Consider the following 57,671-nt stretch of genomic DNA (forward strand, 5'->3'; position numbering starts at 1 on the left):
GCCCCAGCCCACCCAGGCCTCCTTCCGGAGGCGGAAACGGGCTCGTCGGCGAGGCGGTGGGGCCGCCTGAGCTGACGTCGACAGGAGCGTCATGGCTGGGTCCTAGCGTCGGTGACCGAGCGGTCCGGACGGGGAGCGAAGCGGTGCGGCCTGTGGCCGGTAATCGCCCCTGCGAGAGGGCTGGTTGATGGGTGATGTTTACGCAACCATCAGTAATGTGATGGTGGCATTCCCGCTGGGGGGCGTCAAGCACGAACTGGTAGCGAATGAGAGAGGTACGTGGGGTGTCCGAACAGAACGCGACCGGTCGGTCGGCGAGTGTGAGCGACGGTCGACGGGGGGTACGTGCCAGGCCACGCCGGGTGTCCATGGCAGACGTCGCCCAGCGGGCGGGAGTCTCGTCCCAGACGGTGTCCCGCGTCTCCAACGGCGACTCGGCCGTCGTGGAGACGACCCGGAGGAAGGTCCTCGACGCGATGAAGGAGCTGGGATACCGGCCGAACAGTGCGGCCCGCGCCCTCAAGCGAGGTGACTTTCGAGCCATAGGTGTGATCATCGGCGGGCTCACCAGCACGGGCAACGTCAGGACCCTGGACGCCGTCACCGGCTCGGCCTCCCGTGCCGGCTACGCGGTCACCCTCATCCCGCTCGACGCGCCCACCCAGGACAACGTCAAGGGGGCTTTCACGCGGCTCGACGAGCTGGCGGTCGACGCCGTCGTGCTGATCATGGAGGTCCACCTGCTCGATGCCGTCGCCCTCACCCTGCCGCCGCACGTCAAGGTGGTCGTGGTGGACTCGGACGCCACCGGCCGCTTCCCGGTGGTGGACACGGATCAGCGCCAGGGCGCCCGCTCCGCGGTGCGGCACCTGCTCGGGCTCGGCCACGACGCGGTGTGGCACGTCGCGGGACCCGAGGAGTCCTTCGCCGCGGGCCGCCGTGCCGAGGCGTGGGAGGCGGCGCTGCGGGAGGAAGGGTGCCCGGTGCCTCCCGTGCTGCGCGGGGACTGGACCCCCGAGTCGGGATACGAGGCGGGCCTGAGGCTGGCCGGCGAGGCGTCGTGCACGGCCGTGTTCGTGGCCAACGACCAGATGGCCCTCGGCGTGCTGCGGGCCTTCCACGAGCGCGGTGTGCGCGTCCCCGAGGACGTCAGCGTCGTCGGTTTCGACGACATCCCCGAGGCGGCCTCCTTCATCCCGCCGCTGACCACCGTCCACCAGGACTTCGCCCAGGTCGGAGCGCTGTGCGTGGACGCCGTCCTGCGGGAGCTCGAAGGCGAGACGGTGACGGGAGTGCGGCTCGTGTCGACCGCCCTGGTGGAGCGGGACAGCACCGCGCCTCCCGGCGCGCACCGGCGCCGGGAGTGAAGCCGTAGCCCGGGGTCCACCACCCCGTGCCGCGGGCCCATGCTTGCCAGGCGCGAATCGGGCAGGGCTAAATGGGGACTATGAGCGGAGAAACGGGTCATACGACACGTGACCCTCAGGAAAGCCCTGGAAAGGGCCCGCGGCGCATCCGATCGTGGCTGACCACACGGAGCGTCGCCCGCCAGGTCTTCCTCCTCCAGCTGGTCCTCGTGGTCCTCCTCGTCGCCGCCGCGGTCGTGGCGATCGTCGTCCAGGCCCGGCGCGACACCATGACCGACGCCCGGCACCGGACCGTCGCCGCCGCCCAGTCCTTCGCTCACGCCCCCGGCCTCGCACGGGCACTGGAGAGCGACTTCCCGACGGTCGAGCTCCAGCCCCTCGCCGAGGGGGCGCGCAAGGCCGCCGGAATCGACGCCCTGATCGTGTACGAACTCGACGGCATCACCCTCACCCACAGTGACCCCACGCAACTCGGCAAGCACGTCATCGGCCCGTACGCCGAAGCGGCGGCCGGCCGCCCCTTCACCCGTACCTTCCAGGGCGCCCTCGGCCTCTCCGTGGTGTCGGCGGCCCCCGTCAGGGACGCCCAGGGGCACGTGGTCGGCATCGTGTCCGCGGCGGTGACCGTCGAGAAGGTCCAGGACTCGGTGGACCAGCAGCTGCCCGTCTTCCTGGCCAGCGCCGCCGGTGCCCTCGCCCTCGTCGCCCTCGGCACGGGCCTGGTGAGCCGACGGCTGCGCCGCCAGACCCACGGCCTGGGCCCGACGGAGATGACGCGGATGTACGACCACCACGACGCCGTCCTGCACGCCGTCCGCGAGGGCGTGCTCATCACCGGCCGTGACCACCGACTGCTGCTCGCCAACGACGAGGCCCGCCGACTCCTGGACCTGCCGCCGGACGCGGAGGGCCGTCGTGTCGCGGACCTGGGCCTCGACTCCTCCCTCACGGCCCTCCTGGCGTCGGACCGGATCGCCACCGACGAGGTGCACCTGGCCGCGGACCGCCTCCTCGCCCTCAACAAGCGGGTGACGCTGCCGACCGGCGGCCAGCGCGGCAGCGTGGTGACCCTTCGGGACACCACCGAGCTCCGCTCCCTCTCCGGCCGTGCCGAGGTGGCGAGGGAGCGGCTGACGCTGCTCTACGACGCCGGAGTGCGCATCGGAACCACGCTGGACGTCGTGCGGACCGCCGAGGAACTCGCGGAGGTGGCGATCGCCGGGTTCGCGGACGTCGTCACCGTCGAACTCCTCGACCCCGTCCTGAGGGGTGAGGAACCCGCCGGGGCGAGCACCGAACTGCGCCGGACGGCCACCGCCGGCCTCACCGAGGACCACCCCCTCTACCCCTCCGGGGAACTGATCCGCTTCGTTCCCGGAACGCCGGTGGACGTCAGCGTCAGCGAGGGCCGCTCCGTGGTGGTGGCCGACCTCGCCTCGTCGACCGGATGGCGCGCGCAGGACGAGGAGCGGGCCCAGCGCATCCTCCACTACGGCATCCACTCCCTGGCGGTCGTACCGCTGCGGGCGCGGGGCGTGGTCCTGGGAGTGGCGAACTTCTGGCGGTCGGGGAAGTCCACGCCGTTCTCCGACGAGGACCTGTCCTTCGCCGAGGAGCTGACGAACCGGGCCGCGGTCTCCATCGACAACGCCCGCCGCTACACCCGTGAACACTCGATGGCGGTCACCCTGCAGCGCAGCCTGATGCCGCGCAACCTCCCCGACGACCAGGCGCTCGACGTGGCCTCCCGCTACCTGCCCGCGGAGTCCGGTGTGGGAGGCGACTGGTTCGACGTGATCCCGCTGCCCGGCGCCCGGGTGGCGCTGGTCGTGGGCGATGTCGTCGGGCACGGCCTGCACGCCGCGGCCACCATGGGTCGGCTGCGCATCGCCGTGCACAACTTCTCGGCCCTCGACCTGTCCCCGGACGAGCTGATCTGGCGCCTGGACGAACTCGTGACCCTCATCGACGTCCAGGACGAGTCCGCCGAGGGCTGGGAGGAGACGATCACCGGAGCCACCTGCCTCTGCGTCGTCTACGACTCCGTCTCCGGCGAGGTCGTCGTGGCCACGGCGGGACACCTGCCGCCCGCGGTCGTCCTCCCCGACGGCAGCGTGGAGTTCCTGGAGTCGCCGGTCTCCCCGCCGCTCGGACTCGGCGCGGGCATGCCCGTCGAGACGACCCGGACGACCCTGCCGGAGGGCTCACGGCTCGTGCTCTACACCGACGGCCTCCTGGAGGACCGCAGCAGGGATCCCGACGAGAGCCTGGAAGCCCTCCGCGAGGGCCTCGCCGGTCCCGACCGCACGCCGGAGGAGACGTGCGCCGCCGTCATCGACACGATGCTGCCCACGGAGTCGGGCGACGACGTCGCCCTCCTCGTGGCCCGTGTGAGGCGCATGGACCCCTACCGGGTCGCCGAATGGGAGGTGCCGCGCGACCCGGCGGCCGTGAGCCCGGTCCGCAACGCCTGCGCCCGGAAGCTGGCCGAGTGGGGCCTGGAGGACATCTCCTTCGGCAGCGAACTCATCCTCAGCGAACTGATCACCAACGCCGTCCGCTACGGCCTCGAACCCATCCGGGTGCGCCTCCTGCACGGCAGCTCGCTGGTCTGCGAGGTCTCCGACGGAAGCAGCACCGCCCCGTACATCCGGCGGGCCGCCGACACCGACGAGGGAGGCCGCGGGCTGTTCCTCGTCGCCCAGTACGCCGAGAAGTGGGGCACCCGCTATTCCCCCCGGGGCAAGACCATCTGGTCTTCCCAGGCGATCGGCCCCGACGCGGGGCCCGACCTGGACGCGCTGGGGGAGGACGACATCCTCGGCCAGTGGGACGACGTGGAGCTGTGAACGCGCGCCGCCGACCGTCCTTCCGGGCGCGGGCCCGCTCCGCGCGGGCGCCAAGGAAACACCCGAGTAGGCTGGAAAACCTCTTCCACGTTCCTTTTGTCCTCGCGGAGACGCCGTGGTCCAACCTCCTCGGATGCGAGCCGTAGCCCTCACGGCCTTTCTCTGCGCCGTGGCGTTCGGCCTCGGCGCCTGCGGCGAGGAGAAGGAGCCCGTCCAGGTGGTGCCCGTCGCCGAGGCTTCCTCGGCCGAGGAAGCCGGCGGCATGGACGCCTTGATCAAGGAGGCGAAGAAGGAGGGCACGCTCAACACGACGACCCTGTTGCGCCACTGGGCGAACTACGGCGGGCTGATGGACGGCTTCGAGAAGAAGTACGGCATCAAGATCGTCAACAGCAACCCCTTCGGGTCGAGCCAGCAGGAGATCGACGACATCAAGAAGAGCCGCGGCAAGGCGAGCGCCCCCGACGTGCTCGACCTCGGCGACGCCTTCGCCCAGTCGGCCGCGCGCCAGGACCTCCTGGCCCCCTACCGGGTCGAGGGCTGGGACAGGATCCCGGCCAACCAGAAGGACCCCGGCGGTGCCTGGTTCAACAGCTACGGCGGCTACGTGTCCATCGGCTGCGACAAGAGCAGGGTCCCCGTCTGCCCCGTCTCCTTCGCCGATCTGCTCAAGCCCGAGTACCGGGGCAAGGTCGCGCTCAACGGCAACCCCACCACGGCCGGGTCCGCCTTCGCCGGCGTGTACGCGGCCGCCCTGGCCAACGGGGGCTCGTTCGACGACATCCAGCCGGGCATCGACTTCTTCGCGAAGCTCGACGACGTCGGCAACTACAACCGCGGCAACCCCAACCCGGAGGCCATCGCCCGAGGCGAGACCCCGATCAGCATCGAGTGGGACTTCCTCAACCTCCGGCACATCGACGAGCTGCGGGGCACCGACGTGAACTGGAAGGTGTCCATCCCCTTCGACGGAAGCTTCTCGCAGTACTACGCCCAGGCGATCAACGAGTACGCTCCGCACCCGGCCGCGGCGCGCCTGTGGCAGGAGTACCTCGCCAGTACGGAGGGACAGAACCTGCGGCTGTCGGGCGACGCCCGCCCCGTGCTCATGGACGTCATGGCGAAGGACGGCACCCTCGACAAGGGCAAGGCGTCGAGGCTGCCGACGATCGAGGGCAACCCGCCGGCCTTCCCCACCGACCCGCAGCTGAACAAGGCGCTGCAGGTGGTGAGGGAGAACTGGGACAAGGCCATCGGCGGGTGAACGGAGAAGCCGTCGACAGGTGAACGGCGAAGCCGTCGGCGGGTGAACGGCGAAGGATCGCCGGCACCGGTGGGACGTGCGATCACCCGCACCGGTGGGACGTGCCGCCCGTGGGGCCGCACGTCCCACCGGGTGCATCACTCGCCGGGGAACGACACGCCCAGATCGCGGCGGATGCCGTCCAGGATGTGCATCATGCTCAGCGTCTCCGAGTGCGGCATCACCGCGGACTCCAGCAGCCCGGCGCCGATGCACCGGGCGGCTTCTGCCGCCTGGTAGCACAGGCCGCCGTCGAGGGGGTCGGGGACGAAGGTGTCGAGGAGCTCGTGGTCGCGGCCGATCAGGCGCACCTCGGCGGGGCCGTAGAAGTGGCCGTCGATCTCCAGGCGTGCGTGCGTTCCGCAGACCGATGCCGTGGTCGGTGTACGGGCGAAGACCGTCGTGTTCAGGACGCCGTGCGCCCCGGAAGGGCTGGTGACGACGATCGACGCCTGGCCGTCCACGCCGGTGAACGCCTTCGTGCCCACCGCGGTGACCGAGGCGAACGGGCCGAGGACCAGCGAGGCGAAGGAGACCGGATAGATGCCGAGGTCCAGGAGCGCTCCGCCGGCCAGTTCGGGGGCGTAGTGGCGGTGTGCGGCGTCCGGCTCGACCGGGAGGCCGTGGTCGGCCATGACGGTGTGCACCTCGCCGAGCAGCCCCGATGCGATGACCTGGCGGATCACGTCGATGTGCGGAAGGAACCGCATCCACATGGCCTCCATGAGGAACACCCCCCGCTCGCGGGCCGCCTCGATCAACTGCTCGGCCTCGCGGGCGTTGCGGGTGAACGCCTTCTCCACGAGCACGTGCCGCCCCGCGTCGATCGCCTGCATCGCCTGCTCGAAGTGGCCCGAGTGCGGGGAGGCGATGTAGACGATGTCCACGTCGCGGTCCTCGACCAGCTCGGCGTAACTGCCGTACGCCGCCGGGATCCCGAAGCGGTCGGCGAACGCGCGGGCGCGCCCGGCGTCACGCGAACCGACGGCCACCACCTTCTGGTCGGTGTACGTCTGCAGTGCCTCGACGAAGCGGGTGGCGACCCAACCCGGCGCGACCACACCCCACTTGAGGACGGGTGCGTCGCGGGGCGAGGGCGTCCGAGGAGCGGGCAGCACCATGGGGGCCGCGTCGTGACCGTCGACTGACCGGTTGTTCGGCATGAGGTTCCCATCGTTGGGGACGCCCGGCGTCGGGCGTGGGGAAAGGTGGCCTCGATCGCTGCGGACGGGGTCGCGGAGGTGGCCGGGCGACCGGCCGTACAAGGGCGCGCAATCGATTGCGCAACCGTAGTTCGAGGGCTCCGGGGGCTGTCAAGCCCGACGTCTCGCATCGTGGATCCGCGCCTCGGAAGTGCCGGCGGCGGCTGCCCGCGCCGACGGTGGCGCCGGTGTGACCCCGGCGCGTCGCGGGCGGAGAGTGTCGTCCGAGCGGCGATCAGGCGGATTCGCGCAGGACGAACTCGGTGCGCAGGGCGACCCGGACCGGGCTGACGCGACCGTCCAGGCGCTCCAGGAGCAGGCGTCCGCAGGCGGATCCCACCTCGTGGGCGGGATAGCGGATCGTCGAGAGCCGGGGACGTACGAGAGAGGCGACCTCGATGTCGTCGTGGCCGATCACCGCGAGGTCGGACGGGATCTTGAGGCCCATCTCCTCGGCTGCTTCCAGTACGCCGATGGCGGAGCGGTCGTTGACGCAGGCGACGGCGGTCGGGGGGTGCGGGTGGGCCATCAGTCGGCGAAGGCCGACGGCACCGGTTTCGCGGGTGTGCTTCCCCCGGACGACCAGATCGTCCGGGAGCTCCAGGCCGTGCCGGCGCGCGGCGGCACGGAAGAGGGTGAGGCGCGGATCTCCGTTGGGGGTGCCCGGCGGCCCGGCGACCATGCCCAGGCGCCGGTGTCCCCGCTGCACGAGGTGCGCGACGGCCCGGTCGATCGCCTCGCGGGAATCGGCGCGTACGAGATCGAGGTCGAGATCGTCCGGTTCGCCGTCGACGCTGACCACGACCGGGATCCCCGCGGCCCGGAGCGGGGCCAGGTCGTCCGGCACCAGCCATTGGGGAGTGATGACGACCCCGTCGAACCGGCGGTTGACCACTTCGTCGAGGTACGACAGCTCCTCGGCGCGTTCCGCGTTGGTGTTGCAGATGACGACGTGGAGCCGCTCCTGGCGCAACGTGTCCTGCAGTCCTCGGGCCAGCTCGGCGTAGAAGGGGTTGGCGATGTCGGGGATGATCAGCGCGGCCGTGCCGGAGCGGCCGGTGCGCAGGCTCTGGGCCACCGTGTTGAGGCGGAAGCCGAGCTGTGCGATGGCCGCCTCGACCGCCTCCCTCGTGGCGGGCGCGACGGGCCGCTTGCCGCTGAGGACGTAGGAGACCGTGGTCACCGACACCCCGGCGACGCGAGCCACCTCGCTCATCGTCACCGGCTGCTGTTCCATCGCGCTCCTCCCTTGCGTGCCCGGACGCGACCGCCGTGCCGGAGGCGTCGCCGGGGTCCCCAGGCTACGGCGCGGCGGCGCCGATCGCGGAGGAGGGCAGCGCCAAGTGGACGATCCTGCCCACCTTGTGGGGATCTGCATGGATATTGACGCGTCCTGGCGACGCGTGCTCCACTGGCCCGGCACGCCGACAGTAGTGGTGTATCACGAAACCCATGTTTACGTTCCCATGAACGTGTGTGCCGATGCGGACGGGACGCCGCTCGGACCGTGACGCAGCCACCGCTCCTTCCGGCGTGCCCCTCCCCCTCCCCTTCCCTTCTTTCATTGAAGGAGCTGCCATGTCTTCCCTTGGCGCACCTCTCGGCCGCAGAGGTTTCATATCGGCGGCCGCCCTGACCGCGGGTGCCGTCGTGGTCCCCGGCGGCGTCCTGTCGTCGATCGCGGCGGCGGCCGTGCCGCCCCAGGTCACCCTGCCGGAGCGGGGCATGTACGACACCGTGGCCGCGGGGTCCTGGACGGACGGCTTCGTCACCGGAAACGGTGAGTGCGGCGCGGTGTTCCACGGCGCGCCGCAGCTGGAGAAGATCGTTCTCAACCACCACCGCTTCGTGCTGCCCAACGGGACGCGCGACGTGGTGCCGCCGGTGGTCGCCGACCGCTTGGACGCCGTGCGGAACCGGGCCCTCTCCGGTGACTACTGGGGGGCCGCCGGGGAGTTCGCGGAGGGCTGGTCCCTGCGCTGGACACAGTCCTTCCACCCGGGCTACGAGCTGCAGCTGAGCACGCCCGGTGCGACGACCGCCAACAACTACGCCCGGGTCACGGACTTCCGTACGGGCGAGGTCACGCACTCCTGGTCCGAAAGCGCCGGCGTCTGGCGGCGGCGGGCGTTCGTCTCCAGGGCCGACAAGGTCCTCGTCCACGAGCTGCTGCCGGCGACCGGGCGGACCGTCGACACGACGCTCAAGGTCAGCACCGCACTCGAAGGCGTGCCGGGCAACGTGGCCTTCACGACCCTCGCCAGTGTCTCCGGCGGGCAGGGCTACCTGAACCTGCGGGGGACGTACCCCTCCGGACAGGGCGCCTTCGGGTACGAGGGCGTCACCCGGGTCGTCGTCACGGGCAGCAAGGCCTCGGTGTCGGTCAGCGGCAACACCCTCGTCGTCAGCCGCGCGTCCCGCGTGCTGCTCCTGACCAAGCTGGGCCGGTACGAGAACGCGGGGGAGTGGAACGCCAAGCCGCTGCACGCCGCCCTCGCCTCGCTGTCCACCGACTACGGCACCCTGCTCGGCCGGCACGCGCCCCTGCACCAGGCCATGTTCGACGGGTCCGGCCTGGATCTCGGCGTGTCCGCGGCGGACCGGAAGCTGTCCACGTCGGAGCTGACCGCGCGGCAGAACGGCGACCGGTGGACCGTGGACCTGGCACTGCTGGAGAAGATGTACGACTCCGGCCGGTACCTCTTCGTCAGCTCCAGCGGCATCCTCCCGCCCCGGCTGACCGGGCTCTGGGCGGGCAGCTGGAACGGCGCCTGGGCCGACGACTACACCACCGACGCCAACGTGAACCTGCAGGTCGCCGGCGGCAACATCCTCAGCCACGGCGACGCCATGCGCGGCTTCTTCGACCTGGTCCTCGGGCAGCTCGACGACTGGCGCACCAACGCCGCGAACCTGTACGGGACGCGAGGCTTCCTGGCGCCGTCCCGCACCGACGGCGAGCACGGCCACATGCTCCACTTCAACAACAGCGACTTCCCCGGCCAGTGCTGGACCGGTGGCGCCGACTGGATGCTGTACCCGCTCCTGGAGTACTACCAGGTCACCGGCGATATGGCGTTCCTCCGGGACAGGCTCGGCCCGGCCCTCATGGAACTCGCCCTGTTCTACGAGGACTTCCTCACCCGCACCGACGCCGACGGGAAGGTGGTCTTCGTTCCGTCGTTCTCGATGGAGAACTCCCCGTCCAACACCGGCCAGATGCTCTCCGTCAACGCCACCGGCGACATCATGGCGGGCCGCCACGCCCTCCAGGCCGCGATCGACGCCGCGAACGAACTGAACGTGGAGCAGGGCGCCGGCCAGGGCGTCGCACGGTGGACGGCGCTGCTGGGGAGGCTGCCCGCGTACTCGGTCAACAGCGACGGCGCCCTCGCCGAGTGGTCCTGGCCCGGCCTGCACGACCGCTACAACCACCGGCACGTGCAGCACCTCTACGGCGCCTGGCCCCTGCACGAGATCAACCCGGAGGAAGAGCCGGACCTGGTCTTCACCGCGCGCAAGGCCCTCAGGATGCGCGGCGACGAGAACTACTCGGCCCACGGCAGCCTGCACCGGGCGCTCGCGTGGAGCCGACTGAAGGACGGCCCGGGTGTATACGAGAACATCCGCAAGGTCCTGGGCAGCAACATGGTCCACCGCTCCCTGGTGACCTCGCACAACCCCGACCTGCACATCTACAACTGCGACGCGGCCAACGCGCTGCCGGCGATCGTCGCGGAATCGCTCCTCTGCACCCGGCCCGGACTCCTGGAGATCCTGCCGGCCCTTCCCGAGCAGTTCGCCCGGGGCACGATCCGCGGTGTCCGCGGCCGCAACCGCGTCCTCGTCGAGAGCCTCACCTGGGACACCGCGGCCCGCACGGCCACGGTCACCGTCGTGTCCGACACCACCCAGACGCTGGACTTCGTCTGCCGGCGCGGCATCACCTCGCTGTCCACCACGGCGCCGGTGGCGCCCTCCCCGCTCGGCGGGCACGCCAGGAAGATCACGCTCACCGCCGGGGTCCGCACCCAGATCGCGGTCGGCCTGTTCTCCGGGACGTACCGGCTGGTCAACCGCGCCAGCGGCAAGGCGCTCGACGTGGCGAACGAATCGACCGGCAACGGCGCTCCGGTGATCCAGTGGTCCTGGACGGGCGGAGCCAACCAGCAGTGGCGCCTGTGGCCGGACTACGACGGCTCCTTCCGTCTGTCCAACGTCCACAGCGGCAAGGTCCTCGACAACCCGGGGGCCTCCACGACCCCCGGGGAGCCGCTGGACCAGTGGACGGACACGGACAGCCCCAACCAGTGGTGGAAGCTGGTTCCTTCGGCGACGGCCGGGCGCTACCACCTGGTCAACGTCTCCAGCGGCCTGCGCATGGACGTCGCGAACGGCTCCACCGCCGACGGTGCGGCGATCGTCCAGGCGGCCGCCGCCGCGTCGGCCACTCAGGAGTGGGAGGTCATCGCCCTCTGAGCGGGGCGCGACGGCCGGGCCCGGACGAGCGCGGCCCGGCTGCCGGGCCGTGACCATCGAGGGCCCGACCCTGACCTGACCTGACCTGACCTGACCTGACCTGACCTGACCTGACCCCGGCCCCGACCGCCGGGCCGCGACGCTCGCGGCCCGGTTGCCGGGTCTCGGCGGTCGTGGCCCGATCGCCGGGCGGTGACGGCCGGGCACCGCGTCCTCCGCTGCCCGGCGCCCGCCCGGCACCCTCCTACGAGGACGTGGGCTACGCCGCGTCCGAGGTCGCGATGGCCTGGTCGACGGCCGCCGGGCTGAGGGTGTGCTCGATGACCATGACGGCGGCCCCGATGACGCCGGCGCGGTCGCCGAGTTCGCGGCCCCGGATCGACAGGTGCTGGGTGGCCAGCGGGAGGGAGCGGCTGTAGATGACCTCACGGACTCCGGCGAGCAGGTGCTCCCCGGCATCCGAGACGTCGCCGCCGATGATGATGACCCCGGGGTTGAAGAAGTTCACCAGCGCGGCCAGGACGTCACCGATGTCCCGGCCCGCCTGGCGGATCAGCTGGATCGCGGCCGGGTTCCCGGCGCGGACCAGGGCGACGACGTCCCGGCCGTCCGTGGCGTCGGCGCCCGCGGCCCGGAGGCGTGCGGCGAGGGCGGCGCCGCCGGCGACCGCTTCGAGGCAGCCGGTGTTCCCGCAGCGGCAGGGCTCCTCGCCGGCCCCGGCCACCCGGATGTGGCCGATGTCGCCGGCGGAGCCCTGGGCGCCGCGGTGGAGGCGGTGCTCCGTGATGATCCCGCAGCCGATGCCGGTGCCGACCTTCACGAAGAGGAGGTGTTCGACCTCGGGACTGGCGGCCCAGTGTTCGCCGAGGGCCATGATGTTGACGTCGTTGTCGACCAGGACGGGGGCGCCGAGGCGGGGTTCGAGCCAGCCCGGCACGTCGAAGCCGTCCCAGCCGGGCATGATCGGGGGGTTCACGGGCCGGCCCGACGTGTGCTCGACGGGGCCGGGGAGGCCGATGCCGACGCCGCACACGTCCGAGAGCGTGCGCCCGGCCTCGGCCAGCAGTTCCGTGAACTCGTCGACGAGCCAGCCGAGGACGTGCTCCGGGCCCTCGGTGATCCGGATGTCGCGGCTGCGTTCGGCGAGGACGCGGGTGGCCAGATCCGTGACGGCGATCCGTGCGTGCGTGGCTCCGAGGTCGGCGGAGAGGACCGTCCGTGCCTCGGAGTTGAAGGAGAAGGCCACGGCGGGCCTGCCGCCGGAGAAGATCGCGTCGTCCGTCGGCCGGATCCACTGCTGGTCCGCCAGTGCGTCGAGGCGCTGGGTCACGGTCGACCGGGCGAGGCCGGTGAGCTGCACCAATTCGGTGCGGGTGCGGGCGCGGCCGTCGCGCAGGATCGCCAGTAGGGCGCCGGCGCCTGCCGGTTCGGTGGTCAACTCCCCGTCTCCATCCATGTCGGTGCTGCGGCTGATCGAACTCCACTAATCATAACTCTCGGCGTACTTATGGTTGACGTCCGTAATAAGTCATCTCTAGGATCCGAAACATGCTCGATATACGACGACAATCGGCGGAAGTCAGGGTGGGGATCGTCGGAACTGGCTTCATCGGCCGGATCCACGCCCGAGCCGCGCGACAGGCAGGCGCCCGCTTGGTGGGCGTCGCGGGAGCGGACCTGGCGAACGCCACGGAGGGCGCCGAGGCGCTCGGTGCCGAGAAGGCCTTCGAGTCGGTCACGGAACTGATCACTTCCGGCCTGATCGACGTCCTGCACGTCTGCACCCCCAACCACCTGCACGCCCCCATCGCCCTCGAAGCGATGGACGCGGGCCTGGCCGTGATCTGCGAGAAGCCGCTCGCAACCGAGGCCCCCACCGCCCGGATGATGGCCGAACGGGCCAAGGAGACCGGGGTGTTGGCCGCCGTCCCCTTCGTCTACCGATTCCATCCGATGGTCAGGGAGGCCAGGGAGCGGCTGACCGCACTCGGGCGCGTCAGCCTCATCCAGGGCAGCTACCTCCAGGACTGGCTGCTGGAATCGACCGACGACAACTGGCGGGTGGACCCCAAGCAGGGCGGCCCCGGCCGCACGATCGGCGACATCGGCTCGCACTGGTTCGACCTCGTCGAGTTCGTGACGGGGGACCGGATCGCCAAGCTCTGCGCGCAGACCTCCGTGGTCGTGCCGGAGCGCATGGGCGGCGGACCGGTCCTCACCGAAGACCTCGCCACCGTGCAGTTCGCCACCGCCTCCGGAGCCCTCGGCTCGGTGGCCGTCAGCCAGGTCGCCGCCGGCCGCAAGAACCGCCTCTTCCTGGAGATCTCCGCCGCCTCCGGAAGCCTCGCCTTCGACCAGGAGAACCCCGAGCGGCTGTGGCTCGGCGGCCGGAGCGGCTCCGAGGCCCTCGTCCGCGACCCGCTGAGCCTGTCCGAGGCCGCCCGACGCTACTCACCGCTGCCCGCCGGACACCCGCAGGGCTTCCACGACTGCTTCGACGCCTTCGTCGCGGACGCCTACGCCGCACTCCAGGGGGACGACCGCGAAGGGCTCCCCACCTTCGAGGACGGCGCCCGCGCCGCCCGGCTCACGGACGCCGCACTCCGGTCCGCGCGGGACGGGGGGTGGGTCGCGTGCTGACCATGACCGGCATCGGCAAGAGCTTCCCCGGTGCCCGGGTCCTGACGGACGTCGACCTCGACGTGGAGCGCGGCGAGGTGCATGCCCTCATCGGCGAGAACGGCGCCGGGAAGTCGACGCTGATGAAGATCCTCGCCGGCGTCCACACCCCCGACGAGGGGACGATCGCCCTCGACGGCCGCACCGTCTCCTTCAAGCACCCCACCGACGCCCAGCGCGCCGGCGTCGCGATCATCTACCAGGAGCTCACCCTCCTCCCCGAGCGGACCGTCGCCGAGAACGTCTTCCTCGGCCGTGAGCCGAAGCGGCTCGGACTCGTCGACAGGGCCGCGATGGAGACGGCCACCGCCGCGCTCCTCGACGAGCTCGGCGAGGCCTCCTTCGGCCCGCGCGACCTCGTGCGCCGCCTGTCCGTGGCCCAGCAGCAGGTGGTCGAGATCGTCAAGGCGCTCTCGGTCGACGCCCGCATCGTCGTCATGGACGAGCCGACGGCCGCCCTGGCCGAGAGCGAGGTCGAGCTGCTGTACCGGCTGGTCCGCCGGCTCAGCGAGCGCGGCGTCGCCGTCCTCTACATCTCGCACCGACTGCGTGAGATCTTCGAACTCGCCGACCGCGTCACCGTTCTCAAGGACGGTGCCAAGGTCACCACCCTCCCGATCCAGGAGCTCACCACCGCCGGACTCGTCCGGCTGATGGTCGGCCGCGAGCTCACCGAGTACTACCCGGCCCGCGCGACGCGCCCCGCAGGGGACGTGCTGCTCTCGGTACGAGGCGGCGGCAACGCCGTCCTCGACGGGATCGACCTGGAACTGCGGGCGGGGGAGATCGTCGGCCTGGCCGGACTGCAGGGCGCCGGCCGCACCGAACTCGCCAAAGCACTCTTCGGCGCAGAGCCCTTCACCCGCGGCGAGATGACGCCGAAGCGCCCCGGCTCGGTCCGGGACGGCATCGCCGCGGGCATCGGCCTCGTCACCGAGGACCGCAAGTCCGAAGGCCTCGCCCTGCACCAGTCGGTACGCGACAACGCCCTCCTCGTGGCCCGCGCCCGCGGCGGACGCGTCGGGACGAGCGTCCTCGACCTCCTGAAGCGGGTGCGCCTCGCCCCGCCGAGCCCCGAGAAGGAGGTCCGGTACCTCTCCGGCGGGAACCAGCAGAAGGTCGTCCTCGCCAAGTGGCTGACGGTGGCCCCGAACGTCCTCCTGTTCGACGAACCCACCCGCGGCGTCGACGTCGGCGCGAAGGCCGCCATCCACGAGCTCGTACGGGAACTCGCGGAGGACGGCATGGCCGTCCTCATGATCTCCTCCGAGCTCCCCGAACTCATCGGCATGAGCGACCGCATCGTCGTCCTGAGGGACGGACGCATCGCAGGTCACCTGCCCGCAGACTCCTCGGAGGAAGCCGTGATGCACCTGGCGGCCGGATCATGACCCAGCAGCTCGGAACCGCCCTCCCCGCGAGAGGACCCGCCCTGCGCGGCTTCGCCGCGGACAGCCCCGCCAGGCCCGTCTTCATGGCCCTGGGCGTCATGCTCATCCTCGGATGGGCCCTGTTCGCCTTCGACGGGGGACAGTTCTTCGACGAGAGCAACATCGTCGGGATCCAGCAGCGCTCCGCCGCCCTCGGCATCGTCGCCGTCGGCCAGACCCTCGCGATCCTCGCCGGCTCGCTGGACCTGTCCGTCGCCTTCCTGATGAGCCTGAGCTCCCTCGTCGCCGCCGAGACGATGGCCCAGTACGGCGTGCTGCCCGCGATCGGCGCCGTCCTCGCCGTCAGCGCGCTGACCGGACTCGTCAACGGCTTCGCCATCACCACCCTGAAGGTGCACGCCTTCATCGCCACGCTCGGCGTCTCGCTCATCATCAAGGGCATCCTCGAATACCGCTACGACGGCCCCGCCGGCAAGGTGCCCGAGTCCTTCCAGCACCTCGGCTACGACCGCGTCGGACCCGTGCCCGTCTCGGCCCTCCTCTGGCTGGCCATCGCGGCGGCGGCCTGGTTCCTGCTGCGCCGCACCCCGCTCGGCTACCGCATCTACGCCGTCGGCGGCGGCCCCGAGGTGGCCCGGCTCTCCGGCGTGCGGACCGACCGCGTCATCGTCGCCACGCACGTCCTCTGCTCCCTGACCGCGGGCGCTGCCGGACTGCTCCTCGCCGCCCGGCTCGGCGCCGGCGCACCCACCGTCGGCACCGACGGAGGGTACGACCTGGAGTCCATCGCGGCCGTCGTCCTCGGCGGCACCGCCCTCGCGGGCGGCAAGGGCGGCGTCGCGGGAACCGTCGGCGGCGTCCTCCTCCTCGCCGTCCTGGACAGCGTCTTCAACCAGCTGGAGATCGACTCCTTCGCCAAGGACGTGGTGCGCGGCGTCGTCCTCGTCGCCGCCCTGGCGATCTACGCCCGCCGGAGGCTCGCGCGATGAGACGCAACCTGCCCATCCTCGGCGTCCTGGCCGTCCTGCTCGTGGCGATCGCGATCGCCAACCCCTTCTTCCTCGAACCCGAGGGCTTCCTGGCCTTCGTCAAACGGGCCGCCCCGCTGGCCATCCTCGCCGCCGGCCAGTACTTCGTCATCGTGTCCGGCGAGTTCGACCTCTCCGTGGGGTCGCTCGTCACCGCCGAAGTCGTCATCGCCGCCCGGCTCATCGACGGAGACCCCGGCGCCACCTGGCCGGTCGTCCTGCTCCTGCTCGCCTTCGGAGCCCTCATCGGCCTCGTCAACGGGCTGGTGACCACCCTGCTGAGGGTGCCGTCCTTCATCGTCACCCTGGGCATGCTCCTGATCCTGTCCGGAGCCGTGTTCCTGTGGACCGGCGGTTCCCCGCGCGGCGCACTGTCCGAGGAGTTCCGGCAGTTCGGCCGCGGCAGCCTGGGCCCGGTGCCGTGGTCGGTGCTGGTCCTCGTCGCCGCCGTCGCGGCCGTCGTCGCCCTCATGCGCTCCGACTTCGGACGCACCCTCGTCGCCGCGGGCGACAACCCGGTCGCGGCCCGCCTGTCCGGCGTGCGCGTCCTGCGCGTCAAGACGACGGCCTTCGTCCTGTCGGGCCTGTCGGCCGCCGTCTGCGCCGTCCTGCTCGGCGGATTCGCCGGCGTATCCGCCAAGGTCGGCGAGGGACTGGAGTTCCAGGCGATCACCGCGGTCGTCCTCGGCGGTGTCGCCCTCGGCGGCGGCCGCGGATCGGCCGTGGCGGCCATCGCCGGCGCCTTCACCCTCCAGGCCCTCTTCACCCTGCTCAACCTGTACGGGATCTCCGGAGCCCTCGAATTCACCGTGCAGGGACTCATCCTCGTCCTCGCCGTAGCCCTCGGGTCCGTCCGGTTCCCGCAGCGCGCCAAGTCCGCATCCACCACCGCATAGAGGAAGCATCATGCCGCACATCCACAGACGTGTTCTCGCCGCCGCCGCCGTGGCCGCACTCGTAGCGCTCACCGGCTGCTCCAGCGACCTGCCCGCGGACGGGCCCGCCTCCGGCGCTTCCGGTGCCGGGAAGGGCGCGGACGGACAGAAGAAGAAGGCCGACGAGTCCTCCTTCTTCGTGCAGGCCGACTACGAGGCCCAGCTCGCCATGCGGACCAAGCAGCCCACCGGCCCGGCGGACAAGCCGTGGGAGCAGGCCATCGACCCGCAGCCGGTGGACACGGCCAAGTACAAGAAGGCCGGCCCGTACCACCTGTGCTTCTCCAACGCGGCCACCAACAACCCCTGGCGCCAGGTGGGCTGGAAGACCATGCAGGCCGAGGTCGCCCAGCACAAGGAGATCGCCGACTTCACCGTCCTGGACGCCGAAGGCAAGGACGACAAGCAGATCTCCGACATCGCCGAGCTCACGGCCAAGGGCTGTGACGCGCTGATCGTCTCGCCCAACACCACCGCCACCCTCACCCCCGCGGTCAAGGGCGCCTGTCCGAAGGTGCCGGTCATCGTCTTCGACCGCGGCGTCGGAACGGACTGCCCGGTCACCTTCATCAAGCCGATCGGCGGCTACGCCTTCGGCGCCGACGGCGCGGAGTTCCTCACCCGCAAGGTCAAGCCCGGCGGAAAGATCCTCGCGCTGCGCATCCTGCCCGGCGTCGACGTCCTGGAGACCCGCTGGTCCGCCGCCCAGAAGACCTTCGAGAAGAGCGAACTCGACGTCATCGGCGTGGAGTTCACCGACGGCGACGCCGCCAAGACCAAGAGCATCGTCACCAACTACATCCAGCGCCACGGCAAGATCGACGGCCTCTGGCTGGACTCCGGTGCCACGTCCGTCGCCGCCGTCGAGGCCTTCGAGGACGCCGGCCTGCCCGTCCCGCCCCTCAACGGCGAGGACCAGCAGGACTTCCTGCAGAAGTGGAAGGACGCGAAGCTCACGGCCATCGCCCCGACCTACCCGACCTACCAGTGGCGCACCCCGGTCATCGCCGCGCTGAAGATCCTCAAGGGCGAGAGCGTGCCGAAGGTCTGGAACCTGCCCCAGCCCGCCATCACCGAGGAGAACCTGGACACCTACCTCAAGCCCGGCATGCCGCCGCTGCACTACGCCCTCTGCGGCTGCGAGAAGATGGACGGCTACCCGCAGAAGTGGGGCGGCAAGTAGATGCCCGCGATAGGCGTCAACACCTGGGTCTGGGACTCGCCGTCGACCGACGCCTCGCTCGCCTGGCTCGTCCCCCGGATCGCCGACTGGGGATTCGACACGGTCGAGCTCCCGGTCGAGCACCCGGGCGACTGGTCCCCCGACCTCACCGCCGAACTCCTGCACCGGCACGGACTGGGCGCCTCCGTCGTCCTCGTCATGCCCCCCGGCCGGGAACTGGTCGCAGCCCCGCCCGAGACCGTCCGCGACACCCAGGACTACCTGCGGCACTGCGTGGACGTCGCCGCGGCCGTCGGCTCGCCGACGATCTGCGGCCCCGCCTACGCCTCCGTGGGGCGTACCTGGTCACTGGACGCGGAGGAGCGGCGCTCGGTCCTCGCCGAACTGCGCGAGAACCTCAAGCCCGTCGTGGCGTACGCGGGGGAGCGCGGGGTGCGCCTCGGCGTCGAACCGCTCAACCGCTACGAGACCAGCCTGCTCAACACCGTCGAGCAGGCCCTCGACGCCCTCCCCGACGAGTGCGGCCTCGCACTCGACACGTACCACCTGAACATCGAGGAAAGGAGCCCCGCCCAGGCGATCCGCGACGCGGGTTCCCGGATCGCCCTCATCCAGGTGTGCGGCACGGACCGAGGCGCCCCCGGCGCCGACCACTTCGACTGGACCGCGTTCGCCGCGGCGGTCGAGGACGCCGACTACACCGGCCCGCTGGTCATCGAGTCCTTCACACCGGACAACACGACCATCGCCACGGCCGCGTCCATCTGGCGCCCGCTCGCGGCGAGCCAGGACGAACTGGCCACGAGCGGACTCGCGTTCCTCCGCACCATGTGACCTCTCTCCGTCACCTTTTCGCCATCCCCAAGGAGAACCCCCATGTCACGACCATGGGTGAAGCGCGGCCTTGCCGCGCTCACCGTATCCCTGCTGGGTCTCACCACCCTGCAGGCCGCACCCGTCCTCGCCCACGAAGGACACACGGCCGACTCCGAGTTCAAGGTCCTCCTCTTCACCAAGACGGCGCCCGGCGCCTACCGGCACACCTCCATGGACGCGGCCATCCAGGCCTTCCAGGAGCTCGGCGCCGCCAACGGCATCCAGGTGGACCAGAGCGACGACGCGAACGTCTTCAGCACCACCGGCCTCAGCACCTACGACGCCGTGGTCATGGTCCAGTCCTCGGGCATGGTCTGGGACACCGCCGCCCAGCGCGCCGCCGCCCAGGAATTCGTGCGCGGCGGCCACGGCATCGTGGCGCTGCACAACGCCACGGACATGAACATCGAGACCGAGTTCCCCTGGTGGGACGAGGTCGTCATGGCCGGCGCGCACATGACCGCGCACTCCAGCATCGTGCAGGGCACGGCCAAGGTGGCCGACAAGGTGCACCCGTCCACCGTCGGCCTTCCGGACCGCTGGCAGCGGGTCGAGGAGTGGTACAACTTCGACAAGAACGCGCGCGGTGACGTGCACGTCCTGGTCACGGCGGACGAGACCACCTACGACGCCGGCGGCGCCAAGATGGGTGCCGACCACCCGATCTCCTGGTGCCGCAACGCCGAGGGCGGCAAGGTCTGGGCCACCGCCATGGGCCACGAGACGTCCTCCTACTCGGAGCCGCTGTTCCGCCAGCACCTCCTGGGCGGCCTCAAGTGGGCGGCGGGCGCCGCGGAAGGCGACTGCGGCGGCACCGTCTCCCAGCGCTACCAGAAGGTGACGCTGGACGGCGCCCCCGACCAGCCCATGCAGCTCGACGTGGCCCCCGACGGCAAGGTGTTCTACATCTCGCGCGCCGGCACGGTGAACGTGATCCACACCCACGACGAGGCGCCCGAGACGCACGTCGCCGGCGTGCTGAACGTCTACAACGATGGCGAGGACGGCGGCATCGGCCTGGCCCTGGACCCGAACTTCGCCACCAACCGGTGGATCTACATCAACCACTCGCCCGCCGGCACCGCCGAGATCAACCGGGTCACCCGGTTCACGGTCAACGCCGACGACACGCTCGACATGGCCAGCGCGCAGACCGTGATCGAGGTCCCGGCCTACCGTGGCGCACACGAGCCCGGCCACACCGGCGGCTACCTCCACTTCGGACCCGGCGGCAACCTCTACATCGGCGTCGGCGACGACACCAACCCGTTCGAATCCGACGACCGCACGCCCATCGACGAGCGGCCGGGCCGCGAGAAGTTCGACGCCCAGCGCACGTCCGCCAACACCAACGACCTGCGCGGCAAGATCCTGCGCATCCACCCCGAGGCCGCCGGCGGCTACACCATCCCCGCCGGCAACATGTTCGCGCCCGGCACCGCCCTGACCCGGCCCGAGATCTACGCGATGGGCTTCCGCAACACCTTCCGCTTCTCCGTCGATCCGGAGACCGGCTGGATCTCCGCCGCCGACTACGGGCCCGACGCGAAGGACGTGGACCCGAACCGCGGCCCCGAGGGCACCGTCGAGTGGAACCTGATCAAGGAGCCGGGAAACTACGGCTGGCCGTACTGCGTGGGTGAGAACCTCGCGTTCAACGACTACAACTTCGCCACCGGGGTGTCCGGCGCGAAGTTCAACTGCGCGGCGCCGGTCAACAACTCGCCGAACAACACCGGCCTGACCAACCTCCCGGCCGCCAAGGCCTCGACGGTCTGGTACGACTTCTACGAGCCCCCCTCGGAGTTCCCCGAGATCGACGCCGGCGGCGGCGCGGCCCCGATGAGCGGCCCGTTCTACCACTACGACGCGGCCAGCACCTCCGAGCGCAAGTTCCCGAAGTACTACGACAAGACGCCGTTCTTCTACGAGTGGAGCCGCAACTTCATCAAGGAGTTCCGCCTCGACGCGGCGGGCGACCTCCTGAAGATCAACCCCTTCGTCGCCGACCTCGGTCTGCGCGCGCCGATCGACATGAAGTTCGGCCCGGACGGCGCGATGTACGTCGCCGAATGGGGCCTCGGCTTCGGGCACACCAACACCGACGACGGCATCTACCGGATCGACTACGTCGCCGGCAACCGCACCCCGCTGGCCAAGGCGACGGCCACCCCCGACTCCGGCCAGGCTCCGCTGCCGGTGACCTTCTCCTCGGACGGCTCGTCCGACCCGGACGCCGGCGACGTGCTCACCTACACGTGGGACTTCGGCGACGGCTCGACGGGCACCGGCCCGAGCCCCTCGCACACCTACACCGCCAACGGCACCTACTCGGCCAAGCTGACGGTCACCGACGGCGGCGGCAAGACGGGCACCGTGAGCGTGCCGATCATCGTCGGCAACACCCGCCCCGCGGTCACCTTCACCAACCCCGCCAACGGCCGGGTCATGGAGTTCGGCGACAGCATCCCCTACCAGGTCAACGTGGTCGACCCGGAGGACGGCGCCGTCGACTGCTCCAGGGTCAGGGTGACCGTGGCGCTCGGCCACGACAGCCACAGCCACGACACCGGCCAGCTCACCGGCTGCTCCGGCACCATCCCCACGGGTTCCTCAGGCCACGACGCCACCGCCAACACCTCCCTGGTCCTGTCGGCCGAATACACCGACAACGCCGGACTGAAGGGCGGCACCACGGTAGTACTCCAGCCCCGCCACAAGCAGGCCGAGTACTACACCGGCCAGTCCGGGATCCGGGTCGTCGATCAGGGCGGCGCCGAGAACGGCAAGCGCATCGGCGACATCTCCAACGACGACTGGATCTCGTTCAAGCCCCTGAACCTGACCGGAGTCGAGTCCGTCACCTTCCGGGTCTCGGCCCCCTCCAACACGGGCGGCTCCATAGAACTCCGGTCCGGCTCGCCGACCGGTACCCTCCTCGCCACCAGCCCCGTCCCGTCCACCGGCGGATGGGACAACTACGTCAACCTCGACCCCGTCGCGGTCACCGCACCCAGCGGCACCCAGACGGTGTACGCGGTCTTCAAGGCCCCGACCGCGGACTCCTTCGACCTGGACGCGATGACCTTCAACGCCCCGGGGACGGGCTGGACCCCTCCGCAGAGCGGCAACAAGTACACCGTGACGAGCGCCCACAGCGCCAAGCGCGTGGACGTGCGGAACGGGTCGACCGCCGACGGCGCGGCCGTCATCCAGTGGACCGCGAACGGCGGCACCAACCAGCAGTGGCAGCTGACCGACGCGGGTAACGGCGCCTACACCCTCACCGCGCAGCACAGCAACAAGTGCCTGGACCTGGCGTCGAAGACCGCCGCCAACGTCCAGCAGTGGACGTGCGTCGCCGGTGCGTCGGACCAGAAGTGGAAGCTCGTGTCGGCCGGCCTGGGCTACTACCGGATCGTCTCGGTCCTCAGCAACAAGTGCCTGAACATCCCGCAGGCCTCCACCGCGGACGACGTCCAGTTGGTCCAGTCGACCTGCTCCACGACCGCGGCCAGCCAGAAGTGGAGGTTCGGCCAGGTCGGCTGAGCCTCCCGCAAGCACCCGGTGTCCGCCCGCACCTGACCGCGGGCGGGCACCGGGCCCCGGTGGGGCGGGGGACCCGTCCCTCCCGCCCCACCACACCCCCCGCACTCGCACTCGCCATCAGAGGTGGACCCGCCATGACACGTCCGATCACCCTCTTCACCGGGCAGTGGGCCGACCTGCCCTTCGAGGAGGTCTGCCGGCTCGCCGCGCAATGGGGCTACGACGGCCTCGAAATCGCCTGCTGGGGCGACCACTTCGAAGTCGACCGCGCACTCGACGACCCCGACTACGTACGCCGGAAAAGAGAGGTCCTCGACCGGCACGGACTGGGGGTGTGGGCGATCTCCAACCACCTCGTCGGCCAGGCCGTCTGCGACGACCCCATCGACGAGCGCCACCGGGCCATCCTGCCGGCCCGCCTGTGGTCGGATGACCCGGAGACGGTGCGCCGCAACGCCGCGCGCGAGATGGCGGCCACCGCGAGGGCCGCGGCGCTCCTCGGGGTCGACACCGTCGTCGGGTTCACCGGCTCCGCGATCTGGCACACCGTCGCGATGTTCCCGCCCGCGACCCCCGGCATGACCGAAGCCGGCTACCGCGACTTCGCCGACCGGTGGAACCCCATCCTCGACGTCTTCGAGGAGCAGGGGGTCCGGTTCGCGCTCGAAGTCCACCCGAGCGAGATCGCCTACGACTACTGGACCACCCGGAAGACCCTCGACGCCATCGGGCACCGGCCCTCCTTCGGCCTGAACTGGGATCCGTCCCACATGGTCTGGCAGGACATCGACCCCGCCGACTTCATCCTGGACTTCGCGGACCGGATCTACCACGTGGACTGCAAGGACACCCGCGTCCGCGTCGGTGACGGCCGTCGCGGCCGCCTCTCCTCCCACCTGCCCTGGGGCGACCCGCGCCGGGGCTGGGACTTCGTCTCGACGGGGCGGGGGGACGTGCCCTGGGAGGACTGCTTCCGGGCGCTCAACGCCATCGGCTACGAGGGCCCGGTGTCCATCGAATGGGAGGACGCCGGGATGGACCGCCTGGACGGCGCCGCCGAAGCCGTCGGGTTCATCCGCCGCCTCGCCGAGACGAGGCCCTCCACCGCGTCCTTCGACGCCGCGTTCGCCACCCCGGCCCGGAAGCGAGGAACCGGACATGAGTGACACCCCCACGTGTGAGAACGGCCGGACCGGCGTCTGGTTCGTCGGTGCCCGCGGTTCGGTGGCGACGACGGCCGTCGTCGGCGCCGCCGCGGTCGGAGCGGGACTGGTCCCGCCCGTCGGCATGGTCGCCGAACTGGACGACTTCGCGGACGCCGGACTGCCGCCGGTCGACGGGCTGGTCTTCGGCGGCCACGACGTGACCGACACGCCCCTGCCCAAGCGCGCCGAGCAGCTCGCCGCCGCCGGAGTGTTCCCGCCGTCCCTCCTCCACGGCGTCGAGGCGGCGCTCCGAGCCGCCGACCGGGAGATCCGCCCCGGAGCCCGTACCGCCCCGGACCGACCCCAGCGGGCCGCGGCCGAGGCGCTGACCGGGGACATCGCCTCGTTCCGCGACCGCCACGGGCTCGACCAGGTCGTGGTCGTCAACGTCTCCTCCACCGAGCCGCCGGCGGTCGTCCACCCCGCCCACGACAGCCTCCCCGCCCTCGAAGCGGCCCTGGCGCAGGCCCCGGACGTCCTCCCCGCCAGCTCGCTGTACGCGTACGCGGCCCTGCGCGCCGACTGCGGATACGTGGACTTCACCCCCTCGCCCGGCATCCGCGTCCCCGCCCTGCGGGAACTCGCCGAGCTGCGCGGGCTGCCCTACGCGGGCAGCGACGGGAAGACCGGCGAGACCCTGGTGCGTACGGCCCTCGGGCCGATGTTCGCCCACCGCGGACTGCGCGTGCGGTCCTGGTCGGGCACCAACCTGCTCGGCGGCGGGGACGGAGCGACCCTCGCCGACCCCGAGGCCGCGCTCAGCAAGAACACCTCCAAGCGCAGCGGCCTGACGGCCCTCCTCGGCGACCGGGTGGAAGGCCTGACCCACATCGACTACGTGCCGAGCATGGGCGAGGTGAAGACGGCGTGGGACCACATCGCGTTCGAAGGGTTCCTCGGCACGCCCATGAGCCTCCAGTTCACCTGGCAGGGCGTCGACTCGGCACTCGCCGCGCCCCTCGTCCTCGACCTGGCCCGCTTCCTGGCCCGCGCCCGCGACACCGGCGCCACCGGGCCGCAGGAACAGCTCTCCTTCTTCTTCAAGGACCCCGTCCGCGCGAACGGTTCACCGGCCGAGCACCGCCTGGTCACCCAGTTCGAGGCACTCCGGACCTGGTACGCGGGAGACGGGCGATGACGGGGACCGCCGCCGGCGCCAGGACCGGCGCCGCGCTCGTGACCAGGGCCCGGACCGCGCTGGAGCTCGTGCGGGCCCCGGCAGCGCTCACCGTGCTCGGCGACACCCTCGCGGGTGCCGCGGCGAGCGGCCGGCCCGTCACCGCGGGACGGCGGGCGCGGCTGGCGCTCGCCTCCACCTGCCTGTACTGGGCGGGCATGGCGCTCAACGACTACGCGGACCGGGAGGTGGACGCCGAGGAACGCCCGCACCGCCCCGTGCCCTCCGGCCGGATCAGCCCCCGCGCCGCCCTCGCCACCGCCACCGCGCTCACCGGCGCGGGTCTCGCCGCCGCGGCGGCCGACGGCCGGGACAGCCTGGCCGTCGCCGTCCCCCTGGCGGCCACCGTCTGGGCCTACGACCTGTCCCTGAAGAACACGCCGTACGGGCCCGCCGCGATGGCCGCCGCACGGGGCCTCGACGTCCTGATGGGCGCGGGAGCCCGGGGGGCGCGGCACGCCCTCGCCCCGGCGGCCCTCCTCGCCGGGCACACGTACGCGGTCACGGCGGTGAGCCGCAAGGAGACCCTCGGCGCCGGCGCCTCCCTGCCGGCCGCCGCGCTCGCGGCCACCGCCACGGTCGGCCTGCTCGCCGCCGCGCTGACGCCGGCGACCGCCCGGCGCGCCCACCGGGCCACGTCGACCGCGCTCCTCGGCGGCTACGTCCTCGCGGCCGGCTCCGCCCAGCTGACCGCGACCGTCCGCCCCGACGCCACCCGCCTGCGGCGCGTGGTGGGCGCCGGGATCCACGCCATGATCCCGCTGCAGGCGGCCCTGGCCGTGCGCGGCGGCTCCGTCCGCGCCGCGCTCCCGCTCCTCGCCGCCTACCCGCTGGCCAAGAGACTGTCCCGGAAGGTGTCCCCGACATGACCGCACTGCGCTTCGGCTACGGCACCAACGGGCTGGGCGACCACCGTCTCGACGAGGCACTGGAGGTGATCGCCGGTCTGGGATACAGCGGAGTGGCCCTCACCCTGGACCGCGGCCACCTCGACCCGTACAGCGCGGGCCTGAGCCGTCGGCTCGCCAGGACCAGGCGCAGGCTGACCGCCCTCGGCCTCGGCGTCGTGGTGGAGACCGGCGGCCGCTACGTCCTCGACCCCTGGCGCAAGCACGCCCCCACCCTGCTCGACAGCGAACCGGAGGGACGCGCGCGCCGGCTCGGCTTCCTGCGGCGGGCCGTCGGGATCGCCGCCGACCTGGAGGCCGAGGCGGTCTCCTTCTGGAGCGGCGTGCCCGAACCCGGCATGAACCACGACGAGGCCTTCAAGCACCTCCAGGAGGGATGCGCCACGGTCGTCGAGACCGCCGGACTCGTCGGCGTCCGGCTCGGATTCGAACCGGAGCCGGGCATGCTGGTCGCGGACCTGGACGGCTACGAGCGCCTGCGCCACGCCCTCGGGAACCCGGAGGCCTTCGGCCTGACCCTCGACATCGGGCACTGCCAGTGCCTGGAACCCTTCCCGCCGGACGAGTGCGTACGGCGGGCGGCGCCCTGGCTGGTCAACGTCCAGATCGAGGACATGCGCCGCGGCGTCCACGAGCACCTGGAGTTCGGCGAGGGCGAGATCGACTTCCCTCCCGTCCTGGCCGCGCTGGCCGAGGCCGGCTACCGGGGCCTGGTGTCCGTCGAGCTGCCCCGCCACGGACACAGCGGCCCGGCGACCGCCGCCCGGTCGCTCGACGCCCTCCGAGCCGCCTCCGCGCGGCCCTGGACGACAGAGGCGATCCAGCGCGTGAAGGCCGATCCGACCGCCCTGAGCACGCTGTTCCCCCTCGCGGCCCGCCACGCGGGCGCCGACGCGGGGCAGGCCGTCCGCGCCCAGCTGCTGCAGGCCCTGCCCGGCTCCGCGCCGGAGCGGGCGGCGGCGCTGGAGGAGCTGTACGGGCGGGGGGACACGGCCGAGCGCCTCGCCGTGCTGCGCGCCCTGCCGCTCCTCGACCGGGACGGAGCGGTCGGCGCCGCGGCGCTGCCCCTGATCGCCGACGCCCTGCGGACCAACGACGTCCGCATCGTCACGGCCGCCGTCGGCCCGTACACCGCCCGGCACCTCGATCAGCCCGCCTGGCGGCAGGCCGTCCTGAAGTGCGTCTTCATGGGCGTTCCGCTGGACGCCGTCGCGGGTCTCGCGAGGCGGACGGACCCCGAACTCGTCCGCATGTTCCACGCCTTCGCCGCCGAGCGGCTCGCCGCCGGCCGACCCGTCCCCGACGACCTGCTGACCCAGCTCGACCTCCACGACACGGAAGAGCGACATGCGCATCTTTGACCCCCACATCCACATGACCTCCCGCACCACCGACGACTACCGCGCCATGCATGCCGCCGGCGTCCGGGCCCTCGTCGAACCCGCGTTCTGGCTCGGCCAGCCGCGCACCTCTCCCGGCAGCTTCCGCGACTACTTCGACGCCCTCCTCGGCTGGGAGCCCTACCGCGCCGCCCAGTACGGCATCCGGCACTACTGCGCCCTCGCGCTCAACCCCAAGGAGGCCAACGACCCCCGCTGCCTGCCGGTCCTCGACGACCTGCCGAGATACCTCGTCAAGGACAACGTCGTCGCCGTCGGGGAGATCGGCTTCGACGCGATGACCGACGCGGAGGAGCACGCCTTCACCCGGCAGCTCGCCCTCGCCCGCGAACACGGCCTGCCCGCCCTCGTGCACACCCCGCACCGCGACAAGGCCGTCGGCACCGCCCGCACGCTGGACCTCGTCCGCGCCGACGGCATCGACCCCGCCCTCGTCGCGGTCGACCACCTCAACGAGGTCACCGCGCCGCTCGTCGCCGCGTCCGGATGCTGGATGGGCTTCTCCGTCTACCCCGACACCAAGATGGACCCGGACCGCATGGTCGCCCTCCTCAAGGAGCACGGCACCCGCCGCGTCCTGGTCAACTCGGCGGCAGACTGGGGCCACAGCGACCCGCTGCGCACCCACGCGACCGCCCTCGCCATGCTCGCCGCCGGCTTCACCGAGGACGACGTGGACCAGGTCCTGTGGCGCAATCCGGTCGAGTTCTACGGCCAGAGCGGCCGGCTCGTCCTGGACGACGCCGAACGCCCCGCGGAGGAAGACCTGTTCGCCGGGAACTCGATCCGCAGGGGCGGCAGCTGATGCGCCTGCGCCATCCCGGCGGCGAGCTCGTCCACCTCGGCTACTGCACCAACGTCCATCCGGCCGAGGACCTGGACGGCATCCTCGCCCAACTCGACTCCTACGCCCTGCCCGTACGCGAGCGCCTCGACGAACCCGTCCTGGGCATCGGCCTCTGGCTCGCCCACCAGGTGGCGGCCGCCCTGGCCGCCGACCCCGGCCTGACGCTCGGACTGCGGCGCGAACTCACCGCACGCGGCCTGGAGGTCGTCACCCTCAACGGCTTCCCGTACGAGGGCTTCCACCGACCCGTCGTCAAGCACGCCGTCTACCGCCCGGACTGGACGTCCCCGGAACGGCGCCGCTACACCGCGAACCTGGCACACGTGCTCGCCGGCCTGCTCCCCGACGACGTGGGGGAGGGCACGATCTCCACCCTCCCCTTCGGATGGCGCGCCGACTGGCAACCGCACCACCTCCGCCGGGTGGGCCGGCAGATCCGGCTCCTCGGCTACGAACTCGCCGAGCTGCGCCGGCGGACCGGCCGGACCGTCCGGATCGCCTTCGAGCCGGAACCGGGCTGCCTCGTCGAGACCACCGCGGACGCGGTGCGGTACCTGTCGGACCTCGACCCCCGCCACTTCGGCCTCTGCCTGGACATCTGCCACCTCGCCGTGGCCTTCGAGACACCGCGGGAAGCCCTCGACCGGCTGGCCCGCGCCGGGATCCCCGTGCTCAAGGCGCAGATCTCCTGCGCCCTGCACGCGGACGACCCGGCGGACGACGCCACGCGCGCCGCCCTCGCGGCCTTCGCCGAACCCCGCTTCCTCCACCAGACACGCCGGCAGGGGCCGCCCGCCACCGGCACGGACGACGTGCCGGAAGCACTCACCGGACCGACGGCCCTCCCCACCGGCAACCCCTGGCGCACCCACTTCCACATCCCCGTCCACGCCGACCCGGCGCCCCCGCTGACATCGACCCGGCCCGTCCTGCGGAGCGCGCTGTCCGCGCTGCTCCGCACCGACCACCCCGTCACACGGCACCTCGAGACCGAGACGTACACCTGGTCGGTGCTGCCCGAACCGCCCCAGGACACCGACGGTCTCGCCGCGGGCATCGCCGCCGAACTCGCCTGGACACGAAGCGAGTTGCTCGACCTCGGGCTCTCCCGTCCCGGGGTGGGACGGCCCGAGCGGGAGCACGCCGCCCAACCCGACAGGAGCGCCCGATGAGCGTCGTCGTCCTGAACATCGTGGGTCTCACGCCGCGGGCCCTCGCCGACATGCCCCACCTGCGGTCCGCCGCCGCCCAGGGCTTCACCGCGGGACTGGACACGGTCCTCCCCGCGGTCACCTGCTCGGTCCAGTCCACCTTCCTGACCGGCACCCTCCCCACCGACCACGGCATCGTCGGAAACGGCTGGTACGACCGCGACATGGGCGAAGTCGCCTTCTGGCGGCAGCACCACGCCCTCGTCCGGGGCGAGAAGGTCTGGCAGACGGCCCGCCGCACCCGCCCCGGCCTCAAGGTCGCCAACATCTGCTGGTGGTACGCCATGGGGGCCGACGTCGACATCACCGTCACCCCGCGGCCCGTCTACCACTACGACGGACGCAAGTCCCCCGACTGCTACACCGTCCCGGCCGAACTGCGCGACTCCCTCACCGCCGAGCTCGGACCCTTCCCCCTCTTCGACTACTGGGGCCCCAAGGCCGGCATCGCCTCCTCCCGGTGGATCATCGACGCCACCCGGCGCGTCCTCGCCGACCACGATCCGGACCTCACCCTCGTGTACGTCCCCCACCTCGACTACGACCTCCAGCGACACGGCCCGAACTCCCCGCAGGCGCGCACCGCCGCACGCGAACTCGACGACGCCCTGGCCCCCCTCCTCGCCGCCCTGGCCGCGCGCGGAAGCACCGTGGTGGCCCTGAGCGAGTACGGCATCACCGAGGTGCGGCGCCCCGTCGACATCAACCGCGCCCTGCGCCGCGAGGGCCTCCTGAACGTGTACACCCAGCAGGGCATGGAGTACCTCGACCCCTGGACCTCCCGCGCCTTCGCGACCCCCGACCACCAGATCGCCCACGTGTACGTCGCCGACCCCGCGGACCTGCCCCGGGTGCGGGACCTGCTGCTCGCCACCGAGGGCGTCGAGCAGGTCCTCGACGAGGACGAGCAGCTGAAGGCCGGGCTGGGCCACCCCCGCGCCGGCGAGCTCGTCGCGCTCGCCTCCGCCGACAGCTGGTTCACCTACTACTACTGGCTCGACGACGAGCGGGCCCCGGACTTCGCCCGCGGGGTGGAGATCCACCGCAAACCCGGCTACGACCCTGCCGAGCTCTTCTTCGACCCCGCCGACCCCATGGTCATGGCCAAGGCCGCCCTGACCCTGGCCAAGGTGAAGCTCGGCATCCGGACCGCCGTCTCCGTCGTGCCCACCGACCCCTCCTGCGTCAAGGGCAGCCACGGCCGCCTGCCGGACGACCCCGCCGACGGCCCCGTCCTGCTCTGCTCCCGCCCCACCCGCGCCCGCGACCGCTTCCACGCCACCGAGATCAAGGAGTTCCTGCTGTCCTGCCTGGACGACGCGGCCGCGACCTGACCTCGCGCTCCCCACTCCGCACCGCACCCCGCAGCCCCCTGCGCCGACCCGGGGCGCGGTGTGCCACCGAAGCCTGTACCCATGTGGTAACGACTGTTACCATGCGGGGTATGGCGAAGACACAGCTGGGTGCGCGCGTGGACGAGGATGTCGCGGAGCTCGCGCGGAAGCGGGCGGCCGACCTGGGGCTGAGCGTCGGGGACTACCTGGCGCGGCTGGTGCAGGACGACGCCAGCGGCCTGCGCGCCCGAGCGGTGGACGCGGCCGCCCGCTTCCTCGCCGAACACCAGGGGGTCTTCGACGAGGCCGAACACGGCGAGCCGATGCCCGGGGGAGAGCGCGCGGCCTGATGGAACTGCACATCGACGTTCCCTGGATCCTGCAGGTCGCCGAGATCGCCGGGGCGAACGACCCGTCTCCCGACGACTACGGCGTCCCGGTCTCGGCTGTCGCACGCCATCGCGCCGAACTGTTCGAGCACCCCATATACGAAGGGCCCTACGCCAAAGCCGCCGCCCTGGTGCACACCCTCGCCCGGTGCCGCTGGCTGGAGCGCTCCAACCTCGCCGTCGCCGCCGCGACCGGGGTCATGTACCTCGAAGCCGCCGGGATCCGCGTCAAACCGGCCCGCCAGGACGTCCTGGCCCTGAAGGACCTGCTCCTCAGCCCCGCCTGCACGGCCGGGAGGATCGCCACCCTGCTGCGGTCCTGGCCCACCGTCACCTGACGCGGCTCCGTCAGGGCCGCGCGCGCTCTCCGGACGGCTCCGGCGCCACGGAGTCGGCCGGTGCGGTCGCCGTCCTGTCGCGCCGCTCCACGGCGATCGCCACGAGCCCCGCGGCCAGTGACACCAGGCCGCCGGCGACGAATCCCCAGCGGACCCCCCAGCGGTCGGCGAGCCATCCCACGAGCAGTGCGCCGAGCGGCGTCGATCCCTGGAGGATCAGCGTGTACAGGGCCAGGACCCGGCCGCGCAGCTCGGGCGGGACGCCGAGCTGGACCCGGTGGTTGGCGGCCTGCGCGAAGTAGATCGACGCCCCACCGGTGAGGAAGAGCAGCGCCATCGAGGGTCCGTAGGACGACACCACGCCCACGGCGGCCTCCAGCACGCCGAAGCCGACGGCGGCCCCCGCCACGAGCCGGGCCGACGGGCGGCCCCGCCGCACGGTCGTCATCATCGCCGCGAGCAGTGATCCCGCCGCGAACACGGCGGTCACCACGCCGAACGTCGAGGCACCGGCGTGGTGCACCTGCGCCGCCAGGAGCGGCAGGGTCAACTGGAAGTTCAGACCGAACAGGCCCACCACCGCGACCAGCACCAGCGGCACCACCAGATCGAACCGGCCCGCCGCCTTCAGTCCGTCCACCACCCGCACCCGGTCGCCGCGCTGCCGCGCCCGCCCGGCGCCGCCCCGCATCAGGCGCAGCGCGACGACGGTGGCCGCGTAGCTGGCCGCGTTCACCAGCATCACCCAGCCGACACCGGCCACCGAGATGAACAGCCCCGAGAGCGCCGGGCCGACGACCCGGGCGACATTGAAGTACGCGGCGCTGAGCGCCGAGGCGTTGGGCAGCAGCTCCGATCCCACGAGCTCGCCGACGAAGGCCATCCGCGCCGGCACCTCGACCGAATTCACCACGCCCAGGGCGCACGCGAACACGTACACGTGCCAGAGGCGGACCCCGCCCGCGAGGACCAGCACCGCGAGCATCAGGGCGAGCGCGCACGACACCACGTTCGCGACCGTCAGCAGGGCCCGTTTGTCGTAGCGGTCCGCGAGCCGCCCTCCGTACAGCGTGAGCAGCAGCAGGGGTGCGAACTGCAGCGCCGTCACCGTACCCAGGGCGCTCGCCGACCCGCCGGTCAGGCCGAGGACGAGCCAGTCCTGCGCGACGACCATCATCCACGTGCCGGCCACCGACACGATCTGGCCGAGCACGAACAACCGGAAGTCCCGCACGCGCAGCGCACGGAAGACCTCGCCGAAGCCACCGTTCACGATTCCGGCTCCGCGGCGGAGCCACCCGTGGCGGGCCGCTCCTCCAGGAGCGTTCCGGTCCCGGCGGGCGTGCACCGCCGCCCGCGAACCCGCGCGCTCCCGCCCCCGCCGCAACGACAGCTCACCGTGCCCGCCTCCCAGCTCGACCTCGGCGCCACCACGGACCGGCCGACGCGGAATGTACCCGGAGGCTACCGACCGAAGGTCGGGTCCTGGTCGAGTCGGTCGGTTCGGGCGAGTCGGCGCGAGCTCGGCGGCCGGGGCGTTCGGTGCCGCGGGGCGGTGCCGCGGGGGCGCTTCAGGCCGTCGCCGAGGGGTCGATGGTCGAGGGGGCGTCCTGCGGCGGGTGGTGTCCCGCACGCCGTGCGTTCAGCGCGGCCTTCGCCGCGGTGGCCTCGCGTTCGATCTGCTCCGTGAGCAGGCGTATCCGTGCTGCTCGCTCCGCACCGGTCAAGCCCGTGAGGCCCAGCCTGGCGTCGCGTTCCTCCTGTGACATCGCGTCCTTCCTCTCCTGGGGAGGGGTTCATCGTCGCGGGTGCGCATCCGGTTGTGAAGGATCTTCAACGACCCCCTAGATGACAATGAAAACGATTATCGATAAGGTCCCCTGAGTCAAGCGAGCGCGACGCCCTGCCCGGCGCCGCTCCATGACCGTTTCGCACCTCAACCACGCCGTGAAAAGGGGAAGTCGTGGCTCATCTGTTGATGGTCGAGAGCTGGGTCGGGTCCATGAGCAGGCTGCTGCCGAGGGCCATGCGCGAGGGAGGACACGAGTTCACCTTCCTGACCCGCGACCTGCACCACTACCTGCGCTCCGCGCCCGAGGGCACCGCGCACCCGCTCCTCGGAGCCCGTCATGTGCTCACCGCGGAGACCAACGACGGCGAGGCGCTGCTGCCGTTCGTCGAGCGAGCCCACGAGGTCCTGCGCTTCGACGGGGTGGTCACCTCCTGCGACTACTACCTGCGGACGGCCGCCGGGATCGCGGGCCGCCTGGGACTGCCCGGCCCCACGCCCGAGGCGGTCGGGAACGCGTGCCGCAAGGACGCGACGCGCAGGGTGCTGGCCGAAGCGGGCCTTCCGGGACCGAGGTTCGCCGTGTGCGCGGACTGGGCCGAGGCCGCAGCCGCCGCGCACCACATCGGCTATCCGCTCGTGCTCAAGCCCGTGGACCTGTGCGCCGGCATGTTCGTGCGCCGCGCCGACGACGAGGCGGCGCTCGCGGAGGCGTACCGGGCGCTCGCCGCGTTCCCCGTCAACGCCCGCGGACAGCGCCGCGAACCGGTGGTGCTGCTCGAAGAGTTCCTCGAAGGACCGGAGGTGAGCGTCGAGACCGTGTCGCACGACGGGGCCGTGCACGTCGTCGGCGTCACCGACAAGAGCGTCGGGGGAGCTCCCGCGTTCGTCGAGACCGGCCACATGTTCCCCGCCGCGCTGGATCCGGCGGACGCCGAAGGGGTCGGGGAGACCGCGCGCCGGGCGCTGAAGGCACTGGGCCTCGACGGGGTCGTCGCGCACACCGAGATCAAGCTGACGGCCGGCGGGCCCCGCGTCGTCGAGGTCAACCCGCGGCCCGCCGGCAACCGCATCACCGAGCTCGTGCGCCATGTCACCGGCGTCGACCTCGCCGCCGCCTGCGTGGACGTCGCGCTCGGCAGGGAACCGGACCTGCGCCGCCGCGCCACCGGGCTGACCAGCGCAGCGATCGGGTTCCTCGTACCGGACGAGGACGGCGTGCTCGAGGCCGTCGACGGCGCCGACGCGGTCCGCGCCGCGGACGACCTGCTGGAACTCCGGCTCGCCGACCCCGGCAAGGCCGTCAAGGCCGCCGGCAGCAACAACGAGTACCTCGGCCACGTCATGGCCGGTGACGCCCGGGGCACGGCCGCCCGGGACCGCGTCGCCGCCCTGCTCGCCCAGCTCGGCCCCCGGGTGGTGACCCGATGACCGCACCCACCGAGACGCCCGCCGTCGCCTCCTCGTACGACGACCTCGTCGAGCGCGTCCTGACCGGCGGATACGGCCCCGACCCCCGCACACGGCGCGTCTCGGTGGCCTTCACCACCCGGCAGGCGGTACGGCACGCAGGGCGCGGCTCCGGCTACCGGAACGAGGTGCTGAGCCTGCGCCTCGCCGAAGCGGTGGGATCCTGCGCGGTCGAGCCGGGCGAGCTGCCCGACGGCGCCGTCGAGGACTGCGTCGGCACCGACATCGCCCGGCTCCTGGAGCACGACGCGGCACCGGTCCGGGTCGCCGCCCTCGACGCGTACCTCGCCCACGTCCTGCCGCACGGCCCGGAGAACGGCGCACGGCCCTGCCCGCTGCCCGGCGGCACGTCACTGGAGAAGTCCCGCGCCAGGGCCGCGGCCGTGGTGGACCTGGTCGGCGTCGCGCCCGGGGCGACCGTGCTCGTCGTGGGCGTGGTCAACTCCCTGCTCGAAGCCCTGCGGGCGCGCGGCCTGGCGTACATCCCCTGCGACCTCAAGGGCGGGACGACCGAATGGGGCGAGCCCGTGCGCACCGACGCCCTGGCGGAACTGGAGCGCTGCGACGCCGTCCTGGCCTCCGGGATGACCCTCGGCAACGGCAGCTTCGAGCCGCTGCGCCGGAGCGCGCGGCGCCACGGCGTCCCGCTGGTGATGTTCGCGCAGACCGGCAGCGCGGTCCTGCCGCGGCTGATCGGCTCCGGTGTCACCGCGGTGTCCGCGGAGCCGTACCCCTTCTTCTGGCTCGACGGCGGTCCCGGGACCGTGCACCGCTACGGAGGCACCCTGTGACCACGGCCGTCCTCGGCTCCTCGCGCCGCACCGCGGGCAACCGGGAGCTCCTCGCCCTGCTGGGCCGTACACCGCTCGCCCGCGTGACCGTCGACCTGCCGTGCCCCCAACCCGGCTTCTGGGCCAAGCTCGAAGGGCACGGCGTCGGCGGGATGAAGGCGCGCGCCGCCGTCTCCATGCTCCTGGGAGCGGAGGAGCGCGGCGAACTGCTCCCCGGCGCACCGGTGGTGGAGTCCACCTCGGGGACCCTCGGCATCGGACTCGCCTTCGCCGGGCAGGCCCTCGGGCACCCGGTCGTGCTGGTCGGCGACGCCGAGCTGGAGCCCTCGATGCGGCGACTGCTACGCGCGCACGGCGCCCGGCTGGAACTCGTCGACCGTCCGGCGGCCGAGGGCGGCTGGCAGGCCGCCCGGCTCGCCCGGCTGCGGGAACTGCTCGCGCGGCTCCCCGACGCCTACTGGCCCGACCAGTACAACAACCCCGACAACACGGCGGGTTACGCCTCCCTGGCGGCCGAGCTCGCCACCCAGCTCGACCACCTCGACGTGCTGGTGTGCAGCGTCGGAACCGGCGGCCACAGCGCCGGGATCATCGGACCGCTGCGTCGCCACTGGCCGGACCTGCGGCTCGTCGGCGTCGACGCCACCGGCTCCACCATCTTCGGCCAGCCCGCCAGGCCCCGCGTCATGCGCGGCCTCGGCAGCAGCATCCATCCGCGCAACGTCGCCTACGACGCCTTCGACGAGGTCCACTGGGTCGGCCCCGCCGAAGCCGCCGGCGCCTGCCGCAGACTGGCCCGCTCCGCCTTCGTCAGCGGCGGCTGGAGCACCGGCGCCGTCGCCCTCGTCGCCGCCTGGGCCGCCCGCGTCCACCCCGGAGCGGTCGTCGCCACCGTCTTCCCCGACGGCCCGCAGCGCTACCTCGGCAGCGTCTTCGACGACGACTTCACCACCGCCCACGGCATCGACCCCGCCACCGCCGCCACCCGTCCCGTCGAGATCCCGCACCCCCGGGCCGTCGAGGCCACCGGCTGGGCCCGCTGCCGCACCGTCACCGATCCGCTCCGGACCCGAACGACCGCCACCACCCCGGAAGAGACCCCGTGAAGTCCCGCCGGCGCACCGTACGGCTCGCACTCACCGAGCCGCTGCGCATCTCCCGCTCCACCATGGCCGCCCGCGAGGCCGTCTGGCTGACCGTCGAGCACGACGGGCAGCACGGCCACGGAGAGGCCGTCACCAGCGTGTACTACGGGCTCGACGCCGACACCCTGGGACGGCTGCTCCACGAGGAATCCCGCCGGCTCGCCGGCTTCCCCGACCCCGAGACCGCCCTGGAAGCCCTCCGGGACGACACGCGCCGGGCCGACACCCCACCCGCCGTGACCGCGGCCGTCGAGTCCGCGCTGCTCGACCTCGTCGGCAAACGCGCGGACGTCCCGGTCCACCGGCTGCTCGGCACCCAGGGGGCCCCGCCCCGCGCCACGACCGCCCGCACGGTCGGCATCACCGCACCGGAGCGGGCCGGGGCGCTGGCGGCCCGCCTCGTACGCGACGGATTCACCGTCCTCAAGCTCAAGGCCGGCACCCCCGACCCGGGCGACGACCTGGCCCGCGTCCGGGCCGTCCGCGCCGCCGCGCCCCACGCCCGGCTGCTCCTCGACCCGAACGGGGCCTGGACCGCACAGGAAGCGGAGCGCCTGATCCCGCACTTCGCGGAACTGGGGGTCGAGGCCGTCGAGCAGCCCCTCGCCCCCGGCGACCCCGAGGCGCTGGCGAAGCTCGCGGAGCGCTCACCGCTCCCCGTCGTCGCCGACGAGGACGCGGTCGACTTCGAGGACGCCCGCCGCCTCGCCGGACGCGTCCAGGGCATCAACGTGAAGTTGGCCAAGTGCGGCGGCGTCGGCCCCGCGCTCCGCATCGCCGAACTGCTGGCCGGCACCGGAACCGAGCTGATGCTCGGCTGCCTGACCGCGAGCACCCTCGGCATCGCCCCCGCCGTCCACCTCGCCGACCGTGCCCGCTGGGTCGACCTCGACGGCCACCTGCTGCTCGCCGACGACCCCTGGACGGGCATCGGCGGAACCGACGGCACCGTACGGGCGAGCCGGCACCCGGGCCTGGGCGTCCACGAACGCGCCGGCGGGGAGGCCCGCACGTGAGGACATGGCACGAGATACGCGGCTTCCCGACGGCCGTCCTGCTGCTGCTCGTCAACCAGCTCGGCGTCAACACCGGCTTCTACCTGCTCGTCCCCCACCTCGCCCTGCACCTCACCGAGGACCTGGGGATGTCGGCCGTCGTCGTCGGCATCGTCCTCGGCGTGCGCAACCTCAGCCAGCAAGGACTGTTCCTCATCGGCGGGACGGCGTCCGACCGGCTCGGGGCCCGCGGCGTCATCATCGCCGGATGCGCCCTGCGCACCGTCGGCTTCGGACTGTTCGCCCTCGGCGACGGACTGCCCGTGCTCCTCGCCGCGTCCGTGCTCAGCGGCCTGGCCGGGGCCCTCTTCAACCCGGCCGTACGGGCCTATCTCGCCCTGGAAGCGGGGGAGCGGAGGGCCGAGGCGTTCGCTCTGTTCAACGTCTTCGCCACCACGGGCGCCCTGATCGGGCCGCTGCTCGGCAGCGCCCTGCTCCTCGTCGACTTCCGCGCCGCCGCGCTCGCCGCGGCCGGGATCTTCGCCGTACTCACCGCCGCCCAGGCCCTGGTCCTCCCGGCCCGCCGGGTCGCGCCGAGCGGCAACAGCGTGCTCGGCGACTGGCGCGAGGCGGTCCGCGACCGGGGCTTCCTCGCCTTCGCCCTGGCCATGGTCGGCCTGCTCACCCTGGAGAACCAGCTGTACCTGCTGCTGCCCGACGCGGCCCGCCGGGCCACCGGCTGGGACGGCGCCGCCGGGCTCGTCTTCCTCGTCGGCACCCTCGCCAACCTCGCGCTCCAGCTGCGCCTCACCACCGCGCTCAAGAAGCGCGGACCCGGAGCGCGCTGGATCGGTGCCGGACTCGCACTGATGGGACTGTCCTTCGTCCCACCGATGGCCGCGTCGGGATACGGCGGCACCCCCGACGGCCTCGCGGACGCGGCGCCGCGCGTGCTGCTCGTCCTGACCGGCGTCCTGCTGCTCCACCTGGGAACGATGCTGGCCCAGCCCTTCGTGATGGAGCTGATCCCCTCGTTCGGCCGGACGGAGCTCACCGGCACCTACTTCGGCCTGTTCTACGCCGTCTCCGGCATCGCCGCCGCCGTCGGCAACGCCCTCGTCGGCTGGGCCATGGACACCGGCCACCGCACGAACGCCTCCTGGCTGCCCTGGGCGTGCTGCCTGGCCTTCGGCCTCGCCTCCGCCGCCGGCCTCGCCCTCCTGCACCGCCGCGGCGCCCTGCCCGCCCGTCCCGCCGCCCTCCCGGCGACCGCATGAGGACAGACCTCCTCTCCACCCCCGCCCTCGACGACTTCACCTGGCAGGGCACCGCCTACCGCTCCACCACCACCCTGTCCGTGGACAGGACGGCCCGACTGCTGCGACGCAGCCGCGTGTGGACCGTCGACGACGGCTCGCCGCCGGTCGAGCGGCACTCCGCGTGGCGCCTGCTCTTCCCCCAGGAACCGCGCCGCATCCTCACGGCCCACGGCTTCGAGGTACTCGCCCTGCACGACGGGCCGGGACCGCGCACCGATCCGCCGTGGCGCGAGGGCGACCGGCCCTCCGGGGCGACCGACGGCGACCGGATGCACCTCGTCGCCCGCCTCGCCGCGCCCTTCCACCCCCGAGCCCCCGTACGGCACGTCCCCGAGTCCTGCAGCCACCCACCCCAAGGAACGATCTCCATGAACGGCACCCCCGTGCACCCCACCCCGGTCGACGACACCTCCGCCCACGACGCCCGCTTCCCCGGTCTGCGCCGCCGGGGCTTCCTCGCCGTCACCGGAGGCGCCGCCGGTCTCGGCGCCCTCGCCCTGACGGGCTGCAGCGGTTCCGGAACCGCCGGCGGCACCGACCGAGCCGCAGGCGGCGCCGACGCCGACGGCAAGCCCCGGCGCGGCGGGCGCCTCCGCACCGCCTTCGCCGGCGGCGGCGCGAGCGAGACGCTCGACCCGCACCTCGCCAACCTCTTCGTGGACGCGGCCCGCGCCAAGGCCCTCTTCGACAAGCTCGCCGACCACGGCCCCGACCTCTCCGCCCGGCCGCGCCTCGCCGCACGGTGGGAGCCCAACGCCGGCCTCGACCGCTGGAAGGTCACGCTGCGCGAGGCCTCCTTCCACGACGGGAAGCCGGTCACCGCCGCCGACGTCCTGTACAGCTACCGGCGCATCACCGACCCGAAGAAGGCGTTCCGCGCCAAGGCCTCCCTGGAACCCGTCGACCTGGAGGCCAGCCGCGCGCGGGACGACCGGACCGTCGAGTTCGTGCTCAAGCGCCCGACCGCCGAATTCCCCAACGTGCTCGCCGCGTTCGGCGCGTACATCGTCCCCGAGGGGGAGCAGGACTTCGACCGGAACCCCGTCGGCAGCGGCCCCTTCCGCTTCGCCTCCTTCGCGCCCGGCAAGTCCGCCGTCTTCACGCGCAACGACGACTACTGGGACGGCGCCCCCTACCTGGACGAGGTGGAGTTCCTCGTCGCCAACGAGGAGTCCGCCCGCGTCAACGCCCTCCTCGGCGGCCAGATCGACTACGCCCACGAGCTCCACCCCACCACCGGCCGCGCCCACGAGGGCCGAGGCCAGGTCGAGATCATCCGGCTCCGCAACAGCACCATGCAGGCGTTCGCGATGAAGACCGACCGCCCGCCGTTCGACGACAAGCGGGTGCGCGAGGCGTTCTTCCTGATCGCCGACCGCGAGGAACTGGTCGCCGGCGCCCTGTCCGGCGCCGGCGAGATCGGCAACGACCTGTTCGGCAAGGGCTACGAGCACTACGCCGCGAGCCTGCCCCAGCGGGAACAGGACCTCGACCGGGCCAAGGCCCTGCTCAAGGAGGCCGGCGCCGAAGGCCTCCGGGTCACCCTCGACACCTCGCCCGTCGCCGCCGGGTTCACCGAAGCCGCCGCCGTCTTCCGCGACCAGGCCGCGAAGGCCGGCGTCACCGTCACCCTCAGGACGGGCAGCAAGGACAGCTACTGGAAGGACGTCCTCGACTCCGGCACCCTCTGCTCCTACCGCTCCGGCGCCATGCCCATCGAGGCCCACATCTCCCAGCGCCTCCTCACCGGGTCCACCACCAACGCCACCAAGTGGCACCACAAGGACTTCGACGCCCTCCACCGCCAGGCCCAGTCCACCAGGGACAAGACCGCCCGCACCGCCGTCTACCAGCGCATGCAGCGCCGCCTGCACGCCGAGGGCGGCTTCCTGGTCTGGGGCTTCGCCGACTGGATCCTCGGCACGGCCCGCAACGTCCGCGGCGTCGAGACCAAGGCGCCGGCCAACTCCCTCGACTGGGCACGCTTCGACAAGGTGTGGCTCGCGTGACCGCACCGCGCCCCTGGATCGCCCGGCGACTGCTGCTCGGCGCGGCACAGACGGCGGCCGTCGTCCTGCTCGTCTTCGCCCTCACCGAAGCCCTGCCGGGCGACGCCGCCGTCGCCCTCGCCGGCGACCAGCCCGACCCGGAGCGCATCGCCGCCCTCCGCGAGGCGATGGACCTGGACCGGCCCGCACTCGCGCGCCTCGCGGACTGGGCGGCCGGGCTGGCCCACGGCGACCTCGGCACCTCCCTGACCTCCGGCCGACCCGTCGGCACCTACCTCACCGACGGCTTCGGCCCCACCTTGCTGCTCGCCGCCCTCACCCTCGCGCTCCTCGTCCCGCTCGGCGTCGGCCTCGGCGTCCTCGCCGCCCGCCACGAAGGCCGGCTCGTGGACCGGATGATCGGCTCGGTCACGCTCGGCACGTACGCCGTGCCCGAGTTCGCCCTCGGCATGCTCCTCGTCACCGTCCTCGCCCTACGCCTCGGCTGGGTCCCGCCGACCGCCGTCGGCTACGGCACCGACCTCCTCGCCCACCCCACCGCCCTGACCATCCCCGTACTCGTCCTCCTCTCCCGCCCGGTCTGCTCCCTGTCCCGCCTGGTGCGCGCCGGCATGATCGACGCCCTGGCCTCGCCGTACGCGACACACGCCCGCCGCTACGGCATCCCGGGCACCCGGATCCGCTACGGTCACGCCCTTCCCAACGCCCTCGCCCCCGCCGCCCAGCAACTGGCCCGGACCATCGACTGGCTGCTGTGCGGCGTCATCGTCGTCGAGACGCTCTACGTGATCCCCGGCCTCGGCACCGTCCTGATGCACGCCGTCGCCGAACGCGACGTCCCCGTCGTCCAAGGCCTCGCCGTCGTCTTCGGCGTCACCACCGTCGTCCTCAACCTCGGCGCCGACCTGCTCGCCCACCGCTTCGCCCCGCGGTCGGAGGTGGCCGCGTGAGGCCCCGCACCCCGACGCGCCTTCCGAGCAGGGGCCGCCGCGTGAGGTCCCGCTTCGCGCTCGGCGCCGCCCTCGTCGGCGTTCCCCTCACCCTGGCCCTCCTCGGCCCCCTGCTCGCCGGCGCCCCCGGGCCGCGCGCCGCCTCGTTCACGCCCGGCGGCGGGCACTGGCTCGGGACCGACTTCGTCGGCCGCGACGTCTGGCACCAAGTGCTGCTGGGAGGACGGTCGGTGGTGCTCGTGGCGCTGGCCGCGACGGCCCTCGCCTACCTGATCGCCTTCCCCGTCGGCGTCGTCAGCGCCCTCACCCGCCGCACCTGGCTCGAAGAACTGCTGATGCGACCGCTGGACGTCCTGCTCGCCGTACCGTCCCTCCTGCTGATCCTTCTGGTCGCCGCCGCCTTCACCCCGGGCGCCGCTGCCCTCGCCCTCCTGGTGGCCCTCGTCAACATCCCCGACGCCGCCCGCATCGTCCGGGCCGCGGCCGCCGACGCCGCGTCCCGACCCGCGGTGGAAGCGCTACGGATGCAGGGGGAGACCTGGTGGCGCACGGCCGTCGGCTACGTCGGCCGGTCCCTCGCCCGTACCCTCGCCGCCGACGCGGGCGTACGCCTCACCGGCGTCCTCTACCTCGTCGCCACCGCGGCGTTCCTCGGCATCGGCGTCGAGCCGGACGCCGCCGACTGGGCGGTGATGGTCGACCGCAACCGCACCGGACTGCTCGTCCAGCCCTGGGCCGTGGTCGTACCCGCGCTGCTCGTCGTCGCCCTGACGACGGGCGCCAACCTCCTCGTGGACACCGGACTGGAGAAGAGGAAACCGACGTGAACACGGTCAGCGGCGGCAACGCCGCCAACGTCGCCGAGACCGCCCGCGCCGCCGTCGCCGGGAGCCCTGTAAAGCCCGTGGGCGCGGTGGCCGAGATCAGCCGTCTGCGCGTGGAGATCGACGGACGGGCGATCGTCGACGGGATCGACCTCCGCGTGCTCCCCGGAACGATCACCGCGCTCGTGGGCGCGTCCGGCAGCGGCAAGACGACCACGGGCCTCGCCCTCCTCGGCGCGTACCCCGACGGCGCTCGCGTGTCCGGCCACGTACGCGTCCCCGACGGCCCGGTCGGCTACATCCCGCAGCACCCGGCGGCCGTCCTCAACCCCGCCCGCCGGATCGGCGCCCTGCTCGGGGACATCGCCCGCACGCAGGTGGGACACCTGCCGCGGCGAGGCCGCAGGGCCGCCGTCCGCGAGCGCGTCATCGGAGCCCTGGCACAGGCCCGTCTTCCCGACGCGGAGACGATCCTTCGGCGCTACCCCCACCAGCTGTCGGGCGGCCAGCAGCAACGCGTCGTCCTCGCGCAGGCACTGCTGCTCGGCACCAAGGTGCTCGTCGCCGACGAACCGACCACAGGGCAGGACCCGTTGACGAAACGCGGCATCGTCGACCGACTCGCCGCCGTGGCCCGTGACGGCATCGCCGTCGTCCTGCTCAGCCACGACCTGGACGTCGTCCGGGCACTCGCCGACGAGGTCCTCGTCCTGCGGAACGGCCGGGTGGTGGAGTCCGGCGCACCCGAACGCCTCCGGCTCGCGCCACGGCACCCCTGGACCGCCGAGCTCCTGGCATCCGCATCAGGCGGCACCCCCATCGGACCGGCGACCACCGGAGACACGGTCCTCACGACCGGCCCCCTCACCGCCCGCCACGGAAGGACGGCCGTCCTCCGCCTGCCCGGCCTCACCCTCCGCGCCGGCGAATGCCTGGCCGTCGTCGGCCGCTCGGGCAGCGGCAAGACCACCCTGGCCCGCAGCCTCGCCGGTCTGCACCGCCACCACGACGCGGACCTCCTCCTCGACGGCCTTCCCCTCCCGCGCAGCCTGCGCGACCGCACACGCCGGCAGCTCGCGGCCGTCCAGTACGTCTTCCAGGACGCCGCAGCGGCATTCGACGAGCACCGCCCGGTCCTCCACCAGGTGGCCCGTACGGCGGTCCGGCTCCGCGGCACGGCCGAAGCCGCCGCCCTGAACGAAGCACTCACCACCCTCGCCGCCCTCGGACTGACCGAAGCCGTCGCCCGCCGCCGACCCGGCGCGCTCTCCGGCGGCGAACTCCAGCGCGCCGCGCTCGCCCGCGCCCTGCTGGCCCGCCCCCGCGTCCTGATCTGCGACGAGATCACCTCCGGCCTCGACACGGTCACCCGCCAGGGCCTCCTCGACACCCTCGCCGGACTCATGGCCGACCGACGCGACCTGTCCCTGGTGCTCGTCACCCACGACATGAGCACCGCCACGACGGCCTCCCGCATCGCCGTACTGGAGGCCGGTCACCTCGTCGAGGAGGGACCGGCGCCGCGGCTCCTCACGGCGCCGCGGCACCCGCTCACCGCGCGGCTGACGGAAGGCCTCGCGGGAGCACCGGCGCGCGTGCCCGAGGGCCGCGTTCCGGACGTGGTGCGTCCTGACGGGTGCTGATCGGGGGTGATCAGCGGGTGCGCGGCGCCCCCTCGTCCAGGCGACGGCGGAGGTACTGGACGAGGGCGTCCGCGACGCGCTGACGATCCAGGTCGGGCAGGTCCTCGTAGGCGGCCGAGACGGTCATCCACTCGTTGAAGACATGGCCGGTGTCGGTGACCAGCCAGTCCACACACAGGTAGTCCGATTCCAGACTCCGAGCCAGCCGCTCACTGAGCTCGACCACTTCGGCCGGCGGCTCGTAGCCGGAACCGCTGCCGCCCTGGCTCACGTTGGCCAGGTACGCCTCTCCGGTCGGCTCGCGCAGCAGGGCGGCGATGACCTTGCCCTCGTGTACGTAGACCCGGACGTCGCCGTTGTTGGGGACATGGGGCTGGATCAGGCAGCCCAGCCCGCCGGGCGTCAGCAGGTCTATCGCCGAGGAGAGGTGCTGGGCCGTGTCGGCCTTGAGCACTCCGAAGCCCATGGCCATGGAGCGCGGTTTCACGACGTACGGTCCGGCCGGGAGCTCGGTGTCCACGGCCTCCAGGGCGCGGCGGGCGTAGCGCCCGAAGGGAACCGAGACGGTCGGCAGCACGGGGGCGCCCAGGGCGGCCGCGTGGTGGTACATCGCCAGCTTGTCGAGGCCGAAGACCTCGGGATCCAGGGTTCCGTCCGTGAGGAGGACGCAGTCGGAGGCCCGGATGGTCCGCGTGACGGCCTCCAGGTGCCGGGTGACGGCCGGATCCCAGGACCAGGAGGTGACGAGGAATCCCGCGTACTCCGCGAGCAGGTCCTCCTTCCGCCACAGGAGGCGGGGGCGGCCGTTCCAGGCGGGGACGATGTCGCAGGAGTGGGCGATGCGCACGTCGAAGCCCGCTGCGCGCAGCATGTCGACGCGTTCCGATCCCTCGCGCTGCAGACGCTCCTGCACGCGCGGGTCGTAGTTGTCAGGGGTGGTGATCCACACCAGCTTCGGTGCCGCGGAGGGGTCGGTGTAGGTGTCGTTCACAGCGCTTCCTTGGTGACGGACGATTCGGACGAGGGCTGCGCGAGCACACGCATGCCGCGCAGTGGGGAACAGAGGAGCCAGAGTGAGGCGAGGGCCGTCCCGGCAGCTCCCACCCAGACCGCGGACCGGGCGCCGTGGAACTCGGCGAAGACGCCGCCCAGGAGCATGCCCAGCGGCCGCGCACCCCAGGCGAAGAAGCGGACCGTCGCGTTCACGCGGCCGAGGAGGTGCCCGGGCACGGTGCGCTGGCGGTAGCTCACCTGCGCGACGTTGTAGATGACCAGTCCCGCCGCGAAGGCGAACTGCGCGCAGACCACGAACGCGAGCCGTGCCCCGGGCCCTGTCAGCCCCGCCAGCAGGGTGCACGGAGCGGCCAGGGTCACGCTCACGACGACGGCCCGTCCGTCACCGAAGCGTTCGACGATGCGTCCGACGACCGCGGTCGCGCACAGGCCGCCCGCACCTCCCGCGGTGAACAGCAGCCCGATGGTGACGGCGGACACTCCCAGATCCCGTGCCAGCAGCACCAGGAGCATGCCGTAGCCCATGCTCCAGCAGAAGGTCACGGTCGTGGAGCAGGCCACCAGCCGGCGGAGCACCGGGTGGCCCCACAGGTACCGGATGCCCTGCAGGATCGAGCGGCCGAGGCGGTCGCGCGGGGTCCGGTCGACCGCCTCGGGCTGCCGGTCCTTGATGCGGGCCACGCAGAACGCCGAACCCACATAGGCGATCGCCGAGACCATCACCGCCAGCGGCGCCGTGACGGCCTGCACGATCAGACCGGCGATGCCGGGCCCCGCCACCGCGGCCGTCTGGTCCACCGCGACGAGGCGCGCGTTGGCTGTCACCAGCCCCTCGGTGCCGACGAGATGGGGAAGGTAGCTCTGGTCGGCCACGTCGAAGAAGACGGTGGCGATGCCGACCACGAACGCGACACCGCACAGGTGGGCCACGGTGAGCGCGTCCAGCGCCCACAGGACGGGAACCGCGGCGAGTGCCGCGGCTCGGGCGAGGTCGGCCACGATCATGATCGGACGCTTGCGCATCCGGTCGACCCAGACGCCGACGGGCAGTCCGATCAACAGGAAGGCGACCGTCTGCGAGGCGGCAACCATGCTCACCTGAAAGGGCGTTGCGCGGAGAACGGTCGCCGCGAGCAGGGGCATCGCGAGGTTCAGCACCGCGAATCCGCCCTGGCTGAGCGATTGCGCGATCAACAACTGGTGAAGGCCTGGGAACGGCCTCGGAGGTCCGGTCGTCCGGGTCACGCCGCTGCGGAACTTGCTGAGCTGCATGGCACCGCCGTGAAGTCGTCTGGGCATCATGCGCCGCGGAGGGGGAGGCGCCAGGACGTGCAGAAGCTATGCGGTTTACGCGTGCCCCGCAACGGCCCCCGCGAGCCGGGCACCGCGGTGTTCCGGGCATTGGTGCAGGTCATCGCGGTGGAGCGAGTGACGCGCGGTGTCGGGGCGCCGGTGAAGGGAGAGCCGGTCGAGAGTTCGGCAAGAGAGCTTCTCCGCGGGTGCTCCCGGTGTCTTCAGGGGTTTCCGGAAGCCGAGGCGAAGCGGGCGGGTGCCGTCGACCGAGGCGTCACATGCGCGGGGCTCAACTCCCTTGCGGAATAGGGGAGTCCGGACACCGTTCCCTCCGGCTTCCCGCGGGTCGCGACGTCGATTGGCCGAAAAGGCGCTGGGCTTCACACCGCCCGCCCGCGAGGTGCGGAATCCGTGGCGGCAGGTGCTCGCGGGTGCGGGGGCCGCCGTCAAGTCGATCACCGACCCGTCGGCGGGTGCGCGGGGCGGGTCGGGTGGCGCCTCGACGACGCGGCCCGGCCGGTTCGACCCCGTCGGCGCACAAACGGAGCGGGGACCTCACCGCCCCCTCGACCGTTCTCGGGAGCGAACTCCGGCTCCGCTCGGCGCACTCCGCTCCGCGGCTTCGCCCGTGGGACGCGGGCGAGAGGTGCACCGGATGCTCTTCGGGCGGAGCGGCGCGGGTCGTTGCGCGAGCACGCCGGCAACGTCGGGTGCTTCACCCGAGCAAGGCGACGGTCCGGCCGGGTGCGCGGGAGGAGCGGCGTTCTGCGGCTCCGGGGTGTCGACCGGCGCAGGGCTTCTCTTGCACCGTGCGTCCGCTCTCGTGTGAACGCTGTCCGACATCCGGTATCTCGTGATCGGGTCTGATCACCTCTGGACGAATTCAGCCAATCAATCCGCTGGTACAGGGCTCCATTGACACACCCCCTGCACCTTCCGTCTACTTCTCACGCACAGTTCGACCAGTAGTCGACGCGCGTCACCACGTGAAGGGTCCCAGGATGTTCACAGATGACACAGATGACACCGATGGTAGATATCGACCCGTTCGTATAGGCGTGTTGGGGCCGCTCGAGGTCAAGGTCGGTTCGGATCTCGTGACCGTGCCGGGCCACCGGCAGCGGGGGATCCTGGCCGCGCTGGCGCTTCAACCGGGGCGCATCGTGGCCGCCGATCACTTGGTCAAAGCGGTCTGGTACGACAAGCCGCCCCGCACCGTCATGGGCCAGGTGCAGACCGGTATCTGGATGCTCCGGACGACCCTCATCGAAGCAGGAGCGCCGGCGGAGGCGGTGCAGTCGTGCGCCACCGGATACCGGCTGAACGGCGAGTTGTGCTCGGTCGACGTGACGAGCTACCGCGCGAAGCTCTCGGAGGCCCGCGCCATGCAGCGCCGGGGCCAGCTCGACGAGGCGGTGCGGCTCGTCCGATCGGCGCAGGCGTTGTGGCGCGGCCCTGCCCTCGTGGACCTCACCCATCAGGGCTTACGCAGTTGGTCCACTCGCCTTGAGGAAGAGCACGTCGTCGCGCTCAAATACCGGGCTTCCCTCGAACTCCAGCTCGGGCGCCACGAGGAGGTCATCCCCGAGCTGTTCGAACTGGTGGACAACTATCCCCTACGGGAAGGCCTCCACGCCGATCTCATGCTCGCCCTCTACCGGTCGGGTCGCCAGGCGGACGCCTTGGAGGTCTTCCATGGCGTGCGACAGACCCTTGCCGAGGAACTCGGCATCGACCCGGGCCCTGAGCTTCGTACTCTGGCCCAGGCCATTCTTGTTCAGGACAGCAGGCTAACACCCAACTTGGCGGGAAGTCAGCTGCCTTTGCACACAGCGCTGTCCGCGCCCTCGTCGGCGCTTTCCGGGGGGGATCTCCTGTGAGCACCGGGCGCAGGACCGACGACGGCGCACGGGTGCCCCCCTCGGACACCGGGGCGGCGAAGCGCGCCCGGACGATCCCCAGGGGCGAAGGGGTCGGCTGGTTCGGCACGGCCGCCTTGGTCAACGCGGTGGGCACCGGCTTCTTCTACCCGTACCAGCTGCTGTTCTTCATCGCGGTCACGGACCTCTCGCTCACCACCGTGGGCGCCGGTCTCACGGTCGCCACCCTGATCGCCTTGCCCGCCGTCTTCATGGTGGGGCGGCTGGTGGACCGCTGGGGACCCAGGACCGTGCTGATCATGGCCGCGCTGGTGCGAGCGAGCGTCTTCGTGGGATACCTCTTCGTCCACCACATCGTGGCCTTCGTCGCCCTCGCGGTCGTCGCGGCGGTGGCTCAGCGCGCCGAGCAGATCTCCATGCCGGTGCTGGCCGCGGGGCTCGCCCCGGAGGAGGAGATCGGCCGCTGGCTGGCCCTGACCCGGGTCTCGTTCAACCTGGGCATGGGCTTGGGAGGCCTGCTGGCGGGCCTCGTGTTCGTGGGAGCCGGCGACGACTCGGGATTCGTCGCGATGGGGCTGCTCAACGCCGCCAGCTTCGCCTTGGCGGCGCTGCTGTACCTACCGCTCGCCGCCGTGCGCCCGGCAAGCGCTCGGAAGACCGCCGGTAGCGGACGCCCCTGGCGCGACGGGGCGTTCCTGCGGGTGGCGTTGGCGAACTTCGCCCTCATCACGGTCATCGTCGCCACCGAGGTGGGGCTTCCGGTCTACCTGATCGACGAGTTGCACGCGCCCACCTGGACGGTGGGGCTGGTCTTCGCCGTGAACACCGTACTGATGGTGCTGTTCCAGCTCCCCATCACCGGGCGCGTCGAAGGCCGGGAGCCGCTACGGGTCATCGCACTGGGCGGAGCGCTGCACGGCGCCCTGCTGGTGGTGCTGGGACTCGCCGGAGCCCTTTCCTTCGCGGTGCTGCTTCCCCTGCTGATCCTGGGCGTGACGATCTACACCCTGGGGGAGATCCTGGCCACCCAGGCGCTCTCGGTACTGCTCGTGAAACTCGCTCCGGAACGGGAGCTCGGGGTCTACCAGGCCTTCAACCAGGTGCTCGTCGGTCTGTCACTGGCCATCGCGCCGCTGCTGGTGGCCTTCCTCCTCACGCACGCCCCCGCCGGCCTGTGGTGGTCGCTCACGGCCCTGACGGTGGCCCTGTCCCTCGGAATGCTGAGCCTGCACCGGACGTCGCCGGCCGCCGCGGCCGGCGGTGTGCCGTCCGGGGCGAGCGGCTCCTGAAGAACGCGACCGGCCGTCGCGTCCGACGCGGCTTCGGCCTGCCTCGGACGCGACGGCCTCGCGGTGGTCCTACCGGCGCGGGGTGAAGGTGATGACGTCGCCGGCGCGCTCGCCGCCCGTAGGGAGCTGGCCGTGGGAGTTGGTGCGGATGTACACCCGGTGCAGCCACCGGTCCTTGCCGTCCCAGCGGGGCGAGAAGGGCGTACGCGCGTGCGTGGTGCGGAAGTTGTCGATGATCAGGAGGTCTCCCGGGGTGAGGAAGACTCCCTCGGTGACGTCGTCGAGCGCCTGGGAGAGCTTCGCCACGGCTTCGGCGTCCGGGCCCTCGTGGGGCTTGAGCAGCTCGCGGTCGTAGCCCAGGAGCGGGTCGTCCTTGGGGCCGTACAGCGGCTTCACCTTGGCGATGGCCCCGGGGTCGGGGACCCCGCCGCGGAACGCCACGTCGACCTCGCACGGCTGCTTCTCCTCGTACAGCCGGTCGATCGTCTCCTCGTCCAGGAGCCGGACGGCCTTGCGTATCGAGCCCACGAGCGTCTGCGCCTTGCGCTCGTGGTCGGCCCTGGAGCACGCCAGGAGCACGTAGTTGGGCTGCAGCGTGTGGTAGGCCATCTCGGTGTGGAACTCCAAGAGGGTCTCGCTGGTCTCCGACGACAGGTGGTGCGCGCCCGGCGAGGGGTACACGTCGTGGTAGACCGTTCCCGAGCGCAGTTCCGCGTACCCGGTGTGCAGACCGAGGCGGCGGCCGACGATCGCGAGGAACGCCTCCATGTTGAGGCGATCCCGTTCGACCGGCGCCGGCGTGCTCGTCGGGGTCGTGGGCAGCTCGTCGTCCGGCTCGACCGGAAGCCCGCGGATCAGCAGGTAGCCGTCCTCGTTGCCGACCTGGTTGAAGGCGTCGAGCGTGTCGCTGATCTCGTACGGCAGTTGCTGCGCGAGCTTGTGCGCCGCGTCGAGGAACCCGTACAGGTCCTGACGGGGAACGTCGGGGAGCTGCGACACGAGCGACAGCAGCAGTTCCCGGTGCTCGGTGGCGTCAAGAATGGCCATTCCTACCTCTCCTCTTCCCTCTTCTTCGTCTGATGCGCGCGGGCGTACTGGAAGAGCAGCTCCGCACCGACCTCGGTGGCCAGGAGGCTGGTGATCCCGGCGTGGTCGTACACGGGCGACACCTCCATCACGTCGAATCCGACCGGATTCAGCTCGCCGACCGTGCGCAGCAGGGCGAGCACCTCCCGACTGGTGGGGCCACCGGGGGCCGGAGTGCCCGTACCAGGGGCGAACGCGGGGTCGAAGACGTCGATGTCCACCGAGACGTACACCGGGCGGTCTCCCAGCCGCTCCTTGATCAGATCCGCCGTGGCCTTCACGCCCAGCTCGCCGAACTCGTCCGCGGTGACGATGCGCACCCCGTGACCGCGCGCGTAGTCGAGGCTGTCGGGCTTCGGGTTGTGCCCGCGGATGCCGAGCTGGATCATGGCGTCCGCCTGGACGAGCCCTTCCTCGATGCCGTGCCGGAACGGCGTCCCGTGGTGGAACTCCCCGCCGATCATGGCGGGGTTGGTGTCCGAGTGGGCGTCGAGGTGGAGAACGGCCACCGGGCCGTGCCGGCCGTGCACGGCACGCAGCGCGGACAGCGTGAGCGAGTGGTCGCCGCCGAGCATCAGGAAGGCGGCATTGTCCGCGAGCAGTGCGGACAGGTGCTCCTGCGCCGTCCTGATGGCGATGTGCTGGTTGAACGGCGTCAGGTCGATGTCGCCGCCGTCGACCACCTTGATCAGGTCGAAGACGCCGGGGCCGCGGTCGATGCCGACGCCGTGGATGAGTCCGGACTCGGTGCGGATCTGCTGGGGGCCGAACCGCGCGCCGGGACGGTAGCTGGTGCCGCCGTCGTAGGGGGCCCCGATGACCACGACGTCGGCGCCCCGGGGCGCCGGATCGTGCGGAAGCCGCATGAAGGTGGGTATCTGCGCGTACCGCGGCGAGACGCTCGAGTTGATCTGACCGCTCACGGTGCCGTCCTCCGGGTGTGGATGTGGATGCGTGCCGCCGCGCGCCGCGCCTTGTCCAGCGCTTCCTCGGCGGTGCCGCCGTGGGCGTAGACGAAGCCGACGGAGGCCGAGTTGTCCAGCCGCTCGGCGACCAGGTCGCCCGGTTCGTGGTGCAGGCGCACCACCACCCCGAGCCGTTCCGCCTCGTCCAGGCCGTCGATGTGGGTGAACTCGCCGCTCTCGTCCGGGAACAGCACCACCACGGCGGCACCTCCCGCCACCCCCTGACCGGGCTTGCCGTCCGGTGTGTGCTCCACGCCGAGAGCGAGCAGCTTCGCGTCCAGATGGGGATTGGTGCCGCAGACGTCGGTGACCATCGTGGAGATCATGTGGGCCGGCAGCCGCGGGTTCACCTCGACGACGCGGGGACCGTCCTCGGTGATCATCACCTCGGTGTGGGCCGGGCCCTGCCGGTACGAGATCGCCCGCAGGGTTCGATCCACGCAGGACCGGATCCCGTCCCAGACCCCGGCTTCGAGTGCGAGCGGGAAGGAGTGGGCCTCCTCCAGCATGGTGTGCTTGTGGAGGTACTTGGAGGTGGCGCCGAAGAAGTGGGTGACTCCGTCCACGGTCATCGACTCGACGCTGACCTCGGTGCCCTGGACGAACTCCTCGAGGAGCACGTACCCGGGACGCGGCTGCCCCCTGAGGGACTGCCGGATGACCGACAGCTCTCGCCACGCCTCGACCGCCTCCGTGTGGGTCGCGCACTTGCGGACGCCGTAGGAGATGGCCTCGGACGGGGGTTTCGCGATCAGGGGCAGCCCGACGTGGGCGATCGCCTCCTCCAGTTCTTCGGCGCAGGTCACCAGGCGCCACCGCACGTTGGCCGGGTCCCCGTCCAACGCGGCCCGCAGCAGGTGCTTGTGGTTGGCCGCGCGCACCGCGGCCAACCCCTGGGAGGGCAGGCCGAGGGCCTCGGCCGCCCGTGCGGTCACCTCCGTGTGGTAGTCGGAGAACGACAGAACCCCGTCCACCAGAGGTTTTCCGTCATCGTCGGTGAGGGCGTCGACCACGGCGCGCCAGTCGTGCGTGTCGACGTGCAGGACGCGGTCCACGCGGCCGAGCGGGTGCTCGGACAGCGGTCGCCCGCCGCCCGTGTACCACTCCTCGCCCTGCACCAGCAGCCACACCTCGCAGCCGAAGTCCCGCGCGCGGTGGATGCCGGAGTAGAACGCGTCGTGCAGCATCGACTCGACGACGGCGAGCCGTCTGCCCTGGAAGAGCTCGTATGTGGTCACCGTCTGCCCTCGGCCAGGATCTTCCCGATGATCTCCTCGACCGCGATGTCGTCCGGGTGCACGCGGCCGACCACGGTCAGGTCGAACAGCTGCTGGACGACCCGCGCCTTGACGGCCGGGACGTCCTCCTCCGCCCCGCCGGCCTGACGGACCAGCAGGGAGAAGGAGGTGGTCGTCCCGGAGCCCTCGTGCACACCGAGTTTGGGGCGGTTGACGGTCTCGGCGGGCAGCAGGTCGGACATCGCGGCGCGCAGCACCCACTTGTCCCGCCCGTACCTGCGTTTCAGACCGGCCTCCAGCACCGTCAGCAGCTCCAGCACCTCGCGGTCCCAGTAGGGATGGGTGGACCAGTGGCCGGCCACCGTCGACAGCACCGGGCTCATCTCGTTCAGCCCGTCGAAGGTGTCCATGTCGAAGACCACCGCGGTGTCCAGATTCGGCAGCCGGTCCTCCCGGTGCATGCCGCCCAGCGGGATGTCGGCCCCGTACCCGGTGAGGATCCTCCGCGGCGGACCGTCGATGCGGCGGTACAGCGCGGTCAGCGGCAGCAGGTACTCGATGACCTCGGGGTCGAACGACTCCGCCGCGTGAACGGTGTGGGGGAGCAGGGCCAGCAGATCCCCGGAACCGACGGTGAGCTCCCGGTGCCGCGACTCCAGGTGCTCCGCCACCACCCGGGCCTGAGGGAACTCGTTCGAGACGTCCGTGCCCATCGACAGGGTGTCGATCCCCGCCGTGGCCGCGCCGGCGGACAGCGCGGCCACCGCAGAGGAGTCGATTCCGCCGGACAGGACCACGAGCGGCCTGCCGCCGGCGGGAAGGCGCCGGATCACGGCCTTCTCCAACGCTGCGCGAACGTTGTTGAGGGCCTCGCTCTCCGTCACCAGGCGGCGGTGCACCGGAGGAGTCCAGGTGCGGTGCACCGTCACCTCGCCGGTGTCCACGCGGATGTCGAGCACCGCCCCGGCGGGAACCTGGTGGACTCCCGGCAGCTTCCGGATGCGGCGCGTCCCCGGGACCGGCGCGCCGCGGATCGCCCCACCGGCCTCCGCCAGCACCTTCACCTCGGTGGCGGCCAGCACGTGCCCCGGTTCGGGGCGTACGTACAGCGGCACCGATCCCGCGTGGTCCGTGGCGGCCAGTACGCGTTTGCCCGCCAGGAGCAGCGCGGCGTACCGGCCGTTGATCAACCGGAACGCGTGGGGCCCGTACTTCTCGAACAGGCCGATGACCGCTTCGGCGTCCGAGGCGTGTCCGCGTGAGCCGAGGGCGTCGTCGATCTCGTCACGGTTGTAGATCTCCCCGGCGAACAAGACCAGGGTGTCCCCGTCCGTGGCGTGCGCACCGCCCGAACCCTCGTGGGGACGGACCAGAACGGCGTCCACGGTCAGCGCGTGCAACCGCTCGGACAGCGGGGTGTGGTGGCCCCGCGTGGTGAACTCTGCCGCGGGGATCCTGCCTCCGCCGGTGCGGGCGGAGGCGAGGAAGCCGAAGGCGGCGGGAAGGTCGGTCTGGGCCATGTCAGATCTTCAGTGCTCCGAAGCCGCCGGCGGTGAACTCGTAGTTCACCGGCACCTCGATCAGGTACGGGCGGCCCAGCTCGACGCCCTTGCGCAGCGCGGCGAGCAGCTCCTCGCGCGTGGTCGCCCGGGCACCCTCGACGCCGTTGGCCGCGGCCAGCTGCACGAAGTCCACCCCGGTGAACTTGATCGCCGGGTCGTGGCTGCGGTGGTGACCGATGTTCTGGTACAGCTCGATCAGACCGTTGGTGTCGTTGTTCACGACGACCGTGATGATCGGCAGGTTGAGCCGCGCGATGGTCTCCAGGTCGGCGCTGTTGGAGTGGAAACCGCCGTCGCCGGCGATCAGGAAGGTGGGCTGGCCGGGGCGGGCCATCTGGGCGCCGATGGCGGCGGGGATGCCGTAGCCGAAGCTGGAGCAGCCGGCCGAGGTGAGGAAGCCGTACGGCTGGTCGGCGCGGGCGAACAGCACACCGTAGTGACGGAAGAAGCCGATGTCCGAGACGATCGTGCCCTCGCCGTCCTCGGCGGTCTCGCCCATGACGGAGTTCATGCAGTCGATGACCTGGTGGACGCGCATGCCGTCGTCGTACGACTCGGGGTCGGACAGCAGCTCGGCGATCCGCTCCCGCACGGCCGAGATCTCGTGGCGCTCCTTCGCCGCCACGTCCGCGGTGCCGGCGTCCAGGTGGTTGACGAAGGCGAGCACGTCCGTGACGACGTCCACCGTCGGGCGGTAGATCCGCGGCACCGGGTTGGCGGTCGGGGAGACGCGGACGGTCTTCTTCTCGCCGCCACGCTCCCACATCGAGGGGCGCAGGTCCTCGGCGTAGTCGTAGCCCAGGGTGAGGATGACGTCGGCCGGGCCGAACAGCGACTCCAGGGCCGGGAACGACAGGATCCCGTCCATGTAGCCGGTGACGGCGCCGTAGTTCAGCTCGTGCTTGTGCGGCAGGACGCCCTTGGCGATGTACGTCGTGATCACGGGGATGTTCAGGCGCTCGGCGAGCGCGCGGATCGCGGGGACCGCTCCGGCGCGGATCGCGGCGGCACCGACGACGAACACCGGGTTGGCGGCCTCGCGGACGAGGGCGACGGCCTGGTCCGCGCGCAGCTCCCAGCCGGGCTGGATCGCCGTGATCGGCTTCTCGGGGGTGAGCGCCGGACCGTGGTCCTTGTCGAGGTCGATGCCCTCGGAGGAACCCAGCAGGTCCACCGGGAGGCTGATGAAGGACGGGCCGACCGGCTCCGTCATCGCGGCCGAGACGGCCGAGTCGACGAGGTCGGTGATCTCGTGCGGGCGCTCCAGCTCGACGGCGTACTTCGAGATCGGCTCGGCGATCTTGACCAGGTCGAGGCACTGGTGCGTGTCGTTCGGGAAGATGTCGTGCGACTCGGACTGCGCCGCCATCGCGATGACCGGGGAGCGGTCGAGGGCGCTGGTCGCCATGCCGGTCGCCAGGTTGGTCATGCCGGGGCCGAGCGTGGCCCAGCACGCCTGCGGGCGGCCGGTGATCCGGGCCAGCACGTCGGCGGCGACCCCCGCGGTGAACTCGTGGCGGGTCAGGACGAACTCGATGCCGTCCTGCTCGTCGAACAGGATCGAGGCGGCTTCTCGGCCGACGACGCCGAAGACCTTCTCGACTCCGTGCTCGCGCAGGCGCTTGAGCAGAGCGTGCGCGGTGGTCGGCTGCTCACTGGGGCCGGTGGATACACGGGACATGAAACGGGTCTCCTGTTCATGGGGTGACGTTGAATCAGGCCAAACCCTCCGGCGGTGTGCTCTCGTCTTGCTCTCAAGTGGCTATCAAGGACCAGGGACCCGATGAAGAGTGGACTGAGACCGTCCCCGCCGAGGATCTGCCGCGTGACCAGTGGAGTTGTGATCAACCGATGGCGGACGCCCGAGGACGCGAGCGATGCCGGCTGGGGTGCGCTCGTCGGTGGTGAGGACTTCTTCCTCAGCCCCGACTGGATGCGCGTCCTGCAGGATTCCGCCGGGGCGTGGATGGCCTATCTCACCGCGCAGGCCGACCACGGCGTGCGCGCCGCCCTGCCGATGGTCCTGGCCACGCGTGAATCCCCGTGGTCGTTGGGCCGTACCGACCTGCTGGTACGGCACTGCGCCGAGGAGCAGATGGACGGCGCCGCGGAGGTCCTCGCCGGACTCGGCGACATGGACCGCCTGATGCCGTCGATGATGTGCGGCGGCCGGCACCTGGGCCGGACCCGCCTGATGCTGCACCCCGACGCCGGCACGGACACGGCGCACCGGATCCTCGAGGAGGCCGAGCGCGTCGCCGCCGACGAAGGATGCCGGTCGATCTGCCTCCCGTACGTGGACGCGTCCGACCGCGTCCAGCGCGACGTGCTCCACGACCGCGGCTACATCTCCCACGTGTCCGGGCAGTTCGCCTCCCTCACCCTGCCCGGCGAGGGATTCATGGACTACGCCATGGCACTCCCCTCCCGGCGCTCGCGCCGGGTCCGCTCCGAGCGGCGCCACATCGAGGCCTCGGACGTGAAGATCACCCTTGCCCCCCTGGACCCCGCCGACATCCCGCGGCTCGCCCTCCTGGAAACCCGGCTGTTCGCCAAGTACGGCATGTCGAGCTGGGACCCGAAGCGCTCCGAGGCCGTCCTGGAAGCCGCCGCGGAACGCCTCGGCGACCGCGCACTCGTCTCCAGAGCCGTGCTGAACGGAGACGTCGTGGGCTTCGGCCTGGTCCTCTCCCACGGCGACACCTGGTTCGCCCACCGCGCCGGCTTCGACTACGAGGCGGTCGGCAAGCTCCCGCTGT

Annotated in this window: 44 protein-coding genes (1 of these 44 running past the window's edge); 32 read left to right on the forward strand and 12 right to left on the reverse strand. The window is 72.0% G+C overall.

Annotation, left to right across the window (positions count from 1 at the left end; all coding sequences use genetic code 11):
* Window positions 1-368: 368 nt before the first annotated feature.
* From ACFCY7_RS01480 to ACFCY7_RS01490, 3 genes are all read left to right on the forward strand, one after another.
* Complete coding sequence (locus ACFCY7_RS01480) at window positions 369-1,367, forward strand: LacI family DNA-binding transcriptional regulator (protein WP_376480409.1); 999 nt, start codon at window positions 369-371, stop codon at window positions 1,365-1,367.
* A gap of 80 nt (window positions 1,368-1,447) precedes the next feature.
* Entirely contained in the window at window positions 1,448-4,216 is a 2,769-nt protein-coding gene (locus ACFCY7_RS01485) for a SpoIIE family protein phosphatase (protein ID WP_376480410.1), read from the forward strand.
* Between the two features lie 133 nt (window positions 4,217-4,349).
* Complete coding sequence (locus tag ACFCY7_RS01490) at window positions 4,350-5,480, forward strand: ABC transporter substrate-binding protein (protein WP_376480411.1); 1,131 nt, start codon at window positions 4,350-4,352, stop codon at window positions 5,478-5,480.
* A 137-nt stretch (window positions 5,481-5,617) separates the two neighbouring features.
* On the opposite strand, the gene ACFCY7_RS01495 is transcribed toward ACFCY7_RS01490, so the two are convergent.
* Both ACFCY7_RS01495 and ACFCY7_RS01500 read right to left on the reverse strand, forming a co-directional pair.
* Entirely contained in the window at window positions 5,618-6,682 is a 1,065-nt protein-coding gene (locus tag ACFCY7_RS01495) for a Gfo/Idh/MocA family protein (RefSeq protein ID WP_376480412.1), read from the reverse strand.
* A 274-nt stretch (window positions 6,683-6,956) separates the two neighbouring features.
* Complete coding sequence (locus ACFCY7_RS01500) at window positions 6,957-7,958, reverse strand: LacI family DNA-binding transcriptional regulator (RefSeq protein ID WP_376480413.1); 1,002 nt, start codon at window positions 7,956-7,958, stop codon at window positions 6,957-6,959.
* Between the two features lie 341 nt (window positions 7,959-8,299).
* Between ACFCY7_RS01500 and ACFCY7_RS01505 the strand changes: the two genes are divergently transcribed.
* Window positions 8,300-11,200 carry an RICIN domain-containing protein gene (locus ACFCY7_RS01505; protein WP_376480414.1) on the forward strand — a complete coding sequence of 967 codons (2,901 nt, stop codon included), beginning with the start codon at window positions 8,300-8,302 and terminating at the stop codon, window positions 11,198-11,200.
* Between the two features lie 259 nt (window positions 11,201-11,459).
* On the opposite strand, the gene ACFCY7_RS01510 is transcribed toward ACFCY7_RS01505, so the two are convergent.
* Window positions 11,460-12,638: an ROK family protein gene (locus tag ACFCY7_RS01510; protein ID WP_376480415.1), complete on the reverse strand. Its 1,179-nt coding sequence runs from the start codon at window positions 12,636-12,638 to the stop codon at window positions 11,460-11,462.
* Window positions 12,639-12,748: 110 nt separating this feature from the next.
* Here ACFCY7_RS01510 and ACFCY7_RS01515 point away from each other — a divergent pair, with 110 nt between their 5' ends.
* The 16 genes from ACFCY7_RS01515 to ACFCY7_RS01590 all read left to right on the forward strand — a co-directional run bounded on the left by ACFCY7_RS01515 (window position 12,749) and on the right by ACFCY7_RS01590 (window position 31,650).
* Window positions 12,749-13,840 (forward strand): Gfo/Idh/MocA family protein, encoded by a 1,092-nt coding sequence (locus tag ACFCY7_RS01515; protein ID WP_376480416.1) that lies wholly within the window; start codon window positions 12,749-12,751, stop codon window positions 13,838-13,840.
* Window positions 13,834-15,270, forward strand: coding sequence for a sugar ABC transporter ATP-binding protein (locus ACFCY7_RS01520; RefSeq protein ID WP_376480417.1), 1,437 nt, complete (start codon window positions 13,834-13,836; stop codon window positions 15,268-15,270). The genes ACFCY7_RS01515 and ACFCY7_RS01520 overlap by 7 nt, the downstream gene beginning before the upstream one ends.
* Complete coding sequence (locus ACFCY7_RS01525; RefSeq protein ID WP_376480418.1) at window positions 15,267-16,259, forward strand: ABC transporter permease; 993 nt, start codon at window positions 15,267-15,269, stop codon at window positions 16,257-16,259. The genes ACFCY7_RS01520 and ACFCY7_RS01525 overlap by 4 nt, the downstream gene beginning before the upstream one ends.
* Window positions 16,256-17,194 carry an ABC transporter permease gene (locus tag ACFCY7_RS01530; RefSeq protein WP_376480419.1) on the forward strand — a complete coding sequence of 313 codons (939 nt, stop codon included), beginning with the start codon at window positions 16,256-16,258 and terminating at the stop codon, window positions 17,192-17,194. The genes ACFCY7_RS01525 and ACFCY7_RS01530 overlap by 4 nt, the downstream gene beginning before the upstream one ends.
* Window positions 17,195-17,204: 10 nt before the next feature.
* Window positions 17,205-18,416 (forward strand): ABC transporter substrate-binding protein, encoded by a 1,212-nt coding sequence (locus tag ACFCY7_RS01535; RefSeq protein ID WP_376480420.1) that lies wholly within the window; start codon window positions 17,205-17,207, stop codon window positions 18,414-18,416.
* Complete coding sequence (locus ACFCY7_RS01540) at window positions 18,417-19,250, forward strand: sugar phosphate isomerase/epimerase family protein (protein ID WP_376480421.1); 834 nt, start codon at window positions 18,417-18,419, stop codon at window positions 19,248-19,250. It abuts the gene before it with no gap.
* Window positions 19,251-19,292: 42 nt separating this feature from the next.
* Complete coding sequence (locus ACFCY7_RS01545; protein ID WP_376480422.1) at window positions 19,293-22,841, forward strand: ThuA domain-containing protein; 3,549 nt, start codon at window positions 19,293-19,295, stop codon at window positions 22,839-22,841.
* Window positions 22,842-22,975: 134 nt separating this feature from the next.
* Window positions 22,976-24,007 (forward strand): sugar phosphate isomerase/epimerase family protein, encoded by a 1,032-nt coding sequence (locus tag ACFCY7_RS01550; protein WP_376480423.1) that lies wholly within the window; start codon window positions 22,976-22,978, stop codon window positions 24,005-24,007.
* Window positions 24,000-25,184 carry an inositol-3-phosphate synthase gene (locus ACFCY7_RS01555; protein ID WP_376480424.1) on the forward strand — a complete coding sequence of 395 codons (1,185 nt, stop codon included), beginning with the start codon at window positions 24,000-24,002 and terminating at the stop codon, window positions 25,182-25,184. The genes ACFCY7_RS01550 and ACFCY7_RS01555 overlap by 8 nt, the downstream gene beginning before the upstream one ends.
* A complete protein-coding gene (locus tag ACFCY7_RS01560) occupies window positions 25,181-26,092 on the forward strand; it encodes an SCO3242 family prenyltransferase (protein WP_376480425.1) in 912 nt (303 codons plus the stop codon). Before ACFCY7_RS01555 ends, ACFCY7_RS01560 begins: the two co-directional genes overlap by 4 nt.
* Window positions 26,089-27,492, forward strand: a complete 1,404-nt coding sequence (locus ACFCY7_RS01565) for an EboA domain-containing protein (RefSeq protein WP_376480426.1) — start codon at window positions 26,089-26,091, stop codon at window positions 27,490-27,492. Before ACFCY7_RS01560 ends, ACFCY7_RS01565 begins: the two co-directional genes overlap by 4 nt.
* Window positions 27,479-28,336: a TatD family hydrolase gene (locus tag ACFCY7_RS01570; RefSeq protein WP_376480427.1), complete on the forward strand. Its 858-nt coding sequence runs from the start codon at window positions 27,479-27,481 to the stop codon at window positions 28,334-28,336. Before ACFCY7_RS01565 ends, ACFCY7_RS01570 begins: the two co-directional genes overlap by 14 nt.
* Window positions 28,336-29,550, forward strand: a complete 1,215-nt coding sequence (eboE, locus tag ACFCY7_RS01575; protein ID WP_376480428.1) for a metabolite traffic protein EboE — start codon at window positions 28,336-28,338, stop codon at window positions 29,548-29,550. The genes ACFCY7_RS01570 and eboE overlap by 1 nt, the downstream gene beginning before the upstream one ends.
* Window positions 29,547-30,923 carry a nucleotide pyrophosphatase/phosphodiesterase family protein gene (locus tag ACFCY7_RS01580; protein ID WP_376480429.1) on the forward strand — a complete coding sequence of 459 codons (1,377 nt, stop codon included), beginning with the start codon at window positions 29,547-29,549 and terminating at the stop codon, window positions 30,921-30,923. Before eboE ends, ACFCY7_RS01580 begins: the two co-directional genes overlap by 4 nt.
* Window positions 30,924-31,033: 110 nt before the next feature.
* Window positions 31,034-31,273 carry a hypothetical protein gene (locus ACFCY7_RS01585; protein ID WP_376480430.1) on the forward strand — a complete coding sequence of 80 codons (240 nt, stop codon included), beginning with the start codon at window positions 31,034-31,036 and terminating at the stop codon, window positions 31,271-31,273.
* Window positions 31,273-31,650, forward strand: coding sequence for a fic family toxin-antitoxin system, toxin component (locus ACFCY7_RS01590; protein WP_376480431.1), 378 nt, complete (start codon window positions 31,273-31,275; stop codon window positions 31,648-31,650). Before ACFCY7_RS01585 ends, ACFCY7_RS01590 begins: the two co-directional genes overlap by 1 nt.
* A gap of 10 nt (window positions 31,651-31,660) precedes the next feature.
* On the opposite strand, the gene ACFCY7_RS01595 is transcribed toward ACFCY7_RS01590, so the two are convergent.
* A complete protein-coding gene (locus tag ACFCY7_RS01595; protein WP_376480432.1) occupies window positions 31,661-32,923 on the reverse strand; it encodes an MFS transporter in 1,263 nt (420 codons plus the stop codon).
* A 298-nt stretch (window positions 32,924-33,221) separates the two neighbouring features.
* On the reverse strand, window positions 33,222-33,419 hold the full coding sequence (locus ACFCY7_RS01600) for a hypothetical protein (RefSeq protein WP_376480433.1): 198 nt from the start codon (window positions 33,417-33,419) through the stop codon (window positions 33,222-33,224).
* A 194-nt stretch (window positions 33,420-33,613) separates the two neighbouring features.
* Here ACFCY7_RS01600 and ACFCY7_RS01605 point away from each other — a divergent pair, with 194 nt between their 5' ends.
* The 9 genes from ACFCY7_RS01605 to ACFCY7_RS01645 all read left to right on the forward strand — a co-directional run bounded on the left by ACFCY7_RS01605 (window position 33,614) and on the right by ACFCY7_RS01645 (window position 44,585).
* Window positions 33,614-34,870: an ATP-grasp domain-containing protein gene (locus tag ACFCY7_RS01605; RefSeq protein WP_376480434.1), complete on the forward strand. Its 1,257-nt coding sequence runs from the start codon at window positions 33,614-33,616 to the stop codon at window positions 34,868-34,870.
* A complete protein-coding gene (locus ACFCY7_RS01610) occupies window positions 34,867-35,700 on the forward strand; it encodes a Rossmann-like domain-containing protein (RefSeq protein WP_376480435.1) in 834 nt (277 codons plus the stop codon). Before ACFCY7_RS01605 ends, ACFCY7_RS01610 begins: the two co-directional genes overlap by 4 nt.
* Complete coding sequence (locus tag ACFCY7_RS01615) at window positions 35,697-36,806, forward strand: PLP-dependent cysteine synthase family protein (RefSeq protein WP_376480436.1); 1,110 nt, start codon at window positions 35,697-35,699, stop codon at window positions 36,804-36,806. The genes ACFCY7_RS01610 and ACFCY7_RS01615 overlap by 4 nt, the downstream gene beginning before the upstream one ends.
* Entirely contained in the window at window positions 36,803-37,861 is a 1,059-nt protein-coding gene (locus ACFCY7_RS01620) for a mandelate racemase/muconate lactonizing enzyme family protein (RefSeq protein WP_376480437.1), read from the forward strand. The genes ACFCY7_RS01615 and ACFCY7_RS01620 overlap by 4 nt, the downstream gene beginning before the upstream one ends.
* Complete coding sequence (locus tag ACFCY7_RS01625) at window positions 37,858-39,117, forward strand: MFS transporter (RefSeq protein ID WP_376480438.1); 1,260 nt, start codon at window positions 37,858-37,860, stop codon at window positions 39,115-39,117. Before ACFCY7_RS01620 ends, ACFCY7_RS01625 begins: the two co-directional genes overlap by 4 nt.
* 410 nt (window positions 39,118-39,527) lie before the next feature.
* Window positions 39,528-41,168 carry an ABC transporter substrate-binding protein gene (locus ACFCY7_RS01630; protein WP_376480501.1) on the forward strand — a complete coding sequence of 547 codons (1,641 nt, stop codon included), beginning with the start codon at window positions 39,528-39,530 and terminating at the stop codon, window positions 41,166-41,168.
* A complete protein-coding gene (locus ACFCY7_RS01635; RefSeq protein WP_376480439.1) occupies window positions 41,165-42,118 on the forward strand; it encodes an ABC transporter permease in 954 nt (317 codons plus the stop codon). The genes ACFCY7_RS01630 and ACFCY7_RS01635 overlap by 4 nt, the downstream gene beginning before the upstream one ends.
* Window positions 42,119-42,159: 41 nt before the next feature.
* Window positions 42,160-42,945, forward strand: coding sequence for an ABC transporter permease subunit (locus ACFCY7_RS01640; protein ID WP_376480440.1), 786 nt, complete (start codon window positions 42,160-42,162; stop codon window positions 42,943-42,945).
* 77 nt (window positions 42,946-43,022) lie between these two features.
* Window positions 43,023-44,585 (forward strand): ABC transporter ATP-binding protein, encoded by a 1,563-nt coding sequence (locus ACFCY7_RS01645; protein WP_376480502.1) that lies wholly within the window; start codon window positions 43,023-43,025, stop codon window positions 44,583-44,585.
* Between the two features lie 10 nt (window positions 44,586-44,595).
* On the opposite strand, the gene ACFCY7_RS01650 is transcribed toward ACFCY7_RS01645, so the two are convergent.
* Together ACFCY7_RS01650 and ACFCY7_RS01655 are read right to left on the reverse strand one after the other, a co-directional pair.
* Complete coding sequence (locus tag ACFCY7_RS01650; protein ID WP_376480441.1) at window positions 44,596-45,576, reverse strand: RimK family alpha-L-glutamate ligase; 981 nt, start codon at window positions 45,574-45,576, stop codon at window positions 44,596-44,598.
* Window positions 45,573-46,901, reverse strand: coding sequence for an MFS transporter (locus ACFCY7_RS01655; RefSeq protein WP_376480442.1), 1,329 nt, complete (start codon window positions 46,899-46,901; stop codon window positions 45,573-45,575). Before ACFCY7_RS01655 ends, ACFCY7_RS01650 begins: the two co-directional genes overlap by 4 nt.
* A 992-nt stretch (window positions 46,902-47,893) precedes the next feature.
* On the opposite strand from ACFCY7_RS01655, the gene ACFCY7_RS01660 reads away from it, so the two are divergent.
* Entirely contained in the window at window positions 47,894-48,772 is an 879-nt protein-coding gene (locus ACFCY7_RS01660) for a BTAD domain-containing putative transcriptional regulator (protein WP_376480443.1), read from the forward strand.
* Window positions 48,769-50,061, forward strand: coding sequence for an MFS transporter (locus ACFCY7_RS01665; protein ID WP_376480444.1), 1,293 nt, complete (start codon window positions 48,769-48,771; stop codon window positions 50,059-50,061). The genes ACFCY7_RS01660 and ACFCY7_RS01665 overlap by 4 nt, the downstream gene beginning before the upstream one ends.
* 69 nt (window positions 50,062-50,130) lie before the next feature.
* Here ACFCY7_RS01665 and cs1 read toward each other — a convergent pair whose 3' ends face one another.
* From cs1 to ACFCY7_RS01690, 5 genes are read right to left on the reverse strand one after another with little or no spacing between them, the layout of a single operon-like run.
* Window positions 50,131-51,108 carry a clavaminate synthase Cs1 gene (cs1, locus tag ACFCY7_RS01670; protein ID WP_376480445.1) on the reverse strand — a complete coding sequence of 326 codons (978 nt, stop codon included), beginning with the start codon at window positions 51,106-51,108 and terminating at the stop codon, window positions 50,131-50,133.
* A 2-nt stretch (window positions 51,109-51,110) separates the two neighbouring features.
* On the reverse strand, window positions 51,111-52,013 hold the full coding sequence (gene speB / locus ACFCY7_RS01675; protein ID WP_376480503.1) for an agmatinase: 903 nt from the start codon (window positions 52,011-52,013) through the stop codon (window positions 51,111-51,113).
* Between the two features lie 53 nt (window positions 52,014-52,066).
* On the reverse strand, window positions 52,067-53,350 hold the full coding sequence (locus ACFCY7_RS01680; RefSeq protein ID WP_376480446.1) for an ATP-grasp domain-containing protein: 1,284 nt from the start codon (window positions 53,348-53,350) through the stop codon (window positions 52,067-52,069).
* Window positions 53,347-54,870, reverse strand: coding sequence for an asparagine synthase-related protein (locus ACFCY7_RS01685; protein ID WP_376480447.1), 1,524 nt, complete (start codon window positions 54,868-54,870; stop codon window positions 53,347-53,349). The genes ACFCY7_RS01680 and ACFCY7_RS01685 overlap by 4 nt, the downstream gene beginning before the upstream one ends.
* Before the next feature lies 1 nt (window position 54,871).
* Entirely contained in the window at window positions 54,872-56,593 is a 1,722-nt protein-coding gene (locus ACFCY7_RS01690; protein WP_376480448.1) for a thiamine pyrophosphate-binding protein, read from the reverse strand.
* 144 nt (window positions 56,594-56,737) lie between these two features.
* Here ACFCY7_RS01690 and ACFCY7_RS01695 point away from each other — a divergent pair, with 144 nt between their 5' ends.
* On the forward strand, window positions 56,738-57,671 hold the 5' portion of the coding sequence (locus ACFCY7_RS01695; RefSeq protein WP_376480449.1) for a GNAT family N-acetyltransferase. 149 nt of this gene lie beyond the right edge of the window; 934 of the gene's 1,083 nt are visible here — the first part of the coding sequence; it begins with the start codon at window positions 56,738-56,740; its stop codon lies off the right edge, out of view.

Origin of the sequence: Streptomyces sp. NPDC056361 (assembly GCF_042262805.1) — a bacterium.
Classification (GTDB): domain Bacteria; phylum Actinomycetota; class Actinomycetes; order Streptomycetales; family Streptomycetaceae; genus Streptomyces.

What these genes read in the sequence shown, in the direction of transcription:
- ACFCY7_RS01480 (WP_376480409.1), top strand. Translation starts at nt 369, where the DNA reads ATGGCAGACGTCGCCCAGCGGGCGGGAGTCTCGTCCCAGACGGTGTCC.
- ACFCY7_RS01485 (WP_376480410.1), top strand. Translation starts at nt 1,448, where the DNA reads ATGAGCGGAGAAACGGGTCATACGACACGTGACCCTCAGGAAAGCCCT.
- ACFCY7_RS01490 (WP_376480411.1), top strand. Translation starts at nt 4,350, where the DNA reads ATGCGAGCCGTAGCCCTCACGGCCTTTCTCTGCGCCGTGGCGTTCGGC.
- ACFCY7_RS01495 (WP_376480412.1), bottom strand. Translation starts at nt 6,682, where the DNA reads ATGCCGAACAACCGGTCAGTCGACGGTCACGACGCGGCCCCCATGGTG.
- ACFCY7_RS01500 (WP_376480413.1), bottom strand. Translation starts at nt 7,958, where the DNA reads ATGGAACAGCAGCCGGTGACGATGAGCGAGGTGGCTCGCGTCGCCGGG.
- ACFCY7_RS01505 (WP_376480414.1), top strand. Translation starts at nt 8,300, where the DNA reads ATGTCTTCCCTTGGCGCACCTCTCGGCCGCAGAGGTTTCATATCGGCG.
- ACFCY7_RS01515 (WP_376480416.1), top strand. Translation starts at nt 12,749, where the DNA reads ATGCTCGATATACGACGACAATCGGCGGAAGTCAGGGTGGGGATCGTC.
- ACFCY7_RS01525 (WP_376480418.1), top strand. Translation starts at nt 15,267, where the DNA reads ATGACCCAGCAGCTCGGAACCGCCCTCCCCGCGAGAGGACCCGCCCTG.
- ACFCY7_RS01530 (WP_376480419.1), top strand. Translation starts at nt 16,256, where the DNA reads ATGAGACGCAACCTGCCCATCCTCGGCGTCCTGGCCGTCCTGCTCGTG.
- ACFCY7_RS01535 (WP_376480420.1), top strand. Translation starts at nt 17,205, where the DNA reads ATGCCGCACATCCACAGACGTGTTCTCGCCGCCGCCGCCGTGGCCGCA.
- ACFCY7_RS01540 (WP_376480421.1), top strand. Translation starts at nt 18,417, where the DNA reads ATGCCCGCGATAGGCGTCAACACCTGGGTCTGGGACTCGCCGTCGACC.
- ACFCY7_RS01545 (WP_376480422.1), top strand. Translation starts at nt 19,293, where the DNA reads ATGTCACGACCATGGGTGAAGCGCGGCCTTGCCGCGCTCACCGTATCC.
- ACFCY7_RS01550 (WP_376480423.1), top strand. Translation starts at nt 22,976, where the DNA reads ATGACACGTCCGATCACCCTCTTCACCGGGCAGTGGGCCGACCTGCCC.
- ACFCY7_RS01555 (WP_376480424.1), top strand. Translation starts at nt 24,000, where the DNA reads ATGAGTGACACCCCCACGTGTGAGAACGGCCGGACCGGCGTCTGGTTC.
- ACFCY7_RS01560 (WP_376480425.1), top strand. Translation starts at nt 25,181, where the DNA reads ATGACGGGGACCGCCGCCGGCGCCAGGACCGGCGCCGCGCTCGTGACC.
- ACFCY7_RS01565 (WP_376480426.1), top strand. Translation starts at nt 26,089, where the DNA reads ATGACCGCACTGCGCTTCGGCTACGGCACCAACGGGCTGGGCGACCAC.
- ACFCY7_RS01570 (WP_376480427.1), top strand. Translation starts at nt 27,479, where the DNA reads ATGCGCATCTTTGACCCCCACATCCACATGACCTCCCGCACCACCGAC.
- eboE (WP_376480428.1), top strand. Translation starts at nt 28,336, where the DNA reads ATGCGCCTGCGCCATCCCGGCGGCGAGCTCGTCCACCTCGGCTACTGC.
- ACFCY7_RS01580 (WP_376480429.1), top strand. Translation starts at nt 29,547, where the DNA reads ATGAGCGTCGTCGTCCTGAACATCGTGGGTCTCACGCCGCGGGCCCTC.
- ACFCY7_RS01585 (WP_376480430.1), top strand. Translation starts at nt 31,034, where the DNA reads ATGGCGAAGACACAGCTGGGTGCGCGCGTGGACGAGGATGTCGCGGAG.
- ACFCY7_RS01590 (WP_376480431.1), top strand. Translation starts at nt 31,273, where the DNA reads ATGGAACTGCACATCGACGTTCCCTGGATCCTGCAGGTCGCCGAGATC.
- ACFCY7_RS01600 (WP_376480433.1), bottom strand. Translation starts at nt 33,419, where the DNA reads ATGTCACAGGAGGAACGCGACGCCAGGCTGGGCCTCACGGGCTTGACC.
- ACFCY7_RS01610 (WP_376480435.1), top strand. Translation starts at nt 34,867, where the DNA reads ATGACCGCACCCACCGAGACGCCCGCCGTCGCCTCCTCGTACGACGAC.
- ACFCY7_RS01630 (WP_376480501.1), top strand. Translation starts at nt 39,528, where the DNA reads ATGAACGGCACCCCCGTGCACCCCACCCCGGTCGACGACACCTCCGCC.
- ACFCY7_RS01655 (WP_376480442.1), bottom strand. Translation starts at nt 46,901, where the DNA reads ATGATGCCCAGACGACTTCACGGCGGTGCCATGCAGCTCAGCAAGTTC.
- ACFCY7_RS01660 (WP_376480443.1), top strand. Translation starts at nt 47,894, where the DNA reads ATGTTCACAGATGACACAGATGACACCGATGGTAGATATCGACCCGTT.
- cs1 (WP_376480445.1), bottom strand. Translation starts at nt 51,108, where the DNA reads ATGGCCATTCTTGACGCCACCGAGCACCGGGAACTGCTGCTGTCGCTC.
- speB (WP_376480503.1), bottom strand. Translation starts at nt 52,013, where the DNA reads ATGCGGCTTCCGCACGATCCGGCGCCCCGGGGCGCCGACGTCGTGGTC.
- ACFCY7_RS01685 (WP_376480447.1), bottom strand. Translation starts at nt 54,870, where the DNA reads ATGGCCCAGACCGACCTTCCCGCCGCCTTCGGCTTCCTCGCCTCCGCC.
- ACFCY7_RS01690 (WP_376480448.1), bottom strand. Translation starts at nt 56,593, where the DNA reads ATGTCCCGTGTATCCACCGGCCCCAGTGAGCAGCCGACCACCGCGCAC.